Here is a 57,671-nt window from a genome sequence, read left to right on the forward strand (position 1 = left end):
CGGCAGAGGAGCCCGCGCTGATTTTTGCAGAGCTGGATAAAACCCGCTTAGCGCAGGTGCGCCACGCGTTACCGGTTCTGGAGAACCAGCGTTTTGCCAGGCCGCAACTGCGTAATGAGCAAGACGCCTGAAAAAAATCTTACTCTGTTACATATTGTCATTGAGTTGACGCCCAGAATAACAGTAAATGAGCCATCGCTGTTTTCTGCTGATTCATGCAGCATGTTAGATAAACGAGAAGGTGTGTATGGAAGGTATCAGTATTACGAAATTGTTGGTGGTGGGCGTTCTTATTGTGCTGCTGTTCGGCACCAGTAAACTGCGTACTTTGGGCGGCGATCTGGGTGCAGCGTTGAAAGGCTTCAAAAAGGCCATGAGTGACGATACTGCGCCGGCAAAAGCCACCGCTGAAGAGAGCACCACCGCACCGCGTGTAGAAAACAAAGACTGACATTCCCCGCCGGGCGTTATGACGGCAGTTGTGTAATAGCACTGGGTAATGAATAAAAAAACGGATGCTCGCGAGAACATCCGTTTTTAGTGCGTCCGGCAAAAATTAAGTAACAAAATATGTCATTTCTCCGGGGAAAGACAATTATTTCACTTCAATGCCTTTTGCCTGCAAGTCAGCATGGTAAGAAGAACGAACAAACGGCCCGCAGGCAGCGTGGGTAAAGCCCATCGCCAGCGCCTCTTCTTTCATCTCATCAAATTCTGCCGGGCTGACATAACGCTGAACCGGTAAATGGTGACGGCTGGGTTGCAGGTATTGGCCGAGCGTCAGCATCGTTACACCGTGACGGCGCAAATCGCGCATCACTTCCACAATTTCCGCATTGGTTTCACCCAGGCCGACCATCAGCCCCGATTTAGTCGGGATTTCAGGATGAAGCGCTTTAAACTGCTCGAGCAGCTTAAGTGACCACTCATAGTTAGCGCCTGGACGGACCTGGCGGTAAACACGCGGCACGTTTTCCAGGTTATGGTTGAAGACATCCGGAGGTGTGGCGTTCAGGATCTCCAGCGCACGATCCATCCGGCCGCGGAAATCCGGCACCAGCGTCTCAATTTTAATGGTCGGGTTTTTTTCACGGATAGCACGGATGCAGTCTGCAAAGTGCTGAGCACCGCCGTCCCGCAGGTCATCACGGTCAACAGACGTGATAACAACATAACGCAGGCCCATATCTGCAATGGTCTGCGCCAGCTTAGCGGGTTCATTGGCATCCGGCGTCAGCGGGCGGCCATGGGCTACGTCACAGAACGGGCAGCGACGGGTACAGATGGCACCCAGGATCATAAAGGTTGCCGTACCGTGGTTAAAACACTCTGACAGGTTCGGACATGACGCTTCCTCACACACAGAGTGCAACCCATTTTTACGCATGGCCGCTTTGATACCCTGTATCCGGCTGGAATCCGCAGGAAGTTTGATTTTCATCCACTCGGGCTTGCGCAACAGCTCCTGGCGTTCGGTGACCACTGTTTTCACCGGAATCAGGGCCATCTTATCCGCATCACGGTATTTAACACCGCGTTCCATCTGAATTGGTTTACTCATAGTCGTGCAGGTTCCAGTTTTGACGCTTTCCGGGCAGGAAGGCCAGTGAATTCAACGAACTACATGATTAATCAAATAAATTTGAAAATTATCCCAAAATTATATCACCTTTACCCGCAGGCATTCAGCCCTTGAATCATCTTTGATGTGTAAGAGTGGCGTGTTTTTGAACGAATTTGCGGCGGATTTGGTAAGCAATAGCGAGGGTTAAGAAAATTTATTTTGATTAAACAAGACGTTATCACTGTGGGCAGAACATGAAAATGTGTTGTAAAAATGTTATTGATTCGTGCGTTGTTCATGCTGCCCACAGCGTCGGGTGCGTAAAATGCCGCTTAAAGTGTGGCTTCTGAGGGGGGCTCCAAATACGTAATATTATCCCCACTGAACGTGGCGATAATCGTGTTGATAAGTTGCATCAAGGTTTTATCTTTTTTAGACGCCCGGTTGTAGTAAAGGTAAATATCGAGGTCGTTAAATGAGAACTCGCTTTGGACTTTTTTGATAGGGTAGGCGCGTTTATACATCTCGTACATGCTTTCGGTAACAAAGCACACCAGATCGCTGCCGGCGACGATATTTAACATATTCAGTGAGCTGTAAGTGGTAAATGCAAAGTTCCGGTTAAATTCATTCAAGTCAAGAGACTGCTTTTGCAGCTTGAGCACAAGGTCGTTAATCTCCAAGAAGGTGAATTTCTCGTGCACCGCATTTTCTAAGGATAAATAGTCAGTGATACGCGGGTGATGGCGGTGACAGACGCAAACTATTTTCTCTGCAAATATTTTAACGCCAACGATAGATTTACTGTATATCGCTTTGGCATCAATCACGATATCTGCATTAAACTGGTTTAATGCATCATAATTATCGGGGATGTCCTGGTGCTTTAACACATAGTTAGGATTAACCCTGATGAGCTCCTGATAAATGCGCGGAAGTACTTCGCAGCCGGTATGTGGCCGACAGCTGACAGTAATAAAACGTGTTTTATGAATATCCTGGCTGAAGTCCAGACCAGTGATAATGGCGCCTAAGCCCTCGCTGATGTGGTTATGCAGGTTTTTGGCATAGGCAGTGGGGGTAATCCCTTTACCGGAGCGAATAAACAAGGGGTCAGGAAAGGTATTACGGAGTTTCTGGATGGATTGACTGATAGAGGAGGGCGTAAGATTCAACGCTTTGGCAGCATTAACAATTCCTTTGTGCAAGTAGACTGCCTCAAATACTGTTAACAAGTTGAGGTCAATGTTTCTTAATTTATTAAGACTTGCAGATATGTTATTTTCATCCATAAAATCATCTCGCTATTAATTGTTAAGTGCTGTTCGGCATAAATGGCGGCATTCCTTGTAGGCGCCCCGTAAGCACGCTCACGGGGTTAACTATAACTTAATTTAGTATAAAGTAGCGATTTAATTCGTGATCTGAATTTTATATTGACGGGAATTATATAACGATTCTTTTTATTGATATTTAAAGATAATTTTGCGCATCCCAAGGCTGTTGTTCAAGCGTGCTAAAACCGGTGAGTGTCGCAAACGTTTTTAATAACACGGGTTGGACATCCGCGACTGAGACCCCCGGGCAGAGGGTACTGAGCTGGGTCATCTGCATACCGGCGTAACCGCACGGGTTAATCCGCAGGAAGGGGGCAAGATCCATAGCAATATTTAATGCCAGCCCATGAAAAGAGCACCCTTTACGGATACGCAGGCCCAGCGAACAGATTTTTTGTTCACCGACATACACACCGGGCGCATCCGGTCGGGCATGGGCCGCAACACCGAAGTGCGCCAGCGTCTGCACGACGGTCTCTTCAATAGCGGTGACCAGTTGCCGCACGCCCATTTTGTTGCGTTTGATGTCCAGCAGGACATACATCACCTGTTGGCCCGGCCCGTGGTAAGTCACCTGGCCTCCGCGATCGCTCTGGATAACCGGAATATCACCCGGCATCAGCACATGTTCCGCTTTACCGGCCTGCCCCTGAGTAAAGACTGGGTGATGTTCCACCAGCCAGACTTCATCTGCACTGTCGCCGGTACGGCGATCGGTAAAGGTATGCATGGCCCCGGAGACCAGCAGGTAGGGTTGCAGGCCAAGCTGCCGTACGATTAGGTTATTGTGTTGCAAATCAGTCATCACAAAGTAAAGAAATTATTGCAGTAGTATAACCAGCGGCCTGCGCACCTGCCAGCCATGCTGATTCCCTTCTATGGCGGGTGTTACAACACCATCCGGACAATCTCAATATTGCCCAGCTCTTCATACAGCGTCTCTACCTGATCAATATGCGTCGCGGTAATAGTGATGGATACGGAGTGGTAGTTGCCTTTGCTGCTCGGTTTCACCTGCGGTGAATAGTCGCCCGGAGCGTGGCGTTGCACCACTTCAATCACCTGGTCAACCAGCTCGGGCTGCGCCAGACCCATCACTTTGTAGGTGAATGAGCAGGGAAATTCGAGCAGTTCGTTCAGTTTGGTTTTCATGTGTGCTCCAGAAAAAGCGGAAGGGAGTAGAAAGTATAACTCCCGCCGCAGCGGGAGTTAATGAGTGATTATGATATGGGGGCAGAATGCCCGCTTGCAAGGCCTTAGCCGAACCAGTGATGGAACATCAGTTTGATGTAATCGATCAGGCGGCCGACAAACCCGCCTTCTTTCACTTCATTCAGCACCACCAGCGGGCGCTGGTCAATGGTTTTGCCGTCAAGCTGGAAATTGATGCTGCCGACGACCTGGTTTTTCGTCAACGGCGCATGGATTTCCGGCGTGGTCAGCACATAGCTGGCTTTCAGGTCTTTCATGCGGCCGCGTGGGATAGTCAGGAACACATCTTTATCCACGCCCAGCTCAACGCGGTCGGCATCACCAAACCATACCGGCTCAGAGGCAAACTCTTTGCCGGCTTTCAATGGTGATACCGTTTCGAAGAAGCGGAAGCCCCAGGTCAGCAATTTTTTGCTTTCGGTTTCACGGCCTTTATAAGTGTGGCCGCCGAGCACCGCAGAAATCAGGCGCATCTGGCCTTCGGTGGCTGACGCCACCAGGTTATAACCGGCGGCGTCAGTGTGGCCGGTTTTAATACCGTCCACATTCAGGCTGGTGTCCCACAGCAGGCCGTTACGGTTAACCTGACGGATCTTATTAAAAGTGAACTCTTTTTCGTGATAGGTGGCGTACTCGTCCGGCACGTCGCGGATCAGCGCCTGGCCAATCAGCGCCATGTCACGCGCGGAGCTGAACTGGCCGTCAGCGTCCAGGCCATGTACTGTCTTAAACTGGGTATTCTGCAGGCCGAGTGCCTTCACGTAGTTGTTCATCAGGCCGACAAACGCATCCTGGCTGCCGGCCACATAATCTGCCATCGCCACACAGGCATCATTGCCGGATTGCAGAATAATGCCGCGGTTCAGCTCAGAAACCGGCACGCGATCGCCCGGTTTCAGGAACATCAGGGAAGAGCCTTTGAACTCGGGGTTCCCGGTGGCCCAGGCATCTTTTCCGATGGTGACCACATCGGTTGGCGTGATTTTGCCTGCCTTGATCGCCTGGCCGATGACGTAACTGGTCATCATTTTGGTCAGGCTGGCCGGGTTACGGCGGGCATCGGCATTCATTTCTGCCAGCACTTTCCCGGAGTTGTAGTCGATCAGGACATAGGCTTCCGCATCAATCTGCGGCACACCAGGGATCATTGTTTTGAGATTCACGTCATCAGCGTTAGCGACGGAGGTCACGCCAAGTGCCAGGACGGTGCCGAGAGTAATGCTCTTCAGTAAGCGCAAGGTAGTTACAGGTTTCATGATCGGGACTACAACATCCGTGAAAGTAAGTTAAAAAACGTGCCACACTATAGCAGATGCAAGATCGCCCGGCATCAGCCAATCAAGAGGGTAACCGGCGTTTACATAGATTTACCTTATAAATAAAGGCATAGTTATCTGTTGCAAACGCCGGTTTACCGGCCTGGAAAGATATTACTCTCCGGCGGGCAGGGCAGTAATAAAGGATTGCTGCTGGGCTTCGCTCATCAGGCGTTGCTGAATGGCTCCTGCCTGCTGGCGGCTGCTGAAGGGGCCAAGCTGAACCCGGTACACGCCGCTGGCGGCATTGACCTGACCCGGCACGCCGAAGCGCTGGCTCAGGCTCTGCTGGAAACTCTGCGCCCGGGCAGCATCACGTAACGCACCGACCTGGACCATATAACCGCCCTGAGTAGCCGGTGTACGGGTCGGGGCCGATGCAGCTGCCGCCGGTGCGCTGACCGCGGCCACGGCCGGGATGGCCGGTTCATCACTTTCCAGAATACCTTGCGGGACCGGTGCCGGCGCATTCAGGAACCCGCCACGGGCATTACCCGGGGAGCTGGTGCCCTCAGCCATGCTGCCGTCACTGAGTGCGCTGTTATCAATGGCACGTACCGGTGCGCTGACCGGAGCGCTTGCGCCTTGTACCGGTGTGCCGAGGCCGCTGGTACCGAGGTCAGGGCGCGTCGGCAGGGCATAACTCTGTTTGGCAATAGTCGTGCCGATGGTACCCGGCCCGGAAAGGGTGCCGTCCTGCGCAACGTTGATGAAGTCCACTTTTACTTTGGTATTGTTGGAAATATTCAGGCGTTCAGCCGCCGCCGTGGAAAGATCAATAATCCGCCCCGGCTGGAAGGGGCCGCGATCGTTGATGCGGACCACGATACGCCGCCCGTTACTGAGGTTGGTCACCCGCACATAACTGGGGATCGGCAGGGTGGGGTGGGCCGCGCTCAGCGCATTAGGGTCAAAGGCTTCGCCTATTGCGGTGGTATTGGTGTTCGCCTCAGCGCCGTACGAACTGGCCAGCCCGGTCTGGCTGAAGTTTTCCGGATTGCGCTCAATGGCGTAGGTTTTGCCATTAACGCTGTAATCCTGGTTCGCCGTGGCGCTGTAAGGTTCATAGTGCGGCTCGGCGCCACTAATCTCCTCGACCGGGCCGGCGTAGGCCGGCTGCTGCTGCGGAGCCTGCTGTTGGGGTGCTTCTGTTGTACAGGCGCTTAACAGCGCCCCCATGATGCCAACCCACAGCCACTGTTTACGCATTGCTCACCTCTTATAAATTTTTAGACAACATTTTGCGATGAGTATGTATCGACATCACGATACCAAACCCGGCCATCAGAACGATTAACGCCGACCCGCCATAGCTGACCAGCGGCAGCGGCACGCCGACCACCGGCAGAATACCACTCACCATGCCGATATTAACGAACACATAGACAAACAAAATCAGCATCAACCCGCCCGCCATAACCCGGCCAAACGTGGTCTGTGCTTTGGCGGCAATCACCAGACCGCGCATGATAAGGCAGAGGTAGAGCGCCAGCAGAATCAGCACGCCCACCAGCCCGAGCTCCTCTGCCAGGACGGCAAAAATAAAGTCGGTATGGCGTTCCGGCAGAAATTCCAGCTGTGACTGGGTGCCGTGCAGCCACCCTTTCCCTGACAACCCACCGGAGCCAATGGCAATTTTTGACTGGATGATGTGATACCCGGCCCCAAGCGGATCGGATTCCGGGTCAAGCAGCATCATGACACGATCGCGCTGGTAGTCATGCATCAGGAAGAACCAGAGCACCGGGATAAAGGCCGCAACCAGCAGGGCCGCCACGCCAATCAGTTTCCAGCTCATGCCGGACAGAAACAGCACAAACAGCCCGGACGCAGCAATCAGAATAGAAGTACCGAGATCGGGTTGAGCGGCGACCAGCAGCGTCGGCAGGAAAATCAGCACCAGCGCAATGCCGGTATTTTTGAGCGAAGGCGGGCAGACGTCACGGTTAATGAAGCGGGCCACCATCAGCGGCACCGCAATTTTAGCAATTTCAGAGGGCTGGAAACGTACCACGCCTAAATCCAGCCAGCGCTGCGCGCCCTTACTGATCTGGCCGAACGCATCCACCATGACCAGCAGGATCACACAGATGAAATAGAGATAGGGCGCCCAGCTCTCGTAGACCCGCGGCGGAATCTGCGCCATCACCAGCATAATGATCAGGCCCATCGCGATCTGGCCGATTTTACGCTCCATCATGCCCATGTCCTGACCGCTGGCGCTCCAGATAACGAACGCGCTATAAGCCAGCAACGCCATGATTACCAGCAATAGCGGCATATCGATGTGGAGCTTTGCCCACCAGGAGCCTTTTTGTTGGCCTTCAGTCATGATTTACCTTATTCACCTTCTGTACCGGGCGGCAGGGGGGCGGCCACCGGCAACTCTGTATTGTTGTCACCCAGCAGGATGTGGTCGAGGATCTGGCGGGTAATGGTGCCCACCGCCGGCCCGGCTCCGCCGTTCTCCAGGATCACGATCACTGCCACCGTGGGTTTGTCATACGGGGCAAACGCGGTCATCAGCTTATGATCGCGCAGCCGTTCGGCAATTTTATGGGCGTTGTACGTCTCGTTTTCACGCAGGCCAAAGACCTGGGCCGTACCGGATTTGGCCGCCGCCCGGTAGGGGGCATCGGCAAAGCTTTTACGCGCCGTGCCGTTTGGCCGGTTAGCCACGCCATACATCCCGTCTTTGGCAATTTCCCAATAGCCGGAGTGAATATCACCGATATGGCCATTCTCTTCCTGTACATACGGTACCTGCTTGCCCTCCACCTGGGTGCTTTGCAGCAGGTGCGGGGTTTTGATGGTGCCGTCATTAATCAGGATCATCATTGCTTTGATCATCTGAACCGGGGTGGCGGTCCAGTAACCCTGGCCGATGCCGACCGGAATGGTATCGCCCTGATACCAGGGTTTTTTAAAGCGTTTGAACTTCCATTCGCGGCTCGGCATGTTGCCTGCCCGCTCTTCAGAAAGGTCAATGCCGCTGTAGTGACCATAGCCAAATTTGCTCATCCACTCAGAGAGGCGATCAATGCCCATATCATAGGCAACCTGATAGAAGAAGGTGTCGGCGGACTCTTCCAGCGAGCGGGTCACATTCAGGCGGCCGTGGCCCCATTTTTTCCAGTCGCGGAAACGTTTTTCTGAGCCGGGAAGCTGCCACCAGCCGGGGTCAAACAAGCTGGTATTGCGGGTAATGACCCCAGCCGTCAGGGCCGATACGGCAATATAGGGTTTGACGGTGGAGGCCGGAGGGTAAACGCCCTGGGTCGCACGGTTAATCAGCGGTTTGTTCGGGTCTTCCAGTAAGCCTTTGTAGTCTTTGCTGGAGATGCCATCCACAAACAGGTTGGGATCGTAACTCGGATTAGAGACCAGCGCCCGGATGCCGCCGTCACGCGGGTCGGTGACCACCACCGCGGCGCGGCTGCCGGCCAGCAGCTTCTCAATATAAATCTGCAGGTTCAGATCCAGCGTCAGGTAAATATCTTTACCGGCCTGGGGCGCCTGCTCGTGCAACTGGCGGATGACCCGTCCACGGTTGTTGACTTCGACCTCTTCATAGCCGGTTTTGCCGTGCAGCACATCTTCGTAATAGCGTTCAATGCCGAGTTTGCCGATATCATGCGTCGCTGCATAATTGGGTAAAATGCCGGCTTTATCGAGCCGTTCAACGTCGCGATCGTTGATTTTAGATACATAGCCAATGACATGAGTCAGGGCTGAATTGTAGGGGTAGTAACGGCGCTGATAGCCTTTGACTTCCACACCGGGAAAACGGAACTGGTTAACGGCAAAGCGCGCCACCTGCACCTCGGTCAGGGCCGGTTTAACGGCGATGGAAGTGAAGCGGCGTGAGCGTTTGCGTTCTTTCTGGAAGTTCGCAATATCATCATCCGTCAGGTCAACCACCGGGCGCAGCTGCGTCAGCACTGCCTGCAGGTCATCCACTTTTTCCGGCACCAGTTCCAGTTGGTAGATGGTGCGGTTAAGTGCCAGCGGCGTGCCGTTCCGGTCATAGATAATGCCGCGGCTGGGCGCAATCGGCACCAGCTTGATACGGTTTTCATTGGATCGGGTACGGTAATCTTCAAACCGCATGATTTGCAGATTATAGAGGTTGGCGACCAGAACGCCGCTGAGGAGCAGAATGCCTGCGAATGCCACCAATGCGCGGCGCACAAACAGGGCTGATTCAGCCGAATAGTCGCGAAAAGGGTTACGGTCTATTTTCATCCCACTACTTATGGTTCATTCTGCTGACATTCACCGACCGTTTACTCGCGGTGGTAAGGATGATTGGTGGTAATGCTCCAGGCACGATAGAGGCTTTCGGCAACCAGCACCCTGACCAGCGGGTGCGGCAATGTCAGCGGTGAGAGCGACCAGCTCTGTTCCGCCGCCGCCTTACAGGCGGGTGCCAACCCCTCCGGGCCACCAATCAGCAGGCTGACATCGCGGCCATCCTGCTTCCAGCGCTCCAGCTGTTGCGCCAGGTGCGGCGTTTCCCACGGAGTGCCGGGGATATCCAGCGTCACCACGCGGTTACCCTTGCCGACAGCGGCCAGCATCAGTTCGCCCTCTTTTTCCAGAATGCGTTTGATGTCAGCATTTTTCCCGCGTTTTCCCGCCGGGATCTCTACCAGTTCAAACGGCATATCTTTTGGAAAACGGCGCAGGTAATCCATGAATCCCGTCTGCACCCAGTCCGGCATTTTTGTGCCGACCGCCACCAGTTGCAGCTTCACCGCTTAACTCCAGAGCTTTTCGAGTTCGTAGAGCGCGCGGCTCTCTTCCTGCATGACGTGAACAATCACCTCGCCCAGGTCAACCACGACCCAGTCGGCATCGTTAACGCCTTTCACGCCCAGGGTGTGCAGGCCAATGGCCTTGACTTCTTCTACCACGTGGCCGGCAATCGACATTACATGGCGGCTTGAGGTACCGGTACAGATGATCATGCAGTCAGTGATGCTGGACTTGCCGGTCACATCCAGGGCAATGATGTCCTGACCTTTCAAATCATCAATTTTATCAATAACAAATTCTTGGAGCGCTTTACCTTGCAAAGGTTCCCCCTCGGGTATGGTTGGTTTGGGACAGGGTTCACATCGTGGCAGCCTGAAGGCCGCGATCAACAGTTTTCCCCCATGCCGTAACAGTTTTCTGGCTGGGTGTCAGTTAGCGAAAAAATATTTCTGGAATCAACAGCTTGATTAAAAAGACATGTTGGCTGAGCGGACACCCGAAATTAAGCGGCGCAGTATACCATGGGTGTTCTACTCGCGATATAAACCCTGTGAATCGATATAATTTTGTACCGCCACCGGCAACAGGTGATCGCAATCCTGCCCGGCATGCCGGCGTTTGCGGATTTCTGTGGCAGACACATTGACCAGCGGCGTATCCGCCATATAGATAAAGCCCGCCGCTTTTTCGCTCAGCCGCCCGGCGCAGGTCACGGCATGTTCTTCAAACCAGGCCTGCAGTTGCGGGGTATCCAGTTGCCGGCGATAACCGGGGCGGGCGCAGACCAACAGGTGACACACCGACAGCAGCGACTCCCAGCGGTGCCACTTATAAAGATTAAGTAATGAATCCTGCCCAATGATAAACGCCAATGATGCTTTTGCGCCACGTTCTTTACGCAACGTTTCAAGTGTCTCAATGGTGTAGGAGGGGGTTTCCCGCTGGAGTTCCCGGTCATCTACTCTGAAAAGCGGGTTGCCCGCAATCGCCAGCTTCACCATCGCCAGCCGCTGTTGCGCCGTGGCCTCCGGCTGGGGGCGGTGGGGCGGCACATTATTGGGCAGCAGCGTCACGGTGTTCAGCCCCACCTGTTGCGCCAGGGCCTCCACCGGTTTCAGGTGCCCATAGTGCACAGGATCAAAGGTGCCGCCAAAAAAAGCATCGACAGTAGCAAGGTGACGCGCAGTGAGTGTGTCCGGCATGGGAACCCGTCTCCAGGCGAAAGGTTAATCAATAAAAGATAGCAGGCAGGGCTTTACCGCACAGTAGCAGCGACAGGCTCTCCAGTTCCGGCCATACCGACTGACCATAGTCCTGCTTAAGCGCGAGCTCAGTGCGTGTCAACAGTTGAACCGCCTGATGAAGCTGGGGCAGAGAGAGGCGTTGCAGGGCCTGAGTCAGCAGAGGGCGGCGGTTCTGCCAGACTTTATGCTGGTCAAACAGCGCACGCAGTGAGTGTGAGGTCCCGGCCCGTTTCAGGGTCAGCAGCAGCAACAATTCCCGTTGCACCGTCCGTAACAGGATCACCGGTTCGCTCTCTTCCAGCTGCAGCTGGTGCAAAATATGCAGCGCACGTTTGCTTTTGCCTGCCAGCAGCGCATCCAGCCAGTGGTAGGGCGTAAAGTGGGCGGCATCATTAACGGCCTGTTCCACCCGCGGCAGCGTCAGTTTCCCGTCCGGAAACAGCAGGGAAAGCCGTTCAAGTGCCTGCGACAGGGCCAGCAAGTTACCTTCATAGCAGTAGCAGAGCAGCTGATTGGCCGGTTCATCCAGCGTCAGTTTCAGGTAGGCTGCGCGCTGTGCCACCCAGCGGGGCAAGTGTGCCTGCTCAGGGGTCTGGCAGGTGACCCAGACGCCTTCCTTACTCAGTGCCTTAAACCAGGCGGCGTTTTCCTGCCCCTTGGTCAGGCGCTGGGCGCGCAGGATCAGTAAAATATCCGGATGCAGCAGACCGGTCAGTTTGAGCAATTGCTCGCTGATGGCGGCATTCGGGCCGTTATCCGGCAGGATCAGCATCAGCGTCTGGCGGCTGGCAAACAGACTTAATGCCTGACACACACTGAAGATGGCCTCCCAGTCAGTATGATTATCCAGCGTAAAGCTATAGTGCTCGCTGAAGCCCGCCTGCTGGGCAGCTGCACGGATATGATCCTGACTCTCCTGGAGCAGCAGAGGGTCATTGCCGGCTAATAAATAACAAGCGCGCAGCCCCTCACGGAGCTGCGCGGCAAGTTGTTCAGGATAAAGCCGGATCATTGTGCGTTGACGCTGGCCGGCAGGGCAGTGCCGGTGGTGGCCGGCGGCGGGGTGCTTTCCGCGCCGTCATCACTCAGGCTGACCTGCGGCTTCTTGCTTTCTTCAGAGGCATGAACCGCTAGCAGCTTGCGTACCAGCTGTTGTGCAGCCTGCTCACGCATCTCCTGCACAATAATGTCCTGCTCAGCATCTTTGGCCAGCGCCGTCAGCGGGTTGTCAAAGAAGGAGCGGAACACTTTGGCCTGCACCGGGTAAAGGTCGTGACCCGGCAGCAGCACCTGGGCATTCACCACCATCACCAGCTGATACTCCGCAGTTTTACCGTCCTGGAAGATTGAAACGGTATCCTGCCCCTGGGTTGCACTGACGATGCGCAGTGACGGCAGATCCTTACGGGCTGACTTCTCTACAACGCTCACATTGTTCAGGCGTAACTGCTGCCGAACTGCCCGCGTCAGCGGGCCGTAAGGATCGTAGCTGTCCAGCATCATGGTTTTCAGTTCTTCCGGCACCTGGGTGGTGCCGCGAAGGTGAAAGCCGCATCCCGAGGTCACCATCACGGCGACCCCCAGCAGCAGCATCATCAAACGATGTCGCACAACGCCTCCTTGTCTCAACCCACTACCAGGTTAAGCAGTTTTCCGGGCACATAGATCACTTTACGGATGGTGACGCCATCCAGGTATTTTGCGACCAGATATTCCTGACCGGCACGCTCGCGCACCTGCTCTTCGGTGGCATCCGCCGGAACGGTGATTTTACCGCGGACTTTGCCGTTTACCTGCACCACAACAAGCTTCGACTCTTCCACCATCGCGGCCTCATCAGCAACCGGCCATGGCGCGGTATCGATGTCGCCTTCGCCGCCCAGTGCCTGCCACAGGGCAAAGCAGACGTGCGGGGTAAACGGGTACAGCATCCGTACCACAGCCAGCAGCGCTTCCTGTAACAGTGCGCGATCCTGTTCTGTCTCCTGCGGGGCGCGGGCCAGCTTGTTCATCAGCTCCATCACGGCGGCAATCGCGGTGTTGAAGGTCTGGCGGCGGCCGATATCATCGGTGACTTTGGCGATGGTTTTGTGCAGGTCACGGCGCAGCTCTTTCTGTGCGTCATTCAGTGCGGCAACATCCAGCGGCTGGGTTGCCCCTTTTTCACTGTGTTCAAAGGCCAGTTTCCAGACGCGTTTCAGGAAGCGGTTTGCCCCTTCCACCCCGGATTCCTGCCACTCCAGCGTCATTTCTGCCGGTGACGCGAACATCATGAACAGACGGACGGTATCCGCACCATATTTCTCTACCATGACCTGCGGGTCGATGCCGTTGTTTTTCGACTTCGACATTTTGCTCATACCGGCGTAAACCAGCTCGCGGCCCTGCGGGTCAGTCGCTTTGGTAATGCGGCCTTTCTCATCGCGCTCAATGGTCACGTCAACCGGGGAAACCCAGTTACGCTCACCGTTCACACCGGTGTAGTAGAAGGCATCTGCCAGCACCATGCCCTGGCACAGCAGGCGTTTGGCGGGTTCATCAGAGTTAACCAGGCCCGCATCACGCATCAGCTTGTGGAAGAAGCGGAAATACATCAGGTGCATGATCGCATGTTCAATACCACCGACATACTGGTCAACCGGCAGCCAGTAGTTGGCAGCGGCCGGGTCCAGCATACCCTGGTCATACTGCGGGCAGGTGTAGCGCGCGTAATACCAGGAGGACTCCATAAAGGTGTCAAAGGTGTCGGTTTCACGCAGCGCCGGCTGGCCGTTAACCGTGGTTTTGGCCCACTCCGGGTCAGCTTTGATCGGGCTGGTGATGCCATCCATCACCACATCTTCCGGCAGCACCACCGGCAGCTGGTCTTCCGGCGTCGGAATAACCGTGCCGTCTTCCAGGGTGACCATCGGGATCGGTGCGCCCCAGTAGCGCTGGCGCGAGACGCCCCAGTCACGCAGGCGATAGTTGACCTTGCGCTGGCCGCGGCCGATAGCGACCAGCTTGTCAGCGATGGCATTAAAGCCAGCCTGGAAATCCAGACCGCCGAATTCACCGGAATTGAACAGCACGCCTTTTTCAGTCATCGCCTGCGTGCTGAGATCCGGCTCGGTGCCGTCAGCGTTCAGAATCACCGGCTGAATCGGCAGGCTGTATTTGGTGGCGAACTCCCAGTCGCGCTGGTCGTGCCCCGGTACCGCCATCACTGCCCCAGTGCCGTATTCCATCAACACGAAGTTGGCGACCCAGACCGGGATTTTGTCACCGGTCAGCGGGTGAATGGCCACCAGCCCGGTGTCCATGCCTTTCTTTTCCATCGTCGCCATATCGGCTTCGGCCACTTTGGTATTACGGCATTCGGCGATGAAGTCAGCCAGCGCCGGGTTACCGGCTGCCGCCTGCAGGGAGAGCGGGTGACCGGCGGCCACGGCCACGTAGGTCACGCCCATAAAGGTGTCCGGGCGGGTGGTGTAGACCGTCAGCGTCTCTTCGCTCTCGGCCACGTCAAAAGTGATTTCCACCCCTTCAGAGCGGCCAATCCAGTTGCGCTGCATGGTTTTGACCTGTTCCGGCCAGCTCTCCAGCGTGTCCAGGTCGTTCAGCAGCTGATCCGCGTAAGCGGTGATTTTGATAAACCACTGAGGGATCTCTTTACGCTCTACTTTGGTGTCGCAGCGCCAGCAGCAGCCTTCAATCACCTGCTCGTTGGCCAGCACGGTCTGGTCATGCGGGCACCAGTTCACCGCAGAGGTTTTCTTATAGACCAGGCCTTTTTCATACAGTTTGGTGAAGAACCACTGCTCCCAACGGTAATAGTCAGGATCGCAGGTCGCAATTTCGCGGTCCCAGTCATAGCCGAAGCCCAGCAATTTCAGCTGGTTCTTCATATATTCAATATTTTCGTAGGTCCAGGGAGCGGGTGCGGTGTTGTTTTTTACCGCAGCGCCTTCAGCCGGCAGGCCAAACGCATCCCAGCCGATAGGCTGCAGCACGTTTTTGCCCAGCATACGCTGGTAGCGGGAGATGACATCGCCGATGGTGTAGTTGCGCACGTGGCCCATATGCAGGCGGCCTGATGGGTAAGGCAGCATGGAAAGGCAGTAGTACTTCTCCTTGCCGGCATCTTCAGTCACCTTGAAAGTTTGCTTCTCTTGCCAGTGAAGCTGGACGTTTGACTCTATATCTTCTGGGCGGTATTGCTCTTGCATGGCGGCCGGTGGTCCTATAGTGAAAAACAGCTACGCCTGTAGCCTTTTCTGATTCATATAAAGAGATCCGCATAGCATAGCTGATAAGCGCCTGAGGCAACAACACCCAGCGCCCGCGGTGGGCGTATTTCTCCGGGAGAAGCGGCGAATTTTGCGTAAGGTTACGCAAAGCCGGACTATTCCCTAAGTCACATCAGTGATTTAGGGCTAAACTGGAGGGGTAAGCTCAAAAAAATGGAGCGCCGTAGCGGCAGTGCCGGGCGGCAGGCCGTGTGATCACATCAGCGCATTGCGAGGATTGTATGAGTAACGTTGCAGACTATTACCGTGAGCTGGTTGCTTCCCTGACTGAGCGCATCCGGGAAGGCGATCATAACATTGATGCACTGGTGCGCAGTGCCGAAGCACGGCTGAAGACGGCCGGTGACCTGACAGACGTTGAAATCCGGCAGGTGACGGTGGCGGTACGGCGTGACCTGGAAGAGTTCGCCCGCAGCTATCAGGAGCAGGACGACGTCACAGACAGCGTGTTTATGCGGGTGATTAAAGAGAGCCTGTGGCAGGAGCTGGCGGACATCACGGATAAAACCCAGCTTGAGTGGCGCGAAGTATTTAAGGATGTGACGCATCACGGGGTTTACCACAGCGGGGAGGTAGTAGGGCTGGGCAACCTGATCTGTGAAAAATGCCACGCCCCGATGCCGGTTTACACGCCGGAAATTTTGCCGCTCTGCCCGAAGTGCGGGCATGACCAGTTCAACCGCCAGCCTTTCCAGCCTTAATCCACCAGGTTCCCTGGCAGACGCGCCGCCTGCGGGGCGGCGCGTTTTATCACACTGATTAGTGCAGGATTTTTGCCAAAAATTCGCGTGCGCGCTCGGATTGCGGATTGTCGAAAAAGGCGTTTTTCTCACGATCTTCCACGATTTTCCCTTCATCCATAAAGATCACGCGGTTGGCTACCTTGCGGGCAAAGCCCATCTCATGGGTGACGACCATCATCGTCATACCTTCCTGTGCCAGTTCCACCATGACATCCAGCACTTCGTTGATCATTTCCGGGTCCAGCGCGGAGGTCGGTTCATCAAACAGCATCGCGACCGGGTCCATGCACAGGGCGCGGGCAATGGCGACGCGCTGCTGCTGGCCGCCGGAGAGCTGGCCGGGGAATTTATTGGCGTGGGCAGAGAGACCAACGCGATCCAGTAACTTCAGCCCTTTGTCCCGTGCGGCGGCTTTGTCCCGTTTCAGCACCTTAATCTGGGCCAGCGTCAGGTTATCGATGATAGAAAGATGCGGGAACAGCTCAAAATGCTGAAACACCATCCCTACCTTGGCGCGCAGTTGCGCCAGATTGGTTTTCCGGTCATTGACCGGGATGCCGTTCACCACGATCTGGCCTTTCTGAATCGGCTCCAGTCCATTAACAGTTTTAATCAGGGTGGATTTGCCGGAGCCTGAGGGGCCGCATACCACCACAACTTCCCCTTTTTTCACTTCAGTGCTGCACTCCGTTAATACCTGGAAATGCCCATACCACTTGGAAATACTCTTCAGGGAGATCATGAAACGGTCCTTTTCTTCAATACGCTGACCACCAACGAGGCCGCGATGCTAATAACAAAGTAAACCAGCCCGGCAAACAGCACCATTTCCACCTGGGTGCCGTCGCGCTCGCCAATGGTGGTGGCGGTGCGGAAGAAGTCCGCAAGGCTTAATACGTAAACCAGGGACGTATCCTGGAACAGCACAATGCCCTGGGTCAGCAGCAGCGGGATCATCGCCCGGAATGCCTGCGGCAGAATCACCAGCTTCATGGATTGCCACGGCGTCATGCCCAGCGCCAGCGCAGCGGCACCCTGGCCGCGGGCAACGCTGAGAATACCGGCGCGGATAATTTCGGAGTAGTAAGCGGCTTCAAACAGCGAGAACGCCACCATGGCCGAAATCAGGCGGATATCGGTATGCGGGGAGAGGCCCAGCCCTTTTTGCAGCAGGCCCGGCACCACCAGGTAGAACCACAGCAACACCATCACCAGCGGCACAGAACGGAACAGGTTGACATACAGGGTGGCAAACCAACTGATCACCTTCACACTCGACAAACGCATTACGGCCAGCAGCGTGCCCCACAAAATGCCGAACACAATCGCCGTCAGGGTGATTTTGAGCGTGATCGCCATGCCGTCCAGCAGGTAAGGGAAACTGGGCGGAATGGAGCTCCAGTCAAATTCGTACATTATTTACCTCCCGTATGGCCCGGCAGCCTGACTTTGGATTCGACCAGACGCATAAACACCATAATCACTGCGTTAATCAGTATGTAGGCCAGCGTAATGGCCGTGAATGACTCATAGGCATGGGCCGAGTAGTCGAGCAGTTTGCCGGCTTGTGCAGCCATGTCCACCAGACCAATGGTGGAGGCAATAGCCGAGTTTTTCACCAGGTTCAGCATCTCTGAGGTCATCGGCGGCACAATCACCCGGTAGGCATTCGGCAGCAGCACATAGCGGTAGGTCTGCGGCAGGGTCAGGCCCATTGCCAGCCCGGCGGCTTTCTGGCCGCGCGGCAGGGACTGAATGGCTGCCCGTACCTGTTCACATACGCGGGCCGCGGTAAACAGCCCCAGGCAGATCATGGAAGAGAGGAAAAACTGGATGTTCGGATCCAGCTCGGACTTGAACCACATGCCGAGATCCGGCGGCAACAGTTCCGGCACCACCAGGTACCAGATGAAAAACTGGACAATCAGCGGCACATTACGGAATAGCTCGACGTAACAGGTACCGAGGCCGGCAAGCCACCGGTTCGGCACGGTGCGCAGAATGCCAAACAGGGAGCCAACAAAAAAAGCGATAATCCAGGCACAGAATGAGAGCGCAATCGTGACCTGAAAACCGGACCAGATCCAGCCAAGATAGGTGGTATTACCAAACGGGGCCTCTTGCAGAAAAATGCCCCAGTTCCAGTTTGTTGACATAAACAACTCCATACAACGGGCCACGCGGACCCGGAAGAGAACGCCTGACAGGCGCGGCACACCATGAAAAAAGCGGAGTGGGGAACGGCCACCCCGCTTCCTGTCTGTCCTGGCGTAATACCGTTATCCGGGCAGGTTAGGGCTTATCGTTAGGTGCCTTGAACAGGGCTTTCATGTCTTCTGATAAGGCAAAGTTCATGTTGAGATTTTTTGGCGGAATCGGTTTCTGGAACCAGGTCTCATACCATTTCGCCGCTTCGCCCGAGGTCTGGGCCTGGGCAATGGTGTCGTCCATCAGCTTCTTAAAGGCGGCGTCGCCTCTCGGCAGCATGCAGCCGTAAGCCTCGTGAGACTGTGGCGTGCCGACAATCTCCCATTGGTCCGGTTTTTTCGCTTTGGCGCGTTCGCCGGCCAGCAGAGCATCATCCATCATAAAGGCCACGGCCCGGCCGCTTTCCAGCGTACGGAAGGAGTCCCCATGATCTTTAGCGCTGATAATGCGCATGCCCATTTTTTTCTCTTCATTGAGTTTATTGAGCAGCACTTCGGAGGTCGTCCCGGACGTCACCACCACGGTCTTGCCTTTCAGATCCGGGAAGTCTTTAACCGGTGACCCTTTTTTCACCAGCAGGCGGGTACCCACCACGAAAATGCTGTTGGAGAAGGCAGCCTGTTGCTGGCGCTCGAGGTTATTGGTGGTGGAACCACATTCGAAATCAAAGGTACCGTTTTGCAGCAACGGGATGCGGTTTTGTGAGGTGATCGGCAGCAGTTTTACTTTCAGATCCGGCGCATTCAGCTGTTTCTTGATCGCCTCAACAATAAGGTTGGAATAGTCCTGGGAATAGCCCACGACTTTCTGGGTATTGTCGTAATAGGAGAACGGCACCGAGGATTCACGGTGACCCACGACAATCACGCCATTTTGTTTGATTTTTTGTAATGTGTCAGGGGCAGCCTGGTTCCCGGCAGCCGCAGCGGTGGTGGGCTGGGCCGCATGGGCGGCACCTGTGGCAATGCCGGCGAGCAGCAGCGATAACGCCAGTTTGCGCATTTGCATGGTCCTACTCCTTGCTGTTGTTATGATTCTGACGCATGACGTCGAAATCAAAAAAGAGACCGCATCGGAACGCGGCAAGAGGCCTTGAGGCCTGTCTGAACATAGCTGAATGTAAATATATTGATACCAGAACGTTTCTTTTTTGCGACCAGCGCCGCACCAAATAAAGGCAAAAAACTTACCCTGCACGTTTGTTGTGCAGCAGGTGCGCGAAGGCGGTGCAGGTTAATGCGAAATGTCTGGATGGGTGACGTTTTCAGCTAAATCCCTGCAATATCAAGCAAGGGCTGTGCCAGAAAGGGCAGGAAAATAAAAAAGCCGGGAGGAATCTCCCGGCTTGAGTAGGGCATGGTGCCTGTCAGGCTGCGCGTGGACGGCGCATCGCAGCGAAGAGGGCAGCCCCTCCGGCCAACAGCGTGAACACCCACAACGGCAGGGTGCCGAAGCGGGCATAAGGGGTCAGCCCGGTGGCCGGGGTCACCCGCACATCCAGCACCTGACGGGTAAACTGGGGGATCTGTTTAATCACATTGCCTTTTGCATCCACGGCGGCGGTCACACCATTATTGGTACTGCGCAACAAGGGGCGACCCAGTTCCAGCGAGCGCATACGCGCCATCTGGAAATGCTGCCACGGCCCAATCGAGTGGCCGAACCAGGCGTCATTGGAGATGGTCAGCAAAAAGTCGGTGTCCGGCCGGAAATTGGCCCGCACCTGTTCACCCAGTATGATCTCATAACAGATAGCTGCGGTGAGATTGAAACCGGCCGCACGTAACTGCGGTTGCACGTAACCACCGCGGCTAAAGGAGGACATGGGTAAATCAAAGAACGGGGCCAATGGGCGCAGCAGGCTTTCCAGCGGCACAAACTCGCCAAACGGCACCAGATGGTGTTTGTTATAGCGATCCTGATTCAGGTAGTGATAGGGCGTTTTTTCCCCCAGCACGATCATACTGTTGTAGTAATCGTAACCCTGAGAGGTTGGGCGCGCGTCCACAAGGCCGGTGATCAGGCTGCTGTGGTGAGACCGCATCAGGTCATCCATCATGCCCAGAAAAGGTTGCTGATCGCGTTCAATATCGGGAATGGCAGACTCCGGCCAGATGATCAGCGAGGCTTTGCCGGCATAAGGGCGGCTCTCATCGAGATAAATTTGCAGCGTCTGCTCAAGAACCTTCGGATCCCACTTCATCGACTGCGGAATGTTGCCCTGTACCATGGCGACGTTGACCGCTTTTTGCGGCTGCGGGGTAAACCAGGTCAGCTGGCGCAGCGGCCATGGCAACAGCAGCATAGCCAGCGCGACCAGGGCCGGCATGGCCTTGCGCTGAAGCAGCGCATAGACCAGCAACCCGCTCAGCGACATCAGGATAAAGGTAATGGTTTCAACGCCCAGCAGTGGTGCAATGCCTTTCAGCGGGCCGTCAATCTGGCTGTAGCCAAACTGCAGCCAGGGGAAACCGGTCAGTACCCAGCCGCGCAGGAACTCTGTAACCTGCCACAAGGCAGGCGCAGCCAGTGCCACCCGCCATAGGGTCAGGCGCGGCCACAGGCGCGTCAGCACGCCGGCAAACAGCATGGTATAGAGCGACAGATAGGCGGCGAGCAATACCACCAGGAACAGGTTAACAGGCTGCGGCATGCCGCCGAACTGGGCAATGCTGACATACACCCAGTTGACCCCGCTGCCGAACAATCCCAGCCCCCAGAAGAACCCCACCCAGGCGGACTGGCCGGCGGTGCGGTTCAGCGTCAGCGCCTGAAGGCCACACAGCGACACAATGGCCGCCGGCCAGATATCATACGGGGAAAACGCCAGGGTGCCGCAGGCACCAAACAAGAGCGCCAGCGGAAGGCGTAGCCGCTGGCGTTGCAGAAGTAAGGCAAGGGTCATGGATGTTTTATTCTTCCAGTTCCAGTTTGGGTTGCGGTGCGTCGTCCGGAATTTTGACATGGACCTGGATAATACGTCGGCTGTCGGCCATCGCAACTTTAAATACGTAACCGTCAATTTCGATGGTTTCACCGCGGGCGGGCAGGTGGCCAAACGCCTGCATCACCAGGCCGCCGATGGTATCCACCTCTTCATCACTGTAGTGCGTCTGGAAAACGTCATTGAAGTCTTCAATCGGCGTCAGCGCCCGGACAGTGTAGGTATGGCGGCTGAGCTGGCGGACGTCACGATCTTCTTCATCGTCATATTCGTCCTCAATTTCACCCACAATCAGCTCCAGAATATCCTCAATGGTGACCAGGCCGGAGACACCGCCAAACTCATCAATGACAATCGCCATATGGTAACGCTGGGAGCGGAACTCCTTCAGCATCCGGTCAACCCGTTTGCTTTCCGGCACCACCACCGCAGGGCGCAGTACCTTGTCGATGCTGAACGGCTCGGACGTGGTGCGCATAAACGGCAGCAGGTCTTTCGCCATCAGGATGCCTTCAATATGATCCTTGTCTTCGCTGATCACCGGGAAGCGGGAGTGGGCGGATTCAATGATCACATCCAGGCACTCTTCCAGCGGCTGGTTCCGTTTAAGGGTCACCATCTGCGAACGCGGGATCATGATGTCACGCACGCGCTGATCGGCGATATCCATCACGCCTTCCAGCATGTCACGGGTATCGGGATCAATCAGGTCGTTCTGTTCGGAATCGCGGATCAGCTCGACCAGATCGCCACGGTTTTTGGGCTCACCGTGGAATAATTGGCTGAGGATAAGGGAGAAAAAGCCCTTCTTGGGACTGGGGCTGTCATTGCTTTGTGAATGGTCGTCGCTCATGGCGGTCTGGTTAATATTACTCGTGTTGGGAGGAAAGATTATTATTAGTGATGCTGCGGCATTTGTCGCGGCCTTCCTTTTCATCAAGGCCACAAAAAATTACCGCAGATCATCAGCTAATGTCAGAGGTCATCTTTTTCAGAAAGATAAGGGTCAGGATAACCCATACCCTGCATGATGTCTGTTTCCAAAGATTCCATCTCTTCGGCTTCTTCGTCAACAATATGATCGTACCCTAGCAGATGGAGGCTGCCGTGAACAACCATATGTGCCCAGTGGGCCATCAGCGGCTTGCCTTGTTCGTCAGCTTCCCGCTCCACCACCTGGCGGCAGATGATCAAATCACCCAGCAGCGGCATCTCCATACCCGGCGGGGCTTCAAACGGGAACGAGAGCACGTTGGTCGGTTTGTCCATGCCACGATAGGTCAGGTTCAGGTCATGGCTCTCGGCTTCATCCACCAGGCGGATGGTGACTTCAGACTCTTCCTGGAACTGCGGCAGCACATGATCCAGCCAGCGCTGGAAGTCCGCCTCAGCCGGCAAGCCGGACGGCGCTTCACAGGCGATCTGCAAATCAAGGATCACATTACTCACGGTGCCTCCTGGGGGGCAGAGGCGGCAGGTTGCAGCGCCTCACGCTTACGCTGTTCGGCGGCCGCGTCTTTACGTTTCTGCTCTTGTGCTTCCCAGGCCTCATAGGCCACCACGATACGGGCGACCACCGGATGGCGCACCACGTCTTCGCTGTGGAAGAAGTTAAAGCTGATCTCTTCGACGTCTGACAGCACTTCAATGGCGTGCCGCAGGCCGGATTTCTGGTTACGCGGCAGGTCAATCTGCGTGACGTCGCCGGTAATCACCGCTTTGGAGTTGAAGCCGATACGGGTCAGGAACATCTTCATCTGTTCGATAGTGGTGTTCTGGCTCTCATCGAGGATGATAAACGCGTCATTCAGGGTACGGCCACGCATATAGGCAAGCGGGGCTACCTCAATCACATTGCGCTCAATCAGTTTCTCCACGCGTTCAAAGCCCAGCATTTCAAACAGCGCGTCATACAGCGGGCGCAGGTACGGGTCCACTTTCTGGCTGAGGTCACCCGGCAGGAAGCCCAGTTTTTCACCCGCTTCTACGGCAGGGCGGGTCAGCATGATACGGCGGACTTCCTGGCGCTCCAGCGCATCCACTGCGGTCGCGACAGCCAGATAGGTTTTCCCTGTCCCGGCGGGGCCGATGCCGAAGGTGATGTCGTTGTCCAGAATATTGGCAATATACTGGGCCTGGTTAGGGGTACGGGGTTTTACCATGCCGCGTTTGGTGCGGATGGTCACGGCCTTGCCATAGTCGGGCACGCTTTCAGCCGTCTGTTCGAGCACATGGCTCTCTTTGATGGCGAGGTGGATCTGTTCCGGATCGATATCGGCGATTTCGCCGCGCAGCGGTGCCGTTTCCACATAGAGATGGCGCAGGATATCGGCAGCAGCCTGAACGACCAGGCTCTTGCCGACCAGCTTAAAGTGGTTGTCGCGGCGGTTAATTTCGATGCCTAACCGGCGTTCAAGATGTTTGATATTGTCATCAAACGGCCCGCACAGGCTCAGTAAGCGCTGGTTGTCGGCGGGTTCTAGCAGGATTTCGTGTGTCTCGACGTTCAAACTGTTCCTCTGGGTCACATAGGGCCTGTTGATAGCGATAAGATGTTTTCTGCCGGGAAAAGGCAGCATACCTTAAGCATACATGCCATTGTCCGCTTCTTCCTCTTTCTGGCAAGAGATGCCGCAGCCCCGGAGTATGAATATGCGGCACGAATCGAAAAATTAAATGGCCTGCTGCAAGATAGTTTCAGCAGCGAGGAAGAGAGATCGGCGAATTGTCTAAAAAAACAAAGGGCGCCCGGGGCGCCCTTCAGCACAAAAAACGCCATCAGGGCTGATAGATCCCGACACCCAGCGCATTTTCCTTACGGGTACGGGCAATCACCGCTGACGGGGACTCATGGATACGCAGATCCATCTGCGCTTCGGTGCGTACCACCACGCCGCGCAGAGAGTTGGCATAGACATCAACAATCTCAACGTCGACGAATTTGCCGATCATATCCGGGGTGCCTTCGAAGTTAACCACCCGGTTATTTTCGGTGCGCCCGCTCAGCTCCATCAGACTTTTGCGGGAGGTGCCCTCGACCAGAATCCGTTGCACGGTGCCCACCATCTGGCGGCTGAACTGCATCACCTGCTGATTGATACGGTTCTGCAGAATATAGAGGCGCTGCTTTTTCTCTTCTTCGCTGACATCATCCACCATATCAGCCGCCGGTGTACCGGGGCGGGCGGAGTAGATAAAGCTGTAGCTGACGTCGAAGTTAACCTCGGCAATCAGCTTCATGGTCTGTTCAAAGTCAGCCTGGGTTTCGCCCGGGAAGCCCACGATAAAGTCGGAACTGAGATGGATGTCCGGCCGCGCCTGGCGCAGCTTACGGACGATCGCTTTGTACTCCAGCACCGTATGCGCGCGTTTCATCATCATCAGGACGCGGTCAGAGCCGCACTGCACCGGCAGATGCAGGAAGCTGACCAGCTCCGGCGTGTCACGGTACACGTCAATGATGTCATCGGTGAATTCAATCGGGTGGCTGGTGGTAAAACGCAGCCGGTCAATGCCGTCAATGGCGGCGACCAGGCGCAGCAGCTCAGCAAAACTACAGACCGACCCGTCATAATTCAGCCCGCGATAGGCGTTGACGTTCTGCCCCAGCAGGTTGACCTCACGCACACCCTGCGCCGCCAGTTGCGCGACTTCGAACAGGACGTCGTCACTCGGGCGGCTGACCTCTTCGCCCCGGGTGTAGGGCACCACACAGAAGCTGCAATATTTGTTGCACCCTTCCATGATGGACACAAAGGCCGTAGGGCCGTCTGCACGCGGTTCCGGCAGGCGGTCAAACTTTTCAATTTCCGGGAAGCTGACGTCCACCACCGGGCTGCGGGTGCCGCTGACCTGGTTAATCATTTCCGGCAGACGGTGCAGGGTCTGCGGGCCGAACACGATGTCGACACAGGGCGCACGCTGGCGGAGATGTTTCCCTTCCTGTGACGCCACGCAGCCACCCACCCCGATAATCAGGTCAGGATTGGCCTCTTTCAGTAATTTCCAGCGGCCGAGAAGGTTGAAGACTTTTTCCTGCGCCTTTTCACGGATGGAACAGGTATTCAGCAACAGAAGATCGGCCTCTTCGGCGTTTTCTGTCACCTCATAACCATGAGTGCTTCCCAACAGGTCGGCCATCCTGGATGAATCGTACTCATTCATCTGACAGCCCCAGGTTTTAATATGCAGTTTTTTTGTCATTGACTTGCCATTACTCAATGCAGAAGAAAAAGCTTCACGAATAAGCTCGGTGTGCAGGGCGCATAGTGTAATCGCTCGCTGCGGTGGTGACCAGTAGGGGAAAACCGCCTTGCGCCTGATGCTAACAGAAAAATCCGGTACACTTCGTGCAGACGCGATCACAAACGGGTATTTGGCCTTTATGAACAATTCAGAGAAGCATTCCGACATTGCGGTTGTCGGCGGCGGCATGGTCGGCGCGGCAGCAGCACTTGGGCTGGCTGAGCAAGGGTTTACTGTGGCCTTGCTGGAGCACGCGGCCCCGCCTGAGTTTGACCCGCAGAGCGCGCCTGATTTGCGTATCTCCGCGCTGGGTTGCACCTCAGTCGCGCTCCTGACCCGGCTCGGCGCCTGGCAAGGGGTGAAGCAGATGCGCAGTGCGCCTTATCGCCGGTTAGAGACCTGGGAGATGCCGGGTTCAGACGTAATATTCGATTCCGCCGCGCTGGGCTTGCCGGAGCTGGGGTTCATGGTAGAAAACAACGTACTTCAGCGGGCGCTCTGGCAGCAGGTTGAACAGCAGCCCGCCATCCGGTTGCATTGCCCGGCCACCCTGAAAAGCATGGAGAAAACCCCGCACGGCTGGCACCTGGCACTCCAGGATGGGCAGACGCTGTCGGCGCAACTGGTCATCGGCGCAGATGGCGCAAATTCACAGGTGCGGCAACTGGCCGGTATCGGTATTAACGGCTGGCAGTATCGCCAGTCCTGCATGTTGATCAGTGTGAAAACCGCTACGCCGGATCAGGATGTCACCTGGCAGCAATTTTTCCCCAGCGGCCCGCGCGCCTTTCTGCCGCTGTCCGGCCACTATGCGTCATTAGTCTGGTACGACAGCCCGGCCCGCATTCGGTATTTACAATCGCTGCCGATGGCCCAGCTCAGCCGGGAGATCCAGCAGGCCTTCCCGGCGAGGGTCGGCAATGTTACTGCGCTGGCAGCCGGTGCGTTCCCGCTGGTGCGTCGTCATGCGCAACACTATGTCCGGCCCGGCGTGGCGTTGATTGGGGATGCCGCGCATACCATCAATCCGCTGGCCGGGCAGGGGGTTAACCTTGGTTACCGTGATGTGGAGGCATTGATTGAGGTGCTGACGGCGGCCCGTGAACGGGGTGAGGCGTGGGCAGAACAGGAAGTATTGATGCGCTATCAGCGCCGCCGCAAGGTGGATAACCTGATGATGCAAAGCGGCATGGATCTGTTCTATACCGCCTTCAGTAACGATCTGGCACCGGTGCGGATGCTGCGCAATGCGGCGCTGATGGTGGCACAGCGTGGCGGCAGCCTGAAAACCCGCGCATTACGTTACGCGCTGGGGCTCTGACGACAGGGCAGGCCGGGTTATTACCCCGGCCTTTTACGCCTTCGGGCAACATGTACACTGAGCAAACCGCAGAAAAGCAAAAAGCCCGCCGAAGCGAGCTTTTTACTTTTTTTTGGCTGGGGTACCAGGATTCGAACCTGGGAATGCCGGAATCAGAATCCGGTGCCTTACCGCTTGGCGATACCCCAAAAATTTGGTGGCTACGACGGGAATCGAACCTGTGACCCCAGCATTATGAGTGCTGTGCTCTAACCAGCTGAGCTACGTAGCCAAATTGTATTGCAGTGTTCTGTTACTGCGTCGTGACTATTTCTTAAGGAAATGGTCTGGACAATGATAATTTCTTAGATAACAAGCATTTACTATTGCACAACAACGACGTTATTGCAAGTGTTGTTTGGCTGGGGTACCTGGATTCGAACCAGGGAATGCCGGTATCAAAAACCGGTGCCTTACCGCTTGGCGATACCCCAACAGGAGTCAACAACACAAATTTTTTTTCTTCCGGAGAAGAAAATGGCTGGGGTACCTGGATTCGAACCAGGGAATGCCGGTATCAAAAACCGGTGCCTTACCGCTTGGCGATACCCCATCCGTTACAACGCCTGGATAGAAATGGTGCGGGAGGCGAGACTTGAACTCGCACACCTTGCGGCGCCAGAACCTAAATCTGGTGCGTCTACCAATTTCGCCACTCCCGCAAAAAAGATGGTGGCTACGACGGGATTCGAACCTGTGACCCCAGCATTATGAGTGCTGTGCTCTAACCAGCTGAGCTACGTAGCCATCTTTTTTCGCGTTACCTTCGTCGGCGTTGCGGGGCGCATTATGCGGATATGACCGATTTGCGTCAACAAGTTTTTTAACGAAAAACGGCATCCTGCATCTGTTTGTCTGGCTTATGAACAGTATGCGGAGAAAAGCGCCAAAAAGTGTCATTTATCACGCAATTGTGCCATAAAAAACGGGCCGCATGCGGCCCGTTATCGGAAAATCCCGGCAGGTTTGCGCCTTAATAGGCTGACTGGTGAACACCCACCGCACGGCCCGAAGGATCGTCCATTTTCTTAAAGGATTCATCCCATTCAATCGCCTTGGCAGAAGAGCAGGCAACAGACGGGCCGCCCGGTACACATTCTGCGGCGCTCGGCACCGGGAACAGCTCTTCAAAGACGGTACGGTACAGGTAAGCCTCTTTGGAGACCGGTGTGTTATACGGGAAACGGAAGCGGGCAGTTTCCAGTTGTTGATCCGTGACCTGCTGGGCCGCCACCTCTTTCAGCGTATCGATCCAGCTGTAACCCACGCCGTCTGAGAACTGCTCTTTCTGCCGCCAGGCCACGCTTTCCGGCAGGTAAGATTCGAAACACTCACGCAGGATATGTTTCTCCATCTTGCCGTTGCCGCACATTTTGTCTTTCGGGTTGATGCGCATGGCCACGTCCAGGAATTTTTTGTCCAGGAACGGCACGCGGGCTTCAACACCCCAGGCGGACATCGCTTTGTTGGCGCGGGCACAGTCATACATATGCAGGGCCAGCAATTTACGCACGGTCTCTTCATGGAACTCTTTGGCGTTCGGCGCTTTATGGAAGTAGAGATAACCACCGAAGACTTCGTCCGCCCCTTCGCCAGAGAGCACCATTTTGATACCCATCGCCTTGATCTTACGTGACATCAGGTACATCGGCGTTGAAGCGCGGATGGTGGTGACGTCATAGGTTTCAATGTGATAGATGACGTCACGGATCGCATCCAGCCCTTCCTGCACCGTGAAATGGATCTCATGGTGCACGGTACCGAGATGGCCCGCCACTTCTTTCGCGGCGCGCAGATCCGGGGAACCTTCCAGGCCCACCGCGAAGGAGTGCAGCTGGGGCCACCAGGCCTCACTGCGGTTGTCATCTTCCACCCGGCGACCGGCGAATTTCTTGGTAATCGCCGAAATGATGGAGGAGTCCAGCCCGCCGGAGAGCAGCACGCCATACGGCACGTCAGACATCAGGTGGCTTTTCACCGACTCTTCCAGCGCGTTACGCAAGGCAACGGCATCCGTGGCATTGTCTTTGACGTTGTCAAACTCGAACCAGTCGCGTTGGTAGTACTCCTGCACTTTGCCATCCTGGCTCCACAGGTAGCTGCCCGCCGGGAACTCCTGGATGGTTTTGCAGACCGGCACCAGGGATTTCATCTCCGAGGCAACATACAGGTTGCCGTGCTCATCATGACCCATATAGAGCGGGATGATGCCGAGGTGGTCACGGCCCACCAGATAAGCCTCTTTCTCGGTGTCATACAGGATGAAGGCAAACATGCCTTGCAGCTCGTCAAGGAACGCCGGCCCTTTTTCCTGATACAGCGCCAGAATCACTTCACAGTCAGAACCGGTCTGGAAAGCGTAACGATCGCCCAGCTCCTGACGCAGTGCCTGATGGTTATAAATCTCGCCGTTAACCGCCAGAACATGGGTGTGTGCCGCATTATAGAGAGGTTGTGCGCCGGTGTTGACGTCCACAATAGAGAGACGCTCATGCGCCAGAATGGCTTTTTCACCAGCATAGACACCGGACCAGTCCGGGCCACGGTGACGCATCAAACGGGACAGCTCCAGCGCTTTTTTACGCAGTTCAGTCGCGTCAGTCTTGATATCAAGCACACCAAAAATAGAACACATATAACTCTCCTAACGCATTTCTCGGGCGGTAATGATGTTGTGAGGCAACCGGTCATCAGAGGGATGTTGCATGATAAACACCCTGGCTGCGGGTCTGATAAAGAACATGCGCCAAAACCCGCAGGGTATGCAAGAGATTTAGCTTCACAGGGAAAAATAGTTCATCGGTCACCCTGAATCTTTAGCGGATTGCGAATTTTAAGTCGGATAAATTATCGATTATGCAATTTTTGGCGGGCCGGTGCGGAAAGCGGCAAAACAGCGGGGTAAGAAAAAGAGAGGTCTGGCCGATGCGCCAGACCTTCCGGTTAAATGACATCAATTTCCGCGACAGAGGGGTAGATCCAGGTCGGCCGGAACGGCATTGCATCAATATCGCTCAGGGTAGAAACGCCGGAAAGCACCAGAATGGTTTCCAGCCCGGCCTGAAAACCGGCCAGGATATCGGTACGCAGGTTATCGCCGACAATCACCGTCTCTTCGGAGTGCGCCTGCATCTGATTCAGGGCCGAGCGGATAATCCACGGGCTGGGTTTGCCCACATAGAAAGGCTGGCGGCCGGTGATTTTTTCAATCGGCGCGCACAGCGCCCCACAGGCTGGGAAAAAGCCGCGCCCATGGGTGTCGGGGTTAGTAGCGATAAAGCGGGCACCATTCGAGATGAAATAGGCGGCTTTATGGATCATATCGAAGTTATAAGAACGGGTTTCACCCACGATGACAAAATCAGGGTTAATGTCAGTGATGGTGAAACCGGCTTTATACAGCTCGTGAATTAATGCACCTTCGCCAATCACAAAGGCTTTTTTCCCTTCCTGGCGGCGCAGGAAGTCAGCGGTGGCCATGGCCGAGGTGAAGAAAGCAGTGTCAGGCACCTCAATGCCGGCGGCCAGAAAGCGGTTCGACAAATCCTGCGCCGTCTGTGACGGGTAATTGGTCAGGATCACCAGCGGCATTCCCTGTTCCTGTATGCGCGCCAGAAAGACATCTGCACCGGGTACGGCGGTGTTGTCGTGCATCAACACGCCGTCAATATCACAAATTACGTTTTTTATAGGCATAGGCTTGCATACTCATCGGAAGTTGAAGGCAGTACGGGTTGAAAGCAATACGGATTGAAAGCAATACAGGTTAAACGCGTTATGGCCTGAAAAAGCGGCCCGCATACAGCGGGTCGGATTCAGACTGAAGGTCAACAGTATAGGACAGCGTGGCGTTCAGGGAGCGTCAGGATTCCAGCAAACGTTGCAGCAGTACCCCATTCAGCATGGCGCGCTTCGCCAGTGCAAAGGCACCAATAGAGGAACGATGATTAAGTTCAGAGGTGACAACCGGTAAATTTTTGCGGAAATCCTTCAGCACCTGGGTATTAATGCAGGCCTGAATCGCCGGCAGCAATACTTTCTGCGCCTCGGTAATCTCCCCGGCAATCACCACTTTTTGTGGATTAAATAAGTTGATGGCAATCGCAATCGCTTTACCCAGATAGCGCCCAACATTTTCAATCACTTCGGTGGCCAGCGGGTCGCCGCGGTTAGCCGCTTTGCAGATGGCGCTGATGCTGTAATCATCCAGCGTCAGTTTGCTGGGGTAGCCCTGGGTCAGCAGGTTGCGCACCCGGTTCTCAATGGCCGCATTGGCGGCGATGGTCTCCAGGCAGCCAAAGTTGCCGCAATGGCAACGCTCGCCGAGCGGGTCAACCTGGATATGGCCGATTTCCCCCACGTTACCGTTACTGCCGAGGAATATCTGGCCGTTAACCAGAATGCCTGCGCCGGTACCGCGATGCAGCCGAACCAGAATTGAGTCATCGCAGTCGCGCGTTGCACCAAAGTAGTGCTCAGCCAGGGCCAGGCTGCGGATATCATGGCCCACAAAGCTGGTGACTTTGAAGCGCTGTTGCAGGGTCTCCACCAGCCGCCAGTTATGGACGCTGATGTGCGGCATATAACGCACCACCCCTTTATCCGGATCTACCAGGCCGGGCAGGATCACCGCAATGGCGATCAGCTCCCGCATTTTGCGCTGGTAACGGTCGAGAAACGCGGCGATGGCCTCACACAAGGCTTCTTCCAGTGTTTCCTGGGTGCGCTGGGGCAGGGGAGAGTGCTCCTCGCCGAGCGACTTACCGCTCATATCATACAGGGTCAGGGTGGCATCGTGGCGGCCCAGCCGGACGGCCAGGGTATGAAAGTGACGGGTTTCAGTGATAATCGAGATGGCCCGGCGGCCGCCGGTGGAGGCTTGCTGATCCACTTCGCGGATCAGCCCGCGCTCCAGCAGCTGGCGGGTAATTTTTGTGACACTGGCCGGGGCCAGCTGGCTCAGTTCCGCAATCTGAATGCGCGAAATAGGCCCCTGCTGGTCGATCAGGCGGTAGACCGCGGCGCCATTCAGTTGCTTAACCAGATCAACATTTCCGATTTGTGTCTGTCCGCCGGTGGTCATCTACACATTACCCGCTCATGGTTACACTTCGTTGCCGTTAACGAAGGTCTTGGTGATATGAAAATCACGATCGAATACGGTGAGGTTAGCGACCTTGCCCGCCTCCAGCGTGCCTAACGTGGACGCCATACCGATCGCGCGTGCCGGATACAACGTGGCCATACGCAGGGCCTCATCCAGGGCGATGCCCGCATGTTCGACGCTGTTTTGTACTGCTTCAATCATGGTCAACGCAGAACCGCTCAATGTGCCGTTGTCATCCACACACAGTCCGTCGCGGTAGTATATTGTTTTACCGGCAAAAATGAACTGATCAATATTGCCGCCCGCCGGGGCGGTGGCGTCGGTCACCAGTACCAGCTTGTCTCCTTTCAGCCGTTTGGCATTGCGGATGCTGGCCCATGCCACGTGCAATCCGTCTGCAATAATGCCGCTGTAGACCTCCGGGGTATCGAAAATTGCCCCCATCAGGCCCGGTTCACGGCCGGTCAGGTACGGCATCGCGTTGTACAGGTGGGTGGAGAAGCTCACCCCTGCGGCGAAGCCCTTGCGCGCCTCGTCATAAGTGGCATTTGAGTGGCCGGCAGACACCACAATACCGGCTGCGGTCAGGCGGCGGATCACCGCATCATCAACCCGTTCCGGCGCCAGCGTGACTTTGGTTATCACGTCGGCGTTGTCACACAGGTAGGTGATCATGGCGTCATCCGGGATACGGATGAAGTCCGGATTGTGCGTGCCTTTTTTCAGCGGGTTAAGGTACGGCCCTTCCAGATGCAGGCCCAGCGCCTGATTCTGGTGGGTTTGCAGGTAAGCGCGCATCACCGCGATACCATGCTTCATATAGTCATCACTGCAGGTGATGAGGGTCGGCAGGAAACTGGTGCAGCCTGATCGCTCATTGGCTTTCTGCATGATTTCCAATGTTTTTTCTGAAATGGCGTCCAGGGAGTCGTTGAACTGTACACCGCCGCAGCCGTTGAGTTGCAGGTCGATAAAACCGGGGGCCAGATTTGCGCCGCCCAGATCGCGGGTCTCAATGCCTGCCGGCAGCTCTGCTTCCGGGCAAATTTTGCTGATCAACCCGTTTTCAACCACGACAGCATGGTCATCAAGAACATCGTGGCCGGTATAAAGCCGCCCGTGAATTAACGCGTACATCTGTGCCCCCTGATTACATTCTTTCTACTGATTAATATCTGGTCCGGCGCAGGCGGGTCGCGCCTGCCGGCCGCTGCAGAGATTACAGATCTTTCATGTTTTCCGCTTCCAGCTCGCGGAAATATTTCACTGTTTTTACCTTCAGCTCCATGGTGGACGGCTCATCACATACCATGACCGCTTTCGGGTGGAGCTGCAGGCAACTGATGGTCCACATATGGTTAATGTTGCCTTCCACCGCCGCCTGAAGCGCCTGGGCTTTCAGATGACCGGTAACCAGAATCATTACCTCTTCTGCATCCAGCAGGGTACCCACGCCCACAGTCAGGGCATATTTCGGCACCTGGCTGACGTCACCGCCAAAGAAGCGGGAGTTGGCAATGCGCGTCTCTTCCGTCAGTGTTTTGATGCGGGTGCGGGACGCCAGGGAGGAAGCGGGTTCATTAAAGGCAATATGACCATCATTACCGACGCCGCCCATAAACAGGTTGATCTTGCCGTAGGACTTAATTTTCGCTTCGTAATTGCGGCACTCTGCGTCTACGTCTTCTGCGTTGCCGTTGAGCAGGTTGATGTTTTCATGCGGGATGTCAACGTGGTCAAAGAAATTACGGTACATAAAGGTGTGGTAACTCTCCGGGTGCTCCTGCGGCAGCCCGACATACTCATCCATATTGAAGGTAACGACATGCTTAAAGCTCACCTGGCCTGCTTTATGCATTGCAATAAGGTGTTTATACGCTTCAAGGGGGGTGCCGCCGGTCGGCAGGCCGAGAATGAAAGGACGATCGGCCGTGGGTTTAAAGGCGTTAATGCGGTTAACAATATGCCGCGCTGCCCATTTGCCCACGTCAGCCGTTGATTTCAGGGGGATCAGTCTCATCATTCACCTCTTAAATACTTGAAATAAAGATATACTACCGCGAAGGCCGGCAGGAAGGTCAATCCGGTTCCGGCCCGGCAGTACCGGCACAGCCTCAGGCTGCCTTGATTTTTTGAATCATAAAATAAGTTTTCAGACATGGCCAGCATTTTGCTGGGCGGAATGTGATTTAAGGTGATTTTTATCACAAAATCCCTGCTTTTAATTTGCGATACGAATTAATTTTTTTACACTCCGCGTAGCAGTTGCTTTAACCAGATTAAGAGTAGTCGTTACGTGCTGACACTGCTTGCATCGTCCGGCAGCGGACATATAGGGGGAAATGGTGAATATTCTAGGGTTTTTTCAACGTTTAGGCAGGTCGTTACAGTTACCTATTGCTGTGCTGCCGGTCGCCGCGCTGTTACTGCGTTTCGGTCAGCCGGACTTACTCAACATGCCCTTTATCGCCCAGGCGGGCGGGGCAATCTTCGATAACCTGGCGCTGATTTTTGCAATCGGTGTGGCGTCCACCTGGTCTAAAGACAATGCGGGCTCTGCGGCGCTGGCCGGTGCGGTCGGTTATTTTGTGCTGACCAAAGCAATGGTCACCATTAACCCGGCCGTGAATATGGGGGTGCTCTCCGGCATCATCACCGGGCTGGTGGGGGGGATGGTTTATAACCGCTGGTCTGACATTAAACTGCCGGACTTCCTGAGCTTCTTTGGCGGCAAACGCTTTGTGCCGATTGCCACCGGCTTCTTCTGCCTGATTCTGGCAGCAATTTTCGGTTACGTCTGGCCGCCGGTGCAGGATGCCATCCGTGCCGGTGGCGAGTGGATCGTCTCCGCAGGTGCGCTGGGGGCCGGTATCTTTGGGTTTGTAAACCGCTTGCTGATTCCGACCGGGCTGCATCAGGTGCTGAACACCATCGCCTGGTTCCAGATTGGTGACTTTACCAACGCGGCCGGTACTGTGTTCCACGGGGATATCAACCGCTTCTACGCCGGTGACGGCACCGCCGGGATGTTCATGTCCGGCTTCTTCCCGATCATGATGTTCGGCTTGCCGGGTGCGGCGCTGGCCATGTATCTGGCGGCACCGAAAGCGCGCCGCCCGATGGTGGGCGGGATGCTGCTCTCAGTCGCGGTGACGGCTTTCCTGACGGGTGTGACGGAGCCATTGGAATTCCTGTTTATGTTCCTGGCGCCGCTGCTCTATTTACTGCATGCGTTGCTGACCGGTATCAGCCTGTTTGTGGCGACCATGCTGGGCATCCATGCCGGTTTCTCCTTCTCTGCCGGGGCGATCGACTATGCGCTGATGTACAACCTGCCGGCCGCCAGCAGCAATGTCTGGATGTTGCTGGTGATGGGGCTGGTGGCATTTGTCGTCTATTTCGCGGTGTTCAGCGCGGTGATCCGCATGTTTAACCTGAAAACCCCAGGACGTGAGGATGAGTCAACCCTCGTTCGCCCGGAAGCCAACAGCAATACCGAAGAGGGCCTGGCGGATCTGTCACGCAGCTATATCAGCGCGATTGGCGGCTCCGATAACCTGAAAGGGATTGATGCCTGTATTACCCGCCTGCGCCTGAGCGTGAAAGATGCAGGCCGGGTGAATGATGCGGAGTGCAAACGCCTGGGTGCCTCCGGCGTAGTGAAACTTAATAAGCAAAGCATTCAGGTGATTGTCGGGGCGAAAGCAGAGTCAATTGCAGACACCATGAAACGCCTGATGGCCGCCGGCCCGGTGGCTGCCTCTGCCGGGGGCGCAACAGGTAATGCGCCGGTGGTAGATGTGGTGAAACAGCCGCAGGCGACGCCGAACCTCAAGGCCGTGGTTGACAGCCTGGTATCACCGATCACCGGTGAGATCGTGATGTTATCTGACGTGCCGGATGAAGCCTTTGCCAGCGGCGCAGTAGGCGAGGGCGTGGCAATCCGTCCGACCGCCAGCACGGTGGTATCACCGGCGGCCGGGACCGTGGTAAAGATCTTCAACACCAACCATGCGTTCTGCCTGGAGACAGCGTCCGGTGCGGAAATCGTGGTGCATATGGGGATTGATACCGTGGTGCTGGGCGGCAAAGGCTTTACCCGCCTGGTGGAAGAGGGCGCAGTGGTCACTGCCGGGCAACCGGTGCTGGAGCTGGATCTGGTTTATCTGAATGCCAACGCGCGTTCCATGATAAGCCCGGTGGTGGTCAGCAACGCGGATGATTTCTCCGCTGTGGTGACGCTGGCGACCGGCCAGGTGGTGGCCGGCCAGACTAAACTGATTGATCTGCAAGGCAAGTAAATACCCGCTTTTTCAGCAGAGTGAAAACGGGAGGGGAGCGATCCTCTCCCGTTTTTTTGTTTGCGGCCGGGCCTGCCGGTTTTTCTGCAACAAACGGTTGTGTCCCAGCGTGGCTTGTTGGAACATAAGCGGTTATCAGTAGTGCTTTCGCATAGAGGAATGAAGAGATGAGTGAGGCTGAAGCCCGCCCAACAAATTTTATTCGTCAGATTATTGACGAAGATCTGGCATCCGGTAAACACAGCACTGTGCATACCCGTTTTCCGCCTGAGCCGAACGGCTATTTGCATATCGGCCACGCCAAGTCGATCTGCCTGAACTTTGGCATTGCGAAAGATTATCAGGGCCAATGCAACCTGCGGTTTGATGACACCAACCCGGTCAAGGAAGACATCGAGTTTGTGGAGTCCATCAAGCGTGACGTGCAATGGCTGGGGTTTGAGTGGAGCGGCGCGGTGCGCTACTCCTCTGACTATTTCGACCAGTTGCACGCCTATGCGGTGGAGCTGATTGGCAAGGGCCTGGCCTACGTGGACGAGCTCTCGCCGGATGAGATCCGTGAATATCGCGGCACTCTGACGTCGCCGGGCAAAAACAGCCCTTACCGCGATCGCAGCGTAGAAGAGAACATGGCGCTGTTTGAGAAGATGCGCAATGGCGGCTTCGCGGAAGGCAAAGCCTGCCTGCGCGCCAAAATTGATATGGCCTCGCCGTTCATCGTGATGCGTGACCCGGTGCTGTACCGCATTAAATTTGCCGAACATCACCAGACCGGCAAAAAGTGGTGCATCTACCCGATGTATGACTTTACCCACTGCATTTCCGATGCGCTGGAAGGCATTACGCACTCGCTGTGTACCCTGGAATTCCAGGATAACCGCCGCCTGTATGACTGGGTGCTGGACAACATCACCATCCCTTGCCACCCGCGCCAGTACGAGTTCTCGCGTCTCAACCTTGAGTACGCCATCATGTCCAAGCGCAAGCTGAACCTGCTGGTCACCGAGAATATCGTGGAAGGGTGGGATGACCCGCGTATGCCGACCATCTCCGGCCTGCGCCGCCGTGGCTACACCGCGGCCGCCGTGCGTGAATTCTGCCGCCGTATCGGCGTCACTAAGCAGACCAACAACGTCGAGATGATGGCGCTGGAGTCCTGCATCCGTGATGAGCTGAACGAAGATGCGCCGCGTGCGATGGCGGTGATCAACCCGGTTAAAGTGATCATTGAGAATTTTGACGCGGGTGCACAAGTCAACGTCAGCATGCCGAACCATCCGAACAAACCGGAAATGGGCAACCGTGACGTGCCGTTCAGCCGTGAAATCTACATCGACCAGGCTGATTTCCGCGAAGAAGCCAACAAACAGTACAAGCGCCTGGTGCTGGGCAAAGAAGTACGCCTGCGCAATGCTTATGTGATCAAAGCGGAACGCATTGAGAAAGATGCCGAAGGTAATGTCACCACTATCTTCTGTAGCTATGACCCGGAAACCCTGAGCAAAGACCCGGCAGACGGCCGCAAAGTGAAAGGGGTGATCCACTGGGTGTCCGCAGCGCACGCCGTCCCGGCTGAGTTCCGTCTCTATGACCGTCTGTTCAACGAGCCGAACCCGGGCCTGGCGGAGGATTTCCTCTCTACCATTAACCCGGAATCGCTGGTGATTGCCCATGGGTTTGTTGAGCCGTCACTGGCGACAGCGCAACCGGAAGTGGCGTATCAGTTTGAGCGCGAAGGTTACTTCTGCGCTGACAGCCGTTACTCCAGCGCAGAGCATTTGGTGTTTAACCGCACCGTGGGCCTGCGTGATACCTGGGCGGCGAAAGCTACCGTCTGACAGGTAACATGGTCTTGAAAGCGTGGCTACGGCCGCGCTTTTTTTTGGCTGACATTATTTTCAATGAAAATTAACTGGCGAAAAATGCCCGTTTTTACGTCAGATCACATTTCCTGTATGCCCTGTTTACGCTTTATTCATTCTCTTGCCTGATGTTTCTTGTCGAACCTATAAGTTTGAACAGCTGAGATATTTCTGATGTGCGGCACGTTTCAGCCCTTTTTGTGCCGTCTGTCATAAACCTACACATTCCCTCACAAACTGCATTGATAATTCGCGACGCGAAAAATAGATTATTTCTTAGAGCGCTTCTTATCCAAAGCATATAGATAAGCCGTTTTGCACTCTATTTACCGGTTATTTCAGCCGGTTTGTCTATTTTTCGTCAAAGAGGAGTGGCTATGGTGATGCCAATCAGAAAGCATAACCGGCTGGCAATGGTGATATCCAGCCTGATTGCGGGAAGTGCGGGGCTGCACACCCCGACAGTGGGCGCGGAGGGGTTTATTGATGATTCCACCCTTTCCGGCGGGATCTATTACTGGCAACGTGAACGTGACCGCAAAGATCTCAGCCCCACTAAAACCGCCACTCAACCGGATGGCACCGTAACGACCATCAATAACCCTGACTACGACCGCTACGCCACCAACCTGTCACACGCCACCGCCAACCTTAACCTTGATTTCAGCTCCGGCTACGCCTGGGACATGTTTGGCCTGGATTTGGCCGCCTTTACCGCAATTGAACTGGCGGAAAGCAGCGCCAGCGGCCACCCCAATGAAATTGCGTTCTCGACCAGCAACCGCGCCTATGAGGAGGATTACAGCGGCGACAAAAGCGGCGTCAGCATTTACCGGGCGGCCGCCAAGTTCAAATCCCATGGCATCTGGGCGCAGGCCGGTTACATCCAGCCAAAGGGGCAGACGCTGCTGGCCCCGCACTGGAGCTTTATGCCGGGTACCTATCGTGGCATCGAAGCGGGCTACAGCCACGACTTCCAGCAGGCTGGCGAGTTGAGCTTCTCCTATATGTGGGCGGATGAATACAAAGCGCCCTGGCACCTGGAGACGGACGGCTTCCGGCAGGCGGACCAGCAGACCGCCGTGGATTACCTGCACTCCATCGGCGCCAAATATGATTTTAAAAATGATTTCGTGCTGGAAGCGGCGTATGGGCAGGCCGAAGGGTATGTCGATCAATATTTCCTGAAAGGATCTTATAAGATCGATATCGCCGGCAGCCCGCTGAGCACCAGCTACCAGTTTTATGGGGCGGAAGATCGCCTCAGCAATAAAAACGATCCGAACAGCCTGTATGACGGGCTGGCCTGGTTGCAGGGGCTGACGTTCGGTTATGAAACCGGCCCGGCAACGTGGCGGCTGGAGGGCACCTGGGTAAAAGCGGAAGGGAACCAGGGCTACTTCCTACAACGCATGACGCCCACCTACGCGACGTCAAACGGCCGGCTGGATATCTGGTGGGATAACCGCTCAGACTTCAACGCCAACGGGGAAAAGGCGCTGTATGCCGGGGTGATGGTTGACCTGAAAAAATGGCAACTGCCGGGGCTGTCAGTGGGCGGCTCTTACGTCTACGCCTGGGATGCCCGGCCCAGCACCAATGCGATGTATGACCAGAGCCAGCGGCTGAAAGAGAGCGCCTGGAGCCTGGACGCGGTCTACACCGTGCAGGATGGCCGCGCGAAAGATACCCAGATCAAGCTGCATTACACCCAGTACAACAACCGTTCGAACCTGCCGAGCTGGAGCGGCGGCTACGGCAATATCTTCCAGGATGAAAAAGATATCAAGTTTATGGTGATCGCACCGTTCACCGTATTTTAACCGTGCGGCTGTGGCGTAATCGCCCTGTCGGGCGGTATGCCAGCCCGCCTATGGATGAGGTTCAGCATGAAAACACATTTCCTACGCACCACCCTGGCCGCCGCGGTGACCTCCCTGATGATCGCCGCGCCGTCACAGGCGAGCCAGCAGACGGTTGATGACATCAGCCGTTTCAGCCTCAATTACCAGATCAATGACAACCAGGCCAACAGCCACGGTACCGATTGCCGCGCTTTAGGGGCAGACTGGGCCTCCTGCAACACCGTGACGCTGACGCTGACCAACCCCGGTGAGGCGGTGAATGACCGCGGCTGGGCGATCTATTTCCACAGCATCCGGCAGGTGCTGAACGTCACGGATCCGCAGTTTACCGTCACCCGCCTGACCGGCGACCTGCACCGCCTGACGCCGACAGCGGCGTTTAAGGGCTTCCCGGCCGGGAGCCGCACCGCCATCCCCATGGTGCTTGAGTACTGGCAGGTCGCCAACAGTGACATTATGCCGCGCTGGTACGTCACCGCTGACGACGCGGAACCGAAAATCATCCGTAATACCGACACCGAAGACGTCTCCCAATTTGTGGGTGAGATCACGCCGGCGAACCTGAAACGCGCCCCGGAAGATAACAATATTGTAATGATCCCGGATACCCGCTTTGTGAAAAACCGCGACGTCACGCCGATGGCCGCGGCTTCACTGCGGGGGCAGATTATCCCGACGCCGTTACAGGTGAAGATCCAAAAGGGTGACGTGGTGCTGAACAAGGGGCTGGCAGCCGATCTCACGGCGCTGCCGGTGCCGTCGCAGCAGGCGTTGCGGGCGCGTATGGCGCTGCTGGGCCTGCCGGATCAGCCCGGCGGCTACCCGCTCAGCACCCGCATTGACCGCGCGGCCTTCAAAGGCAAGCTGGCGGTAGACGGGGCTTACCGGCTGACCATCGATGAACGCGGGGCGGAAGTGGTGGGCTTTGACCACAGCGGCGCCTTTTATGGCGTGCAATCACTGCTGTCACTGGTGCCGGTTGAGGGCGAGAAGCGCATCGCCCAACTCGCCGCCGAGGATGCGCCGCGCTTCCCCTACCGGGGCATGCATGTGGACGTCGGCCGCAATTTTCACAGCAAAGCGGCAGTATTGCGGCTGCTGGATGAGATGGCCGCCTATAAGCTCAACACCTTCCAGTTCCATCTGAGCGATGATGAAGGCTGGCGCATTGAGATCCCCGGCTTGCCGGAGCTGACAGAGATTGGCAGTAAACGCTGCCATGACCTGACGGAGACGCGCTGCCTGCTGCCGCAGCTCGGCTCCGGCCCCTACAGCGACAATAACGGCAGCGGCTATTTCAGCCGCGCGGACTATATCGAGATTGTGAAGTATGCGCAGGCGCGGCAGATTAACGTGATCCCCGAAATCGACATGCCTGCCCACGCCAGGGCGGCGATCGTCTCTATGGAGGCGCGCTACCAACGGCTGCAACAAGCCGGCAAACCTGAGGAAGCAGGGGCTTACCGGTTGCTCGACCCGACAGACACTTCCAACACCACCTCCGTGCAGTATTACGATCGCCGCAGCTATCTTAACCCGTGCCTGCCGTCGTCATTGCGCTTTGTCGATAAGGTGATCAGTGAAATTGCCGCGATGCACCGCGAGGCGGGGCAGCCGCTCACCACCTGGCACTTCGGCGGCGATGAGGCGAAAAACATCCGCCTTGGGCCGGGCTATCAGGATCTGAATGCCCCGGCAGACCCGACAAAAGGGGCCATCGACCTGAGCAAAGAGGATCTGCCGTGGTCAAAATCCAGCGTCTGTCAGACGCTGGTGAAATCCGGGAAGGTGGCAGCCTTTGATCACCTCTCCAGCTATTTTGCCATTGAGGTCAGTAAACGGGTTAAAGCGCACGGTATTGACCGGATGCAGGCGTGGCAGGATGGCCTGAAGGATGCGAAAGATGCCCGCGCGTTCGCCACGTCGCGCGTGGGGGTCAACTTCTGGGATACCCTCTACTGGGGCGGCGCGCAGAGTGCCGGGGAGTGGGCGGCCAAAGGGTATGAGATAACGCTCTCCAACCCGGATTACCTCTATTTCGATAAACCCTATGAGGTCAGCGCGCGTGAGCCGGGCTACTACTGGGCCACGCGGGCCAGCGATGAAGCCAAAATCTTCAGCTTCGCGCCGGACAACCTGCCGCAGAATGCCGAAACCTCCGTTGACCGGGACGGCAACGCCTTCACCGCCCGCGGCGACGCCCCGTGGCCGGGCGCGCATGGCATCTCCGGTCAGGCCTGGAGCGAGACCATCCGCACCGACAGCGACCTGGAGTACCGCATCTATCCGCGCCTGATGGTGCTGGCGGAGCGCGCCTGGCACCGGGCTGACTGGGAGCTGCCGTACAAAGCCGGCCGCGAGTATCAGGGCGGCAAACCCACTGGGTTAACCGCGACAAGCTGGCGGCGGACTGGCAGCGTTTCGCCAACCTGATGGGGCAGCGTGAGATTGCGAAGCTGGATCGGCAGGGCGTCGCCTATCGTCTGCCGGTGCCCGGCGCGCAGATCATCAATGGCAAACTGGAAGCGAATGTGGCACTGCCCGGCCTTACCATCCAGTATTCACAGGACGGCGTAAACTGGCAGACATACCGCGCAGAGGCAAAACCGAAAGCAGAGAAAGGCGTGTGGGTACGCACCCTCAGCCCGGACGGCAAACGCACCAGCCGCAGTGAGCAGGTCGGCCTGTAACGGGGCGTTGTCGTATAACGTATTGTGGCAGCGCAGCCACGCGGCCCCGGCAAACCGGGGCCTTTTTTATCACCGCGTTTCAGGGAAAGCGCCGGGAAACAGGCGAAAAAAAACCGCATCAATGCGGTTTTATCTGCTGTGGCTGTAGGCCGGCCAGGCGCGTCAGGCGGCGATTACTTCTCGTGCAGCCCTTCGTTTTCGCGGCAATCACCCGCTTCACAATGACCATAGAGGTAAAGGCTATGGTTGGTCAGCTTGATGCCATGCTTCTTGGCGATCTCACGCTGACGAATCTCAATAGATTCATCGCTGAATTCAATCACTTTTCCGCAATCCAGGCAGATCAGGTGATCGTGGTGGTGCTGCTGGGTCAGTTCGAAAACCGACTTGCCGCCTTCAAAATTGTGGCGGGTGACAATACCGGCATCATCAAATTGGTTCAGCACGCGGTATACCGTGGCCAGGCCAATCTCTTCGCCCATGTCGATCAGCTTCTTATAAAGGTCTTCCGCACTGACGTGGTGGCAGGTCGGATCTTGTAACACTTCCAGGATCTTGAGTCGCGGAAGCGTGACTTTCAGGCCGGCCTTTTTTAATGCGGTGTTGTTGTCAGTCATGCGGATTCTGTCCTGTTACTATGCTATTCACGTTTAGGCATACAGCCTATGACATCGGTCGGCGCAAAGGTTTTAGTTGCGTCTCATTATAGAACTGAGCCGCTCAAAATGAAAACGCCGCCTGCTTGCGTGTATGGGTTGCGGGCTACTTTTGCAACACGTTGATGGATAGGAAATACGCGGGGCCCAGTGTACCCCGATACTGGATAAAGTTACAAACTTGTAGCCAATATTTCGGTGCCGGGCAGGGGAAACAGGGCCCTTTTGGTTAAAAATCAACCGCCGGGGCCGGGAGCATTAACCGAGGATTTCCGCCAGGCTCAGCTCCTGGGTAATCTGTTTGACCCACGCCTCGACGCGTTCGTTGGTCAATTCCGGCTGACGGTCTTCGTCAATCGCCAGGCCGATAAAGTGGCTGTCATCTGCCAGCCCTTTGGAGGCTTCGAAATGGTAGCCTTCCGTCGGCCAGTGGCCAACCAGCACGGCACCGCGTGGCTCAATGATGTCACGCACGGTGCCCATCGCATCACAGAAGTACTCGGCGTAATCTTCCTGGTCGCCGCAACCAAACAGTGCCACCAGTTTGCCTTCGAAATCAATCTCTTCCAGCGTCGGGAAGAAATCATCCCAGTCGCATTGCGCTTCGCCGTAGTACCAGGTCGGGATACCCAGCAGCAGGATGTCGAACTTTTCCAGATCTTCCTTGCTGCTTTTGGCGATGTCGTGCACCTCGGCAACATCGTTGCCCAGTTGCTTCTGGATCATTTTGGCGATGTTTTCCGTGTTTCCGGTATCGGACCCGAAGAAGATTCCCACTACGGCCATATGCTTCTCTAACCTCTTGTTCTTAATAAGTAAACCTGCCTCTGACAGGCGCTGATGCTGCTGATGATAGCAAAGTCACCGCCGGGTGAACATCATCACGCCGCCCGGCCCGCGTTTGCCGGTACCGACAGGCCCTGCCGGCAGACAGAATGGTGAAATATTCTATCGGCCAAAAAACAGAGGTGTTATCGCCTTTGTGTGCTAAATGCCACTCTGTTGTGATATCAAGCGCCTGGCGCCCGTTGCCGGACGGCAGGTAATTTCCCTGCGTGAATATTTTGCACAAAGACTAAACGTTACCCGCGAACTGCCGATATCAGACAAGTGAGGGGGAGATCCTCATATTATCTGGCAGTCACCCCGGTTCTGCCATACCAATCTTGTATCAGGGAGCGAGCACCCGGATCCACGTTGTTCAGCCTGAAACACACTGTTTCGAGAGAGGAAATGTGCAGTTTTTAAAAAACATCACCATCCGTACCGCACTGCTGTGGGTATTGGGTATATTTTGCGTCCTGTGGGGCGGTGTTGCGGCTTATACCGTTGTCTCTCTGAATAAACTCACTGAAACAACGGAAGCGAGTGCGCTGCTGGTACAGAATATTGATCTGCTTAACCACGGCAACGACCAGTATTTCCGTACCGTGACCCGCTTGTCGCGCGCAGTGGAAAGCGTGGCCGCCAATGAACCAAACCCGGATTTCGATTCAGCGGGCAAGGCCCTGGCGAACCTGCAAGACGCGTACAGTGACTTCAAAAAGCTCGGTAACGCCAGCATCGATCCGGACATCGTCAAACAAGTCACAGACGACTGGCAAGCGCTGATTGAACAGGGCGTCAGCCCGCTCTTTCAGGCAGCAAAAAGTGGGGATACCGCAAGCTACCGCCAGCTGGCAAGAGTGACGGTACCAACCTTAAGCCGCCAGTTCTCGGCGTCCAATGCCCGTTATACCAAACAGGCGACGGCGAAGATTGACGCCTCCAAGGCGGATTTCCACAGCATCGCGTCCACCAGTAAAGTGATCCTGATCGCGGCCCTGACTTTTGGCGTCCTGCTGCTGATTGCCACTGACCGTTACCTGGTGATGGCCGTGGTAAAACCGCTGGACACCCTGCGCGGCCAGTTCGCGGCGATTGCCAAAGGCGATCTCGGCAAAGAGCTGAACGATTTCGGCAGCAACTGCGTCGGCAAGCTGATCCCGCTGCTGCGTGATATGCAAAACAGCCTGGCGAAAACGGTGATGGCGATCCGTGCCTGTACCGACAACATCTATCAGGGGGCGTCTGAAATCTCTGCCGGCAACAACGATCTCTCTTCACGTACTGAAGAGCAGGCCTCGGCGCTGGAAGAGACTGCTGCCAGCATGGAGCAGCTGACCGCCACGGTGAAACACAACGCGGACAACGCGCATCACGCCAGCCAGTTGGCCAGCACTGCCTCCGTCACCGCCCAGAAAGGCGGGCAGATTGTGGCTGATGTGGTCCGTACCATGCAGGAGATCTCCGGCAGCTCGAAGAAAATTGCTGAAATCACCACCGTGATCAACAGCATCGCCTTCCAGACCAACATCCTGGCGCTGAACGCCGCGGTAGAAGCGGCGCGGGCCGGCGAGCAGGGCCGTGGCTTTGCCGTGGTCGCCAGCGAAGTGCGCAACCTGGCACAGCGCAGCGCCCAGGCGGCGAAAGAGATTGAAAACCTGATCAGTGAATCCGTCACCCGGGTGGACAGCGGTTCCAAGCTGGTGGCCAGCGCGGGCCAGACCATGGGTGACATCGTGCAGTCCATCACCCACGTTACCGACATCATGGGCGAAATCGCGTCTGCGTCAGACGAGCAGAGCAAAGGCATCAGCCAGGTGGCCCTGGCCGTGACAGAAATGGACAGCGTAACGCAGCAGAACGCCGCGTTGGTCGAGCAGGCATCGCAGGCGGCATTGTCGCTGGAAGAGCAGGCCGCCGTGCTGAACCAGACAGTCGCGACCTTTACCCTGCGGGATGGCGCGGTACGTACCCCGGCCGTGGCTGCGGCCCCGGTGAAAAGTGTGGCAGTGGTCAGCGCACGCACCCCGGCGTCCGGCCAGGACAACTGGGAAACGTTTTAATCTGAAGACTCCCTAAAACAAAACCGGTGGTGAACAGGGTTCACCACCGGTCTGGGGAGGGGCAGGGCGCAAACAGCAGGCCGTCAGGATTCAGCCTGTTGTTTGCGCAACTGTTCCAGCAACATCTGCTCAATCAGTTCGCTGCGGCTGATGTTCTGCTGCTCAGCAAGCTTGTTGAGCGCATCCACCGCGTCCGCATTAATCTTCAACTCCACCCGCCGCAAGCCACGGACTTTATCGCGCCGTAATTGATTCCGCTTATTGATTCTCAGCTGTTCATCACGGGATAGCGGGTTGGTTTTGGGACGGCCGGGGCGGCGGTCATCTGCGAACAGATCAAGCGTAGTGCGATCCGTTTGTTCTTTTGCCATATAGGTAGCGGTACAACTAAGGGATAAACATCTGCCTGCGCCAGCGCAGCCGGATGGCTCGGTGAATATACGTTCAGGTCAATCAACCTTAACCCACATTACCCCGTTGCGCAGCACAGCGCGGACGGCGGCAAAACAATAGCGCGCCATAATACCCCAGCCCGCGCCGCCGGAACAATGCTTAACTGCCTGTGCCGGTTCATCTGCTGGCGTTTCAGCCCATTTTTCATTTTGTGCGGTAATCAGCCGGCCGCCCAGGCATTCCCGAAAAAAACCTGACAAAATGCGCGGTTTATATGTCAGGGGTAATAATAAGTGTTTGATATAATTAAATTTAAATCATTTATCTGGATTATGTTTGCGATGGTATTAAGCGGCTGCGGGGCCAACGGCAATAATCCGGCGGAACAGCGCCGCTCGATTCACGCGATGCAAAAAGCCACGTTGCAAGAGGTGCGCGCCCGCTACCCGGCGTCAGACCAGGCCCTGAAGCAGGCGGCGGGGTACGGGGTATTTGCCCTGCAAAGCAACAAAATTATGGTGGTCGGCATTGGGAACGGCTATGGCGTGGTGCATGACAACCGCAGCGGCAAAGAGACCTACATGCGGGTAGCACAGGCGGGCACCGGGGTCGGCCTCGGCATTAATCAGATCCGGTTTCTGATGGTGTTCCCGACAGCGAAAAGCCTGAGCGACTTCATCGACCATGGCGTGATGCTGAGTGCCGACACCCATGCGTCGGCCAAATATAAAGACAAGGGCGGCGCGACCCCCACCCGTACCCTGAGCACCCAACCGGCAGGGGAGAGCGCCGTGTCCGGCATCCACATCTATCAACTCACCGACAACGGCCTCTCCGCCCAGGCGATGCTTTACGGCTACAAATACTGGCCGGACGACGCCCTGAACTAGCGGTTACGCCTCGCCGAGGAAGCGGTTAACGGCGCGCAACACCGCCTCCGGTTTCTCGGCGTGTACCCAGTGGCCGGTGCCGGCCACCACATGGGCGCGCGCCTGCGGGAACTGGCGCGCAATCTCATCGCGGTAGCGATCCTGAACATAAGGGGACAGCCCGCCGCGGATGAACAGCGCCGGGTGCGGCCAGGCGGGCACCGGCTCCCAACCGGTGATGTGTGCGTACTGGTCCCACAGCACCGGCACATTAAAGCGCCATTCACCCTCATGGAAGGATTTCAGCAGGAACTGGATCACGCCCTCTTCGTCCAGGTAATCCCGCATGATCCCGGCGGCCACGCTGCGTACGGTTGCCCCGGCCTCGGAGACCGCGCGGATCGCGGCGAAAATCTCATCATGGCGGCGGGTCTGGTAATCCACCGGCGCGACATCAATCACCACCAGTTTTTCGATCTTCTCCCCGGCCACCGCCGTCAGCGCCATGGCCGCTTTGCCGCCCATTGAATGGCCGATAACAATCGCCCGCTCAATCGCCAGATCGTCGAGCAACTCTTTCAAATCCGCCGCCATCTCCGGATAAGTCATGCCCGGCGCACGTGGTGACAGCCCATGGTTGCGCATATCCACCTGCACCACCGGGTGGCGGTCGCGCAGGTCACGCGCCAGCACGCCGAGGTTGTCCAGGCTGCCGAACAGCCCGTGAATCAATACCACCGGCAGCGCACCGGCCGGTGAATGGTCGGTTTGTAAGCGATAATTCAATTTCATGGCAAAGTTCATACTGAGAGACAATCTCCTTAGGTTATCATGAGATATAAACCTGGATCTTCCCCGTGATTGAGAGATGACGAAGCGCCTGCCGGGCAGCGCGTTTAGGTAATAGTCTGCATTTTTGGCTGCGGCCGCAGGAACCTGTTCGCGAAACCGGATTAGCTTGTATACTCTTTTCGATTGAATTAAGTAGAAAAACAGTACTGGATAAAGATGAAAACTATTGAGGTTGACGAAGAGCTCTATCGTTATATCGCGAGCCACACCCAGCATATTGGTGAGAGCGCGTCCGACATTCTGCGTCGCATGCTGAAGTTTACCCCAGGCCAGCAGGCCGTGCGTGCGGCCCCGGCCGCCGTTGCCCAGTCGATGCAGGCCCGCGCTGAGCCGCAGGCTGCGCCGGTTGCCCCGGCTGCGCCTTCCGTGACGGCCCCGGCCGCCGCGCAACAGCCGCGTGACAAGGTACGGGCAATGCGTGAACTGCTGCTGTCGGACGAGTACGCGGAACAGAACAAAGCCGTGAACCGTTTCATGCTGGTGTTGTCGACCTTATATAGCCTGGCGCCGCAGGAGTTCGCGGCGGCGACGGAAACCTTGCACGGCCGCACGCGCACCTACTTTGCCGGCGACGAGCAAACCCTGCTCCAGGGCGGTAACCACACCAAGCCCAAACCTGTTCCGGGCACACCGTACTGGGTCATCACCAACACCAATACCGGCCGTAAACGCAGCATGATCGAAACCATCATGCAGGCGATGCAGTTCCCGGTGGAACTGACTGACAAAGTTTGCGGCACCATTTAATTTAGCGAAAGGGAGAAGTGCCGGTGGCTAATCATCCACGTGCAGGGCAACCTGCTCAGCAGAGCGATTTGATTAATGTGGCACAGTTGACGTCGCAATATTATGTATTGCGTCCGGAGCCGGGCAATACCGCGCATGCGGTGAAGTTCGGCACCTCCGGGCACCGCGGCAGCGCCGGGCGTCACAGCTTTAATGAAGCACATATTCTGGCCATCGCCCAGGCGATCGCTGAAGTGCGCAAACAGCAGGGCACAACCGGCCCGTGCTACGTGGGTAAGGATACGCACGCGCTCTCAGAGCCGGCCTTCATCTCTGTGCTGGAAGTACTGACCGCCAACGGCGTGGACGTGATTGTCCAGCAGGATAACGGCTTCACCCCGACGCCTGCGGTCTCCAACGCGATTCTGGTACACAACCAGAACGGCGGCGCGCAGGCGGACGGCATCGTGATTACGCCGTCCCACAACCCGCCGGAAGATGGCGGCATCAAATACAACCCGCCGAACGGCGGCCCGGCAGACACCAACCTGACCTCCGTCATCGAAAAGCGCGCCAACGCGCTGCTGGCCGATAACCTGAACGGGGTGCAGCGCCAGTCGCTGGACAAAGCCCGGCAGAGCGGCCACCTGCATGAGAAAGATCTGGTGCAGCCGTACATCGAAGGGCTGACCTCGATCATCGACATGCCGGCCATCCAGCGTGCAGGCCTGAAGCTGGGCGTTGACCCGCTCGGCGGTTCCGGCATCGCTTACTGGCAGCGCATTGCCGAGCACTACAAGCTCGACCTGACGCTGGTAAACGACGAAATCGACCAGACCTTCCGCTTTATGCACCTGGATCACGACGGCATCATCCGCATGGACTGCTCCTCCGAGTCCGCAATGGCCGGCCTGCTTGCGCTGCGTGACAAGTTCGATCTGGCTTTCGCCAACGACCCGGACTATGACCGCCACGGCATCGTCACCCCGAAAGGGCTGATGAACCCGAACCACTACCTGGCGGTCGCGATCCAGTACCTGTTCCAGCACCGCCCGCAGTGGGGCCAGGACGTGGCCGTCGGCAAAACGCTGGTCTCCAGCGCAATGATCGACCGTGTGGTCGCCGATCTGGGCCGCAAGCTGGTGGAAGTGCCGGTGGGCTTCAAATGGTTTGTGGATGGCCTGTATGACGGCAGCTTCGGTTTCGGCGGCGAAGAGAGCGCCGGGGCCTCGTTCCTGCGCTTCGACGGCACCCCGTGGTCCACCGACAAAGACGGCATCATCATGTGCCTGCTGGCGGCGGAAATCACCGCGGTGACCGGTAAAAACCCGCAGGCGCATTACGATGAGCTGGCGCAGCGTTTCGGCGCGCCGAGCTACAACCGTATCCAGGCACCGGCCAGCCATGCGCAGAAAGCGGCGCTCTCCAAACTCTCCCCGGAGCAGGTGAAGGCTGACCAGCTGGCCGGTGACAAAATCACCGCACGCCTCACGGCCGCACCGGGCAACGGCGCGTCTATTGGCGGCCTGAAAGTGATGACCGACAACGGCTGGTTTGCGGCGCGCCCGTCCGGCACCGAAGAGGCGTACAAAATCTACTGCGAGAGCTTCCTGGGTGCTGAGCACCGCGAGAAGATCGAGAAAGAAGCGGTAGACATCGTCAGTGAAGTACTGGCGAACGCCAAATAATCGCCACGGCTTTCCCGTTTTGCTGAAAAAGCGCTGTGAAAACAGCGCTTTTTTTATGCCTGCTAAAAAGATATATCTAATTCACAAAAAGAGCTTGCCTGATTTCTGCACAATGGCTATTTTAGATATATCGAAAGTAAATCGATATATCTAAACACATTGGAGAGACCTATGATGAATGACCAACTGACCCCCCGCAAATCTGGCGGCCGTCGCCGTGACAAAGTCTACAACCTGATCCGCCGCGGCGGGCACCATGAGCATCATCGCGGTGAGCGCGGCGGGCGTCGTGGCGGCCGGGGTGAAAAACTGCACCGCCTGTTTGAACATGGCGACCTGAAGCGGGTGCTGCTGGCGCTGGTGGCGAAAAAACCGAGCCACGGCTACGAGCTGATCAAAGCGATTGAAGAGGCCTCTTCCGGCCTTTACGTACCCAGCCCAGGCGTTATCTACCCGACGCTGACGCTGCTGGAAGAGCAGGAGTTACTGGAAGCGGTGCCGACCGGTAACGGCCGCAAAAGTTACCGCCTCACGGCCGCCGGGGAAGCGGAGCTGGCGCAGCACCAGATGGCGGTAGACGTCATTTTTGCCCGGCTGGCGCAAGTGACGGAAAATCGCGAAGGCAACCTGGCGGAAGGGATCAGTGACACCATGAAACAGCTGAAGCACACCCTGCGCAGCAACATGATGCGCACCGACCTGGCCCCTGAGCAGATTGCCGAGGTTAATCAGGCGCTGCAAACCGCTGTCGCGGCGATTACGCTGACGCTGGCCCCGCAAGAGAGTGCGGCGGAACAGCCGGAATAACCTTAAATTAACTAATGGTTAGTTAATTATTAACAGCTTTGTAACTTAATGACAAAAACAGGGTAGACTGGCGTAAAAAACGCGAAAAATAGTGGTCGGATGAGTAGTAAAGTTTCATCACGCAGAGTAATATTTATACTAACTTACATAAACAGCGTGACTGTTTACCTGCGTAACTTTACTGCTGAGGAAGATAGCCATGTCCATTTATACCGCGTTTCCCCGCTACCAGATTGTTTTACGCCGCCTGGCGGTGATTGTGGTCGGCGTACTGGCGCTGCCGGTGATGCTGCTGCGTCACGATCGCGCACGCTTTTACAGCTACCTGCACCGCGTCTGGCAAAAAACCAGCAACAAACCGGTCTGGCTTGCCCAGTCGGAACTGGCCGTTCAGGATTTTTATTAAGGCCGGTACACGCGGGCGGGGTTCCGCCGCGTGTGATTAACCGATAAAACGATAGCCGACGCCGGTCTCGGTCAGCAGATGTTGCGGCCGGGTGGGGTCGGCTTCGAGTTTCTGGCGCAAGTGGCCCATATAGATGCGCAGATAGTGGTTATGTTCCACCGCGTTCGGCCCCCATACCCGGCTCAGCAACTGGCGCTGGGTCAGCACTTTCCCCCGGTTCGCCAGCAATTCCGCCAGCAGCCGGAACTCAATCGGCGTCAGGTGTACCGGCTCGCCTTGCCGCGTTACCTGCCGGTTGAGCAAATCCACCGTCACCTCTGAAAAACTCACCAGCGGGCTTTCGCCGCCATGGTTATTGCCGTGGCGGCGCAGCGAGGCGCGCACCCGTGCCAGCAACTCCCCGACGCCAAATGGCTTGCTGAGGTAATCATCCGCCCCGGCATCCAGCGCGGCGATCTTATCCTCCTCCTCACTGCGCGCCGACAGCACGATCACCGGGATCGCACTCCAGTGGCGCAGATCCCGGATAAAATCCAGCCCATCGCCGTCCGGCAGGCCAAGATCCAGAATGATCAGATCCGGCTTGCGGGTGGCCGCCTCGATAAGCCCGCGTTGCAGCGTGGCGGCGTCATGCACGCGCCAGCCCTCCGCCTCCAGCGCGGTACGCACAAAGCGGCGGATCTCTTTCTCATCTTCTACTATCAGAATCTGCACCGGGTTCAGGGTCAGTTCTCCTCGTCGGCATCCATTTCTAGCTGCGGCGGTGGGGCGAGCGGCAGCCGGAAACAGAACGCCGCGCCGCCTTCAGGCCGGTTGGCAGCCTGAATATCACCGTCATGAAGCGACATAATGGCACGGCAAATCGCCAACCCCAAGCCGACACCGGGAATGGCTGATTCTTTATGCCCGCGGGCGAACTTATCGAAGATCAGCTGTTCGCTGCCGGGCGGGATGCCGGGGCCGTCGTCCCACACCGTGACCGCCAGCGTCTCCGGCTGCACCACCGCGTCGATGCCGAGCGTGGCGCCCGGCCCGGCGTATTTGTGGGCGTTCTCCAGCAAATTGACCAGCACCCGCTCAATCAGCCCGGCATCGCACTCCACCAGCACCATCTCCGGCGGCAGGTTCAGCACCAGCCGGTGGCTGTCGAGGAACGGCTCCAGCGAACGCAACGCGCTGCCCACCAGCTCCTCCAGCGCTTGCCACTCTTTACGCAGCTGGAACCCGCCGGACTGGATGCGCGCCATATCCAGCAAATTATTCACCAGCCGGGTGGTGCTCAACACCTGCTGGCGGATCTGGCTGGCCTGCGGCGCGTGCGGGGAGTGCGCCGCCGCCAGATCCAGCGTCAGAATCTCCGCCTGCCCGAACAGCACCGTCAGCGGCGTGCGCAGGTCGTGGGAGAGGGCGGCCAGCAGCGAATTGCGCAACTGCTCGCGCTCTGCATCCACCCGCGCCCGCTCCGTCTCGGCCGCCAGATGCAGCCGCTCCAGCGCATTCGCCAGCAGCACGGTGAACGTCTGCAGCAGCCGTTGCTGTTCCGGCACCAGCAACTGGCGCAGGTGGGTGGGCTCCACCGCCAGCAGGCCAAAGACGCGGCGGGCGGTGGTCAGCGGCAGCAACTGGTAGGGCACGCCGGGCAGGGTATCGGTACCGGCCCCGGCCGGGGCGCGGGTGTCAAAACTCCAGCGGGCGATGGCCGGGTCGATCGGGCCGGGCGCGGCCCCCTCTTCGCTGAAAGGCTGCAACACGCCCTGGGCGTCCGGCAGAAACACACTGACCCGCGCCGGGAAGCCGCTGGCGACCACGCGGCAGCCGGTACGCGCGACATCTTCCGGGGTCAGCGCCTGGCTGAGGGCGGTGGAAATCTCATACAGGTGCCGGGTGCGCTGTTCGCGGTAGCGCGCCACCCGCGCCTGATAGCGCACCCCGGCGGTGAGGTTGCCGATCACCAGCCCGACAATCAGCATCACCGCAAAGGTCACCAGATACTGCACATCCGTCACCGCCAGCGAGCCGCGCGGCTGCACGAAAAACAGGTCAAAGCTCACCACGTTCAGCAGCGCCGCCAGCGCCGACGGCCAGCGGCCAAAGAACAGCGCCACCACCACCACGCCGAGCAGGTAGAGCATCACCAGATTAGAGGGATCGAAACCGGGCAGCAGCCATTGTGCCGCCAGCGTGATCAGCGCGCAGAGCGCCACCGCCATTCCGCAGCCCTGCCACTGCCGCCGCCAGCGGCCGGCCAGCGGGCGCGGGTCGGGGGCCGCGGGCGGGAAGGGGGCGTCTGCCAGCGGCACCAGCAGCAGATCGGCATCCGGGGCCAGCCGCGCCAGCCGCTCGCCAAAACTGCGCCGCCAGCGGCGGGGCGACGGCGGCCGCCCGGCGACGATTTTGCCCAGGCTGTGCTGGCGCGCATAGCGCAGCAGCGCCTGTTCCGGCTCGGGATCGGCCAGGGTGGCGGTCTCCGCGCCCAGCGCCTGCGCCAGCTTCAGCGCCTGTAAAATGGCCCGCCGCCGCGCTTCCGGCAGCCGGTGCAGGCGCGGCGTTTCAGCATAGACGGCGTGCCAGTCGCAGCCGAGGCGCGCCGCCAGCCGTGCCGCCACCCGCACCAGCTTCTCCTGGCCGCCGCCGGGGCCGATGCATACCAGCAGCGCATCCCGCGCATGGCGCAGCGCCTCGCTCTCCGGCCCCTGCCGCAGTTCGCGCATCTGGCCGTCCACCCGGTCAGCGGTGCGGCGCAGCGCCAGTTCACGCAGCGCAATCAGGTTGCCCTTGCGGAAGAAGTGCTCAATCGCCCGCTCCGCCTGGCCGGGCAGGTAGACTTTGCCCTCCTTTAGCCGCCGCCGTAAATCATCGGGCGGCAGATCCACCAGCACCACTTCGGTCGCCTGATCGAATACCTGATCGGGCACCGTTTCCCGCACGCGGATGCCGGTGACCCCGCCGACCACGTCGTTAAGGCTCTCCAGATGCTGCACGTTCACGGTGGTCAGCACATCGATCCCGGCGTTCAGCAGCTCGTCAACGTCCTGCCAGCGCTTGGGGTGGCGGGAGCCGTCGACGTTGCTGTGCGCCAGCTCATCCATCAGGATCAACGCCGGGCGGCGCGCCAGCGCGGCATCCAGGTCAAACTCCGGCAGCGGGCGGCCCCGGTGGGTAATGCGCCGCAGCGGCAACAGCGGAATGCCGGCCAGCAGCGCTTCTGTCTCCCGGCGGCCGTGGGTTTCCACCACGCCAATCAATACATCCAGACCGGCGGCATGCAGCCGTTGCGCCTCCTGCAACATGGCGTAGGTTTTCCCCACCCCGGCGCAGGCACCGAAAAAGATTTTCAGCTGGCCGCGCGGGCGGGCGTTGGCCATCGCCAGCAGGGCGTCGGGGTCGGGGCGCGCAGGCACCTCATTCACGATGACTTATCCTTGTTGAGCGCATCCAGGGCGCGGTTCAGTTGCAGCACATTCACCCCCGGCTCGCCGATGAAGGCCGGGAACGGGGTGTCGGTATGCGCGGCGATCAGCTTTTCCAGCACCTCTGCCGGGATCCCGCGCGCCTGGGCGATGCGCGGGATCTGCCAGCGTGCCGCCATAGGTGAGATCTGCGGGTCCAGCCCGCTGCCGGAGGCGGTCACCAGCTCCACCGGCACACGGGGCGGGCTCTGTGGGTTGGCGGCGCGCAACGCGTTGACACGTGCCGCCACCGCCTGATCCAGCGCCGGGTTACTCCCGGCCAGATTGCTGCCCGCCGAGGCCAGCGTAGCATACGGCGTTGGCGAGGTGGCGGAGGGGCGGCCCCAGAAATAGTCTGCGCGGGTAAAATTCTGGCCAATCAGCAGAGAGCCCACCGCCTGCCGGTCACGGTCCTGTGGGTCACGATAAAGCAGCGAGCCGTTGGCCTGTGCGCTGAACAGCAGGGCAGACAGCGCATTGGTCAGCAGCGGGTAAGCGATGCCGGTCAGCACGCTGAGCAGCAGTAATACCACAATCATCGGGCGTAACATCATCATCCGGTGTTCTCCTTTTTACGCCATGCCCAGCAGGGTCAGCAGCAGGTCAATCAGCTTGATACCGGCAAACGGCACCAGCAGCCCGCCCAGCCCGTAGATCCAGAGGTTGCGCCGCAGCAGCGCCGCCGCGCCCATTGCGCTGTAATGCACGCCCTTCAGCGCCAGCGGGATTAAAAACACAATCACCAGCGCGTTGAAGATCACCGCCGACATAATGGCGGAGGCGGGCGAGTGCAGGTGCATCACGTTCAGCGCGTTGAGCTGCGGATAGGTGGCGGCGAACGCCGCCGGGATAATGGCGAAATATTTCGCCACATCGTTGGCGATGCTGAAGGTAGTCAGCGAGCCGCGCGTCATCAGCATCTGTTTGCCGATGTGCACCACCTCGATCAGCTTGGTGGGGTTGGAGTCGAGATCCACCATGTTGCCCGCCTCTTTCGCCGCCTGGGTGCCGGAGTTCATCGCCACCGCCACATCCGCCTGCGCCAGTGCCGGGGCGTCGTTGGTGCCGTCACCGGTCATCGCCACCAGCCGCCCTTCGGCCTGATACTGGCGGATCAGCGCCAGCTTGGCTTCCGGCGTCGCTTCAGAGAGAAAATCATCCACCCCGGCCTCGGCGGCAATCGCCGCGGCGGTCAGCGGGTTGTCGCCGGTGATCATCACGGTTTTAATGCCCATCTTGCGCAACTGGGCGAACCGCTCGCGGATGCCGCCTTTCACGATGTCTTTCAGCGCCACCACGCCCAGCACCCGGTTGCCGTCCGCCACCACCAGCGGGGTGCCGCCCTGGCGCGCCACGCCCTCCACCAGCGTATTCACATCTGCCGGGAAGCTGCCGCCGTTGGCCTCGACATGGCGGCGGATGGCGTCCACCGCGCCTTTGCGCACCGAACGTTCGCCGATATTCACGCCGCTCATGCGCGTCTGGGCGGAGAAGGGCACAAAGCTGGCGTTCAGTGTGGCGAGTGAGCGCTCGCGCAGGTTAAAGCGCTGTTTCGCCAGCACCACGATGCTGCGCCCTTCCGGCGTCTCATCCGCCAGCGAGGCGAGTTGCGCCGCGTCCGCCAGATCCTGCTCGCTTATGCCCGGCGCAGGCAGGAAATCCGAGGCCTGCCGGTTGCCGAGGGTGATGGTGCCGGTTTTGTCGAGCAGCAGCACATCCACATCCCCGGCGGCTTCCACCGCGCGGCCGCTGGTGGCGATCACATTCGCCCCCAGCATCCGGCTCATCCCGGCCACGCCAATTGCCGACAGCAGCCCGCCGATGGTGGTCGGGATCAAACAGACCAGCAGCGCCACCAGCACCGTCACGGTGATGGGCGTCCCGGCCTGCCC

General features: G+C 57.2%; 49 protein-coding genes, 6 tRNA genes and 1 pseudogene (2 of these 56 cut by a window edge). 14 read left to right on the forward strand and 42 right to left on the reverse strand.

What is annotated here, in order from left to right; translation table 11 throughout:
- Both CYR55_RS08510 and tatE read left to right on the forward strand, forming a co-directional pair.
- Window positions 1-131: the end of a deaminated glutathione amidase gene (locus tag CYR55_RS08510; protein WP_101815719.1), read on the forward strand. It extends 673 nt beyond the left edge of the window; the window shows 131 of its 804 coding nt (coding positions 674-804); its start codon lies beyond the left edge, outside the window; the stop codon is at window positions 129-131.
- A gap of 116 nt (window positions 132-247) precedes the next feature.
- Window positions 248-451 (forward strand): twin-arginine translocase subunit TatE, encoded by a 204-nt coding sequence (tatE, locus tag CYR55_RS08515; RefSeq protein ID WP_101815720.1) that lies wholly within the window; start codon window positions 248-250, stop codon window positions 449-451.
- 144 nt (window positions 452-595) lie between these two features.
- Here tatE and lipA read toward each other — a convergent pair whose 3' ends face one another.
- The 14 genes from lipA to leuS all read right to left on the reverse strand — a co-directional run bounded on the left by lipA (window position 596) and on the right by leuS (window position 15,639).
- Window positions 596-1,561, reverse strand: a complete 966-nt coding sequence (gene lipA / locus CYR55_RS08520; protein WP_101815721.1) for a lipoyl synthase — start codon at window positions 1,559-1,561, stop codon at window positions 596-598.
- Window positions 1,562-1,896: 335 nt separating this feature from the next.
- Entirely contained in the window at window positions 1,897-2,856 is a 960-nt protein-coding gene (locus tag CYR55_RS08525) for a YbeF family transcriptional regulator (RefSeq protein WP_101815722.1), read from the reverse strand.
- Between the two features lie 181 nt (window positions 2,857-3,037).
- Window positions 3,038-3,706: a lipoyl(octanoyl) transferase LipB gene (lipB, locus tag CYR55_RS08530; RefSeq protein ID WP_101815723.1), complete on the reverse strand. Its 669-nt coding sequence runs from the start codon at window positions 3,704-3,706 to the stop codon at window positions 3,038-3,040.
- Between the two features lie 83 nt (window positions 3,707-3,789).
- Window positions 3,790-4,053 carry a DUF493 family protein YbeD gene (gene ybeD / locus CYR55_RS08535; RefSeq protein ID WP_072926340.1) on the reverse strand — a complete coding sequence of 88 codons (264 nt, stop codon included), beginning with the start codon at window positions 4,051-4,053 and terminating at the stop codon, window positions 3,790-3,792.
- Window positions 4,054-4,157: 104 nt separating this feature from the next.
- Window positions 4,158-5,369, reverse strand: coding sequence for a D-alanyl-D-alanine carboxypeptidase DacA (gene dacA, locus CYR55_RS08540; protein WP_101815724.1), 1,212 nt, complete (start codon window positions 5,367-5,369; stop codon window positions 4,158-4,160).
- Window positions 5,370-5,543: 174 nt separating this feature from the next.
- Window positions 5,544-6,638, reverse strand: a complete 1,095-nt coding sequence (gene rlpA, locus CYR55_RS08545) for an endolytic peptidoglycan transglycosylase RlpA (RefSeq protein WP_101815725.1) — start codon at window positions 6,636-6,638, stop codon at window positions 5,544-5,546.
- Between the two features lie 10 nt (window positions 6,639-6,648).
- On the reverse strand, window positions 6,649-7,761 hold the full coding sequence (gene mrdB / locus CYR55_RS08550) for a peptidoglycan glycosyltransferase MrdB (RefSeq protein ID WP_101815726.1): 1,113 nt from the start codon (window positions 7,759-7,761) through the stop codon (window positions 6,649-6,651).
- Window positions 7,762-7,769: 8 nt separating this feature from the next.
- Entirely contained in the window at window positions 7,770-9,674 is a 1,905-nt protein-coding gene (gene mrdA / locus CYR55_RS08555) for a peptidoglycan DD-transpeptidase MrdA (RefSeq protein ID WP_101815727.1), read from the reverse strand.
- 41 nt (window positions 9,675-9,715) lie between these two features.
- Window positions 9,716-10,186 carry a 23S rRNA (pseudouridine(1915)-N(3))-methyltransferase RlmH gene (rlmH, locus tag CYR55_RS08560; RefSeq protein WP_072926332.1) on the reverse strand — a complete coding sequence of 157 codons (471 nt, stop codon included), beginning with the start codon at window positions 10,184-10,186 and terminating at the stop codon, window positions 9,716-9,718.
- 3 nt (window positions 10,187-10,189) lie between these two features.
- Window positions 10,190-10,507: a ribosome silencing factor gene (gene rsfS, locus CYR55_RS08565; RefSeq protein WP_101815728.1), complete on the reverse strand. Its 318-nt coding sequence runs from the start codon at window positions 10,505-10,507 to the stop codon at window positions 10,190-10,192.
- 210 nt (window positions 10,508-10,717) lie between these two features.
- The gene (gene nadD / locus CYR55_RS08570; RefSeq protein WP_101815729.1) at window positions 10,718-11,389 is read right to left on the reverse strand and encodes a nicotinate-nucleotide adenylyltransferase; all 672 of its coding nucleotides are present in this window, start codon (window positions 11,387-11,389) and stop codon (window positions 10,718-10,720) included.
- A 28-nt stretch (window positions 11,390-11,417) separates the two neighbouring features.
- Window positions 11,418-12,443, reverse strand: coding sequence for a DNA polymerase III subunit delta (gene holA / locus CYR55_RS08575; protein WP_101815730.1), 1,026 nt, complete (start codon window positions 12,441-12,443; stop codon window positions 11,418-11,420).
- The gene (lptE, locus tag CYR55_RS08580; protein ID WP_101815731.1) at window positions 12,440-13,042 is read right to left on the reverse strand and encodes an LPS assembly lipoprotein LptE; all 603 of its coding nucleotides are present in this window, start codon (window positions 13,040-13,042) and stop codon (window positions 12,440-12,442) included. The genes holA and lptE overlap by 4 nt, the downstream gene beginning before the upstream one ends.
- A 14-nt stretch (window positions 13,043-13,056) precedes the next feature.
- Window positions 13,057-15,639 (reverse strand): leucine--tRNA ligase, encoded by a 2,583-nt coding sequence (gene leuS / locus CYR55_RS08585; RefSeq protein ID WP_101815732.1) that lies wholly within the window; start codon window positions 15,637-15,639, stop codon window positions 13,057-13,059.
- Between the two features lie 302 nt (window positions 15,640-15,941).
- On the opposite strand from leuS, the gene CYR55_RS08590 reads away from it, so the two are divergent.
- Complete coding sequence (locus CYR55_RS08590; protein ID WP_101815733.1) at window positions 15,942-16,421, forward strand: zinc ribbon-containing protein; 480 nt, start codon at window positions 15,942-15,944, stop codon at window positions 16,419-16,421.
- A 58-nt stretch (window positions 16,422-16,479) separates the two neighbouring features.
- Here CYR55_RS08590 and CYR55_RS08595 read toward each other — a convergent pair whose 3' ends face one another.
- The 9 genes from CYR55_RS08595 to miaB form a co-directional block, all read right to left on the reverse strand.
- Window positions 16,480-17,205 carry an amino acid ABC transporter ATP-binding protein gene (locus tag CYR55_RS08595; RefSeq protein ID WP_101815734.1) on the reverse strand — a complete coding sequence of 242 codons (726 nt, stop codon included), beginning with the start codon at window positions 17,203-17,205 and terminating at the stop codon, window positions 16,480-16,482.
- On the reverse strand, window positions 17,202-17,879 hold the full coding sequence (gene gltK / locus CYR55_RS08600; RefSeq protein ID WP_101815735.1) for a glutamate/aspartate ABC transporter permease GltK: 678 nt from the start codon (window positions 17,877-17,879) through the stop codon (window positions 17,202-17,204). The genes CYR55_RS08595 and gltK overlap by 4 nt, the downstream gene beginning before the upstream one ends.
- Window positions 17,879-18,619 (reverse strand): amino acid ABC transporter permease, encoded by a 741-nt coding sequence (locus CYR55_RS08605; RefSeq protein ID WP_101815792.1) that lies wholly within the window; start codon window positions 18,617-18,619, stop codon window positions 17,879-17,881. Before CYR55_RS08605 ends, gltK begins: the two co-directional genes overlap by 1 nt.
- Window positions 18,620-18,755: 136 nt before the next feature.
- A complete protein-coding gene (locus CYR55_RS08610; protein WP_101815736.1) occupies window positions 18,756-19,679 on the reverse strand; it encodes an amino acid ABC transporter substrate-binding protein in 924 nt (307 codons plus the stop codon).
- 358 nt (window positions 19,680-20,037) lie between these two features.
- On the reverse strand, window positions 20,038-21,576 hold the full coding sequence (lnt, locus tag CYR55_RS08615) for an apolipoprotein N-acyltransferase (protein WP_101815737.1): 1,539 nt from the start codon (window positions 21,574-21,576) through the stop codon (window positions 20,038-20,040).
- A gap of 7 nt (window positions 21,577-21,583) precedes the next feature.
- A complete protein-coding gene (gene corC, locus CYR55_RS08620; protein WP_101815738.1) occupies window positions 21,584-22,468 on the reverse strand; it encodes a CNNM family magnesium/cobalt transport protein CorC in 885 nt (294 codons plus the stop codon).
- A 122-nt stretch (window positions 22,469-22,590) separates the two neighbouring features.
- On the reverse strand, window positions 22,591-23,064 hold the full coding sequence (gene ybeY, locus CYR55_RS08625) for an rRNA maturation RNase YbeY (protein WP_101815739.1): 474 nt from the start codon (window positions 23,062-23,064) through the stop codon (window positions 22,591-22,593).
- Window positions 23,061-24,143 (reverse strand): PhoH family protein, encoded by a 1,083-nt coding sequence (locus tag CYR55_RS08630; RefSeq protein WP_175580789.1) that lies wholly within the window; start codon window positions 24,141-24,143, stop codon window positions 23,061-23,063. The genes ybeY and CYR55_RS08630 overlap by 4 nt, the downstream gene beginning before the upstream one ends.
- 250 nt (window positions 24,144-24,393) lie before the next feature.
- A complete protein-coding gene (miaB, locus tag CYR55_RS08635; protein ID WP_101815740.1) occupies window positions 24,394-25,818 on the reverse strand; it encodes a tRNA (N6-isopentenyl adenosine(37)-C2)-methylthiotransferase MiaB in 1,425 nt (474 codons plus the stop codon).
- A gap of 181 nt (window positions 25,819-25,999) precedes the next feature.
- On the opposite strand from miaB, the gene ubiF reads away from it, so the two are divergent.
- Window positions 26,000-27,181, forward strand: a complete 1,182-nt coding sequence (ubiF, locus tag CYR55_RS08640) for a 3-demethoxyubiquinol 3-hydroxylase (RefSeq protein WP_101815741.1) — start codon at window positions 26,000-26,002, stop codon at window positions 27,179-27,181.
- 113 nt (window positions 27,182-27,294) lie between these two features.
- Here the strand turns inward: ubiF and CYR55_RS08645 are convergent.
- The 11 genes from CYR55_RS08645 to nagB form a co-directional block, all read right to left on the reverse strand.
- Window positions 27,295-27,369, reverse strand: a tRNA-Gln gene (locus CYR55_RS08645).
- Window positions 27,370-27,375: 6 nt separating this feature from the next.
- Window positions 27,376-27,452: transfer RNA gene (locus CYR55_RS08650), tRNA-Met, on the reverse strand.
- A 127-nt stretch (window positions 27,453-27,579) separates the two neighbouring features.
- Window positions 27,580-27,654 (reverse strand) — tRNA-Gln (locus CYR55_RS08655).
- 44 nt (window positions 27,655-27,698) lie between these two features.
- A tRNA-Gln gene (locus CYR55_RS08660) sits at window positions 27,699-27,773 on the reverse strand.
- Between the two features lie 24 nt (window positions 27,774-27,797).
- Window positions 27,798-27,882, reverse strand: a tRNA-Leu gene (locus CYR55_RS08665).
- Window positions 27,883-27,890: 8 nt separating this feature from the next.
- Window positions 27,891-27,967: transfer RNA gene (locus tag CYR55_RS08670), tRNA-Met, on the reverse strand.
- A 226-nt stretch (window positions 27,968-28,193) separates the two neighbouring features.
- Window positions 28,194-29,855 (reverse strand): asparagine synthase B, encoded by a 1,662-nt coding sequence (asnB, locus tag CYR55_RS08675; RefSeq protein ID WP_101815742.1) that lies wholly within the window; start codon window positions 29,853-29,855, stop codon window positions 28,194-28,196.
- 308 nt (window positions 29,856-30,163) lie between these two features.
- Window positions 30,164-30,916, reverse strand: coding sequence for an HAD-IIA family hydrolase (locus tag CYR55_RS08680; protein ID WP_101815743.1), 753 nt, complete (start codon window positions 30,914-30,916; stop codon window positions 30,164-30,166).
- A 166-nt stretch (window positions 30,917-31,082) separates the two neighbouring features.
- The gene (gene nagC / locus CYR55_RS08685) at window positions 31,083-32,303 is read right to left on the reverse strand and encodes a DNA-binding transcriptional regulator NagC (RefSeq protein ID WP_101815744.1); all 1,221 of its coding nucleotides are present in this window, start codon (window positions 32,301-32,303) and stop codon (window positions 31,083-31,085) included.
- 21 nt (window positions 32,304-32,324) lie between these two features.
- The gene (nagA, locus tag CYR55_RS08690; RefSeq protein WP_101815745.1) at window positions 32,325-33,464 is read right to left on the reverse strand and encodes an N-acetylglucosamine-6-phosphate deacetylase; all 1,140 of its coding nucleotides are present in this window, start codon (window positions 33,462-33,464) and stop codon (window positions 32,325-32,327) included.
- A gap of 82 nt (window positions 33,465-33,546) precedes the next feature.
- Window positions 33,547-34,347 (reverse strand): glucosamine-6-phosphate deaminase, encoded by an 801-nt coding sequence (gene nagB / locus CYR55_RS08695; protein ID WP_101815746.1) that lies wholly within the window; start codon window positions 34,345-34,347, stop codon window positions 33,547-33,549.
- A gap of 325 nt (window positions 34,348-34,672) precedes the next feature.
- Between nagB and nagE the strand changes: the two genes are divergently transcribed.
- From nagE to CYR55_RS08715, 4 genes and pseudogenes are all read left to right on the forward strand, one after another.
- Window positions 34,673-36,628, forward strand: a complete 1,956-nt coding sequence (nagE, locus tag CYR55_RS08700) for a PTS N-acetyl glucosamine transporter subunit IIABC (RefSeq protein ID WP_101815794.1) — start codon at window positions 34,673-34,675, stop codon at window positions 36,626-36,628.
- Window positions 36,629-36,795: 167 nt separating this feature from the next.
- Window positions 36,796-38,466 (forward strand): glutamine--tRNA ligase, encoded by a 1,671-nt coding sequence (gene glnS / locus CYR55_RS08705; protein ID WP_101815747.1) that lies wholly within the window; start codon window positions 36,796-36,798, stop codon window positions 38,464-38,466.
- Window positions 38,467-38,903: 437 nt separating this feature from the next.
- The gene (chiP, locus tag CYR55_RS08710; protein WP_241522114.1) at window positions 38,904-40,313 is read left to right on the forward strand and encodes a chitoporin ChiP; all 1,410 of its coding nucleotides are present in this window, start codon (window positions 38,904-38,906) and stop codon (window positions 40,311-40,313) included.
- A gap of 66 nt (window positions 40,314-40,379) precedes the next feature.
- A pseudogene (locus CYR55_RS08715) lies at window positions 40,380-43,045 on the forward strand (family 20 glycosylhydrolase).
- 173 nt (window positions 43,046-43,218) lie between these two features.
- Here CYR55_RS08715 and fur read toward each other — a convergent pair.
- Together fur and fldA are read right to left on the reverse strand one after the other, a co-directional pair.
- The gene (gene fur, locus CYR55_RS08720) at window positions 43,219-43,662 is read right to left on the reverse strand and encodes a ferric iron uptake transcriptional regulator (protein WP_072926289.1); all 444 of its coding nucleotides are present in this window, start codon (window positions 43,660-43,662) and stop codon (window positions 43,219-43,221) included.
- A 297-nt stretch (window positions 43,663-43,959) separates the two neighbouring features.
- Window positions 43,960-44,487, reverse strand: a complete 528-nt coding sequence (fldA, locus tag CYR55_RS08725; protein WP_101815749.1) for a flavodoxin FldA — start codon at window positions 44,485-44,487, stop codon at window positions 43,960-43,962.
- A 449-nt stretch (window positions 44,488-44,936) separates the two neighbouring features.
- On the opposite strand from fldA, the gene CYR55_RS08730 reads away from it, so the two are divergent.
- Entirely contained in the window at window positions 44,937-46,589 is a 1,653-nt protein-coding gene (locus CYR55_RS08730) for a methyl-accepting chemotaxis protein (protein ID WP_101815750.1), read from the forward strand.
- Between the two features lie 83 nt (window positions 46,590-46,672).
- On the opposite strand, the gene ybfE is transcribed toward CYR55_RS08730, so the two are convergent.
- A complete protein-coding gene (gene ybfE, locus CYR55_RS08735) occupies window positions 46,673-46,960 on the reverse strand; it encodes a LexA regulated protein (RefSeq protein ID WP_072926284.1) in 288 nt (95 codons plus the stop codon).
- Between the two features lie 315 nt (window positions 46,961-47,275).
- Between ybfE and CYR55_RS08740 the strand changes: the two genes are divergently transcribed.
- Window positions 47,276-47,872, forward strand: a complete 597-nt coding sequence (locus CYR55_RS08740; RefSeq protein WP_101815751.1) for a lipid-binding SYLF domain-containing protein — start codon at window positions 47,276-47,278, stop codon at window positions 47,870-47,872.
- Window positions 47,873-47,875: 3 nt separating this feature from the next.
- Here the strand turns inward: CYR55_RS08740 and ybfF are convergent, their stop codons facing one another.
- Window positions 47,876-48,655: an esterase gene (gene ybfF / locus CYR55_RS08745; RefSeq protein ID WP_101815752.1), complete on the reverse strand. Its 780-nt coding sequence runs from the start codon at window positions 48,653-48,655 to the stop codon at window positions 47,876-47,878.
- Window positions 48,656-48,859: 204 nt separating this feature from the next.
- On the opposite strand from ybfF, the gene seqA reads away from it, so the two are divergent.
- The 4 genes from seqA (at window position 48,860) to CYR55_RS08765 (ending at window position 52,330) form a co-directional block, all read left to right on the forward strand.
- Window positions 48,860-49,450, forward strand: coding sequence for a replication initiation negative regulator SeqA (gene seqA, locus CYR55_RS08750; RefSeq protein WP_072926279.1), 591 nt, complete (start codon window positions 48,860-48,862; stop codon window positions 49,448-49,450).
- Window positions 49,451-49,473: 23 nt separating this feature from the next.
- Complete coding sequence (gene pgm / locus CYR55_RS08755; protein WP_101815795.1) at window positions 49,474-51,117, forward strand: phosphoglucomutase (alpha-D-glucose-1,6-bisphosphate-dependent); 1,644 nt, start codon at window positions 49,474-49,476, stop codon at window positions 51,115-51,117.
- Window positions 51,118-51,288: 171 nt separating this feature from the next.
- Complete coding sequence (locus tag CYR55_RS08760; protein WP_101815753.1) at window positions 51,289-51,924, forward strand: PadR family transcriptional regulator; 636 nt, start codon at window positions 51,289-51,291, stop codon at window positions 51,922-51,924.
- Between the two features lie 199 nt (window positions 51,925-52,123).
- Window positions 52,124-52,330 carry a YbfA family protein gene (locus tag CYR55_RS08765; protein ID WP_101815754.1) on the forward strand — a complete coding sequence of 69 codons (207 nt, stop codon included), beginning with the start codon at window positions 52,124-52,126 and terminating at the stop codon, window positions 52,328-52,330.
- A gap of 36 nt (window positions 52,331-52,366) precedes the next feature.
- Here CYR55_RS08765 and kdpE read toward each other — a convergent pair whose 3' ends face one another.
- The 4 genes in view from kdpE to kdpB are tightly spaced (at most 41 nt apart) and all read right to left on the reverse strand, a layout consistent with a single transcriptional unit that may run on beyond the window.
- Complete coding sequence (gene kdpE / locus CYR55_RS08770; protein ID WP_420912727.1) at window positions 52,367-53,053, reverse strand: two-component system response regulator KdpE; 687 nt, start codon at window positions 53,051-53,053, stop codon at window positions 52,367-52,369.
- Between the two features lie 2 nt (window positions 53,054-53,055).
- Window positions 53,056-55,695, reverse strand: coding sequence for a two-component system sensor histidine kinase KdpD (kdpD, locus tag CYR55_RS08775; protein ID WP_241522115.1), 2,640 nt, complete (start codon window positions 55,693-55,695; stop codon window positions 53,056-53,058).
- A gap of 41 nt (window positions 55,696-55,736) precedes the next feature.
- Window positions 55,737-56,336, reverse strand: coding sequence for a potassium-transporting ATPase subunit KdpC (kdpC, locus tag CYR55_RS08780; RefSeq protein WP_101815757.1), 600 nt, complete (start codon window positions 56,334-56,336; stop codon window positions 55,737-55,739).
- A gap of 15 nt (window positions 56,337-56,351) precedes the next feature.
- A protein-coding gene (gene kdpB, locus CYR55_RS08785) for a potassium-transporting ATPase subunit KdpB (protein WP_101815758.1) crosses the window boundary here: on the reverse strand, window positions 56,352-57,671 show its 3' portion. It continues 744 nt past the right edge of the window; only the last 1,320 of its 2,064 coding nucleotides appear in the window; its start codon lies beyond the right edge, outside the window; its stop codon occupies window positions 56,352-56,354.

It is taken from the genome of Chimaeribacter californicus, assembly GCF_002858675.1.
GTDB classification, from domain to species: domain Bacteria; phylum Pseudomonadota; class Gammaproteobacteria; order Enterobacterales; family Enterobacteriaceae; genus Chimaeribacter; species Chimaeribacter californicus.

Excerpts from the sequence above, each read along its gene's own strand:
- tatE (WP_101815720.1), top strand. The coding sequence starts at position 248 with ATGGAAGGTATCAGTATTACGAAATTGTTGGTGGTGGGCGTTCTTATT.
- lipA (WP_101815721.1), bottom strand. The coding sequence starts at position 1,561 with ATGAGTAAACCAATTCAGATGGAACGCGGTGTTAAATACCGTGATGCG.
- CYR55_RS08525 (WP_101815722.1), bottom strand. The coding sequence starts at position 2,856 with ATGGATGAAAATAACATATCTGCAAGTCTTAATAAATTAAGAAACATT.
- lipB (WP_101815723.1), bottom strand. The coding sequence starts at position 3,706 with ATGACTGATTTGCAACACAATAACCTAATCGTACGGCAGCTTGGCCTG.
- ybeD (WP_072926340.1), bottom strand. The coding sequence starts at position 4,053 with ATGAAAACCAAACTGAACGAACTGCTCGAATTTCCCTGCTCATTCACC.
- dacA (WP_101815724.1), bottom strand. The coding sequence starts at position 5,369 with ATGAAACCTGTAACTACCTTGCGCTTACTGAAGAGCATTACTCTCGGC.
- rlpA (WP_101815725.1), bottom strand. The coding sequence starts at position 6,638 with ATGCGTAAACAGTGGCTGTGGGTTGGCATCATGGGGGCGCTGTTAAGC.
- mrdB (WP_101815726.1), bottom strand. The coding sequence starts at position 7,761 with ATGACTGAAGGCCAACAAAAAGGCTCCTGGTGGGCAAAGCTCCACATC.
- mrdA (WP_101815727.1), bottom strand. The coding sequence starts at position 9,674 with ATGAAAATAGACCGTAACCCTTTTCGCGACTATTCGGCTGAATCAGCC.
- nadD (WP_101815729.1), bottom strand. The coding sequence starts at position 11,389 with ATGCCGGACACACTCACTGCGCGTCACCTTGCTACTGTCGATGCTTTT.
- holA (WP_101815730.1), bottom strand. The coding sequence starts at position 12,443 with ATGATCCGGCTTTATCCTGAACAACTTGCCGCGCAGCTCCGTGAGGGG.
- leuS (WP_101815732.1), bottom strand. The coding sequence starts at position 15,639 with ATGCAAGAGCAATACCGCCCAGAAGATATAGAGTCAAACGTCCAGCTT.
- CYR55_RS08590 (WP_101815733.1), top strand. The coding sequence starts at position 15,942 with ATGAGTAACGTTGCAGACTATTACCGTGAGCTGGTTGCTTCCCTGACT.
- CYR55_RS08595 (WP_101815734.1), bottom strand. The coding sequence starts at position 17,205 with ATGATCTCCCTGAAGAGTATTTCCAAGTGGTATGGGCATTTCCAGGTA.
- gltK (WP_101815735.1), bottom strand. The coding sequence starts at position 17,879 with ATGTACGAATTTGACTGGAGCTCCATTCCGCCCAGTTTCCCTTACCTG.
- CYR55_RS08605 (WP_101815792.1), bottom strand. The coding sequence starts at position 18,619 with ATGTCAACAAACTGGAACTGGGGCATTTTTCTGCAAGAGGCCCCGTTT.
- CYR55_RS08610 (WP_101815736.1), bottom strand. The coding sequence starts at position 19,679 with ATGCAAATGCGCAAACTGGCGTTATCGCTGCTGCTCGCCGGCATTGCC.
- lnt (WP_101815737.1), bottom strand. The coding sequence starts at position 21,576 with ATGACCCTTGCCTTACTTCTGCAACGCCAGCGGCTACGCCTTCCGCTG.
- corC (WP_101815738.1), bottom strand. The coding sequence starts at position 22,468 with ATGAGCGACGACCATTCACAAAGCAATGACAGCCCCAGTCCCAAGAAG.
- miaB (WP_101815740.1), bottom strand. The coding sequence starts at position 25,818 with ATGACAAAAAAACTGCATATTAAAACCTGGGGCTGTCAGATGAATGAG.
- ubiF (WP_101815741.1), top strand. The coding sequence starts at position 26,000 with ATGAACAATTCAGAGAAGCATTCCGACATTGCGGTTGTCGGCGGCGGC.
- asnB (WP_101815742.1), bottom strand. The coding sequence starts at position 29,855 with ATGTGTTCTATTTTTGGTGTGCTTGATATCAAGACTGACGCGACTGAA.
- CYR55_RS08680 (WP_101815743.1), bottom strand. The coding sequence starts at position 30,916 with ATGCCTATAAAAAACGTAATTTGTGATATTGACGGCGTGTTGATGCAC.
- nagC (WP_101815744.1), bottom strand. The coding sequence starts at position 32,303 with ATGACCACCGGCGGACAGACACAAATCGGAAATGTTGATCTGGTTAAG.
- nagA (WP_101815745.1), bottom strand. The coding sequence starts at position 33,464 with ATGTACGCGTTAATTCACGGGCGGCTTTATACCGGCCACGATGTTCTT.
- nagB (WP_101815746.1), bottom strand. The coding sequence starts at position 34,347 with ATGAGACTGATCCCCCTGAAATCAACGGCTGACGTGGGCAAATGGGCA.
- glnS (WP_101815747.1), top strand. The coding sequence starts at position 36,796 with ATGAGTGAGGCTGAAGCCCGCCCAACAAATTTTATTCGTCAGATTATT.
- chiP (WP_241522114.1), top strand. The coding sequence starts at position 38,904 with ATGGTGATATCCAGCCTGATTGCGGGAAGTGCGGGGCTGCACACCCCG.
- fur (WP_072926289.1), bottom strand. The coding sequence starts at position 43,662 with ATGACTGACAACAACACCGCATTAAAAAAGGCCGGCCTGAAAGTCACG.
- fldA (WP_101815749.1), bottom strand. The coding sequence starts at position 44,487 with ATGGCCGTAGTGGGAATCTTCTTCGGGTCCGATACCGGAAACACGGAA.
- ybfE (WP_072926284.1), bottom strand. The coding sequence starts at position 46,960 with ATGGCAAAAGAACAAACGGATCGCACTACGCTTGATCTGTTCGCAGAT.
- ybfF (WP_101815752.1), bottom strand. The coding sequence starts at position 48,655 with ATGAACTTTGCCATGAAATTGAATTATCGCTTACAAACCGACCATTCA.
- seqA (WP_072926279.1), top strand. The coding sequence starts at position 48,860 with ATGAAAACTATTGAGGTTGACGAAGAGCTCTATCGTTATATCGCGAGC.
- CYR55_RS08760 (WP_101815753.1), top strand. The coding sequence starts at position 51,289 with ATGATGAATGACCAACTGACCCCCCGCAAATCTGGCGGCCGTCGCCGT.
- CYR55_RS08765 (WP_101815754.1), top strand. The coding sequence starts at position 52,124 with ATGTCCATTTATACCGCGTTTCCCCGCTACCAGATTGTTTTACGCCGC.
- kdpD (WP_241522115.1), bottom strand. The coding sequence starts at position 55,695 with ATGGCCAACGCCCGCCCGCGCGGCCAGCTGAAAATCTTTTTCGGTGCC.
- kdpC (WP_101815757.1), bottom strand. The coding sequence starts at position 56,336 with ATGATGATGTTACGCCCGATGATTGTGGTATTACTGCTGCTCAGCGTG.